The organism is Psychroserpens sp. BH13MA-6 (assembly GCF_052983595.1).
The window spans coordinates 58,218-115,888 of the sequence record NZ_JBRJGE010000005.1 but is presented as its reverse complement, the minus strand read 5'-3'; the positions used below and the strand labels follow the sequence as shown (position 1 = coordinate 115,888).

The window sequence follows — 57,671 nt, the reverse complement described above, 5'->3', positions numbered from 1 at the left end:
GTGACCTCACATGGTTTTGGGTATTTCTTTACGAAATCACTGACAAACATAAACGAGCCGTTCAATATTCCTACAAAGACTGGAATTTCAGATTTCATATCGTCTGCAATCGCTTGTACCATGTTTTCAATGATGGCATCAACTTCTTGTTCTGAAATGAACGGTTTGAAATATAAATCGTGTAGTTTAATCACTTGATTTTGATTTTGAAAAGGCAAAGATAAGGATTTGATTTACGATTGACCATTTTCGCATTGTGATTTTGGATGATTGTTCCATTTTTAGTGTATTTTTGTTCTAAGAAATTGAAATTTGAACCCAAAACGTTTCTAAAAACAGAAACCCATACAATTGAATGAATTATTTCTCTTCTCATTTTAAACTTGGAATTCTTGGTGGCGGTCAGTTAGGTAAAATGATGCTCTACACAACGCGAAAATTTGATATTACAACCCATGTCATGGACGCTAGTGAAGAAGCCCCTAGCAAAATTGCTTGTGACGAATTTACATTGGGCGATTTAATGGATTATGAGGCCGTTTACAACTTTGGCAAGCAAGTGGATTTGCTCACATTTGAAATTGAAAATGTGAATACAGATGCCTTAGAAGCGCTTGAAAAGGAAGGTGTTAAAGTATATCCTTCGTCAAAAACGCTCAGAACCATTCAAAATAAGGCGACCCAAAAACTATTTTATCGAGACCATCAAATACCAACTTCAAACTTTACGCGTTTTGCTTATCTTTCTGAAATACAGGATACGATAGAAAATGGCGGACTTGATTTTCCATTCGTTTGGAAGGCAGCTCAATTTGGCTATGATGGTAACGGTGTTAAAATAGTGAAACAATTATCAGACCTTGATGGCTTGCCTAAAGGCGAATGTATTGCTGAAGATTTAATTCCATTTAAAAATGAATTGGCTGTCATAGTGGCGCGCAACGTAAGTGGTGACATTAAAACCTATCCAGTGGTAGAAATGGAATTTCACCCTGAAGCCAATCAAGTAGAATATGTGATATGTCCGGCTCGTATTCCAGATACCATTGCCGAAAAAGCACAAAAAGTGGCCATTAAAGTGTCAGAAGCCTTTAATCACGTTGGACTTTTAGCGGTGGAAATGTTCCAAACTGAAAATGATGAGATCCTCGTTAATGAAGTAGCGCCTAGACCACATAATTCGGGTCATCAAACTATTGAGGCGAGCTACACGTCACAATTTGAACAACATTTAAGAGCCATTCTCGATCTACCATTAGGAAAAACCGAAAGTACTGTTGGTGGTATTATGGTGAACTTGGTTGGTGCCGAAGGCCATACAGGCAATGTACATTACGAACATATTTCAGAAATAATGGCATTAGAAGGTGTCACACCGCATATCTATGGAAAAAAACAAACAAGACCATTTCGAAAAATGGGTCATGTAACCATCGTAAACGAGGACATTAATGAAGCACGACGTATCGCTGAAAATGTCAAAAAAACAATTAAGGTTATAAGTAAATAGTTATGAATAAAGTCGCAGTAATCATGGGAAGCACAAGCGATCTTCCTGTCATGCAAGATGCTATAGACATCTTAAAAGAATTTAACATTGAGGTAGTTGTTGATATTGTATCAGCCCATCGTACACCTGAAAAACTATTCGACTTTAGTAAGAATGCACGTACTAATGGTATTGACGTGATCATTGCTGGTGCAGGTGGTGCAGCACACTTACCAGGAATGGTAGCCTCACTTTCACCATTACCTGTGATAGGTGTTCCTGTTAAAAGCAGTAATTCAATAGATGGTTGGGATTCAGTGTTATCCATTTTACAAATGCCTGGAGGTGTTCCTGTCGCAACAGTAGCACTAAATGGTGCAAAAAACGCTGGAATTCTTGCCGCTCAAATCATAGGTGTTTCAAATGAAACCGTCTACAACGCCATTGTTGAATACAAAGAAAGTTTGAAAACAAAGGTTATCGCGTCTTCTAAAAACTTGTAACAACATCAAAAAACCCCGCTTTTTACAGCGAGGTTTTAGAGCTATTAATCAATTCTTATTAAATACTTACTTGATATAAGCTTTAATAATAGCGCAAAAGTAATAATTAATTTGACATTTTGCTCTTAACATTACGTTAATGATGCTTAAAATGCATAAAAAATAACATCATTTTAAAAATGAACCCATTAACTTCAAAATTTAACACACCTTTTCATACAGCGCCTTTTTCAGAAATCAAAAATGACGATTTTTTACCCGCTTTTAAGGAAGCCATTGCATTAGCTAAAACAGAAATTGACCATATTGTTTCAAATACTGAAGCACCCACATTTGAAAATACTATTGAGGCCTTAGATTTTTCTGGTGAAGTCTTAGATCGACTCACGAGTCTTTTCTTTAATTTGAATAGCGCAGAAACCAACGATGACATGCAGAAGATAGCACAGGAAGTTTCTCCTTTACTTTCAGAATTCAGTAACGACATCACCTTAAACGAAGGGCTTTTTAAACGTATAAAAGCAGTCTATAACCAAAGGGCTTCGCTAGATTTAACCAAGGAACAACAAACCTTATTAGATAAGAAATACAAAAGTTTCTCCAGAAATGGCGCCAATCTTCCCGAGGATAAAAAAACACGCTTAAGAGCTATCGACAAACAACTGAGTCAGTTGAAACTAAAATTTGGTGAGAATGTTTTGGCAGAGACGAACAAATTTGAAATGCATCTGACGGAAGAACATCAAGTTTCTGGCTTGCCTGATGGTGCCAAGGAAGCAGCACAGCAATTGGCCGAATCAAAAGAAAAAGACGGTTGGATCATCACCCTTGATTACCCGAGTTACATCCCTTTTATGACCTATGCTGATGACAGAACACTTCGAAAAAAATTGGCAATTGCCGCTGGTGCCAAAGCCTTTAAAGGCGATGAACTAGACAATCAAGAGCAAGTCTTAAAAATCGCAAACCTGAGACATGAGCGTGCCAATTTATTGGGCTATGAAACTCATGCGCATTTTGTTTTGGAAGAACGCATGGCAAAAACGCCGAAGAATGTAGAAACTTTTTTAAATGAATTATTAGACAAAGCCAAGCCCGCAGCTCAACGAGAATTTGACGAATTAGCACGATTTGCGAATAGGTTAGATGGGATTGAGACCCTTCAAAAATGGGATAGCGCTTACTATTCAGAAAAATTAAAACAAGAATTGTTTCAATTGGATGATGAACAACTCAAACCTTATTTTAAACTTGAGAATGTCATTGATGGTGCATTTACGATTGCCGAACGTTTATATGATCTAAAATTTGAATCCATAAACTCTATTGATAAGTACCATCCAGATGTTTTAACCTATAAAGTCACCGATACCAAAGGTGATTTGGTTGCTATTTTTTATGCTGATTTCTTTCCAAGAGCTGGAAAACGTAATGGCGCATGGATGACTGTTTATAAGCCACAATTTATTAAAGATCATGTAAATGACAGACCACATATTTCCATCGTTTGTAATTTCACGAAACCAACAAAAAGCAAACCCTCACTACTTACATTTAATGAAGTAACCACTTTGTTTCATGAGTTCGGACATGCCTTACATGGTATGTTAGCAAATACCACTTACCCGAGTCTCTCTGGCACAAGCGTTTTTTGGGACTTTGTTGAATTACCGAGTCAGGTGATGGAAAATTGGTGCTATGAAAAAGAAGCCTTGGAACTTTTTGCGACCCATTATGAAACCGGTGAGGTGATTCCTATGGAATTGATTGAAAAAATAAAAGCTTCAGCTACCTTCCATGAAGGAATGCAAACCCTCAGACAAATCAGTTTTGGTTTGTTAGATATGGCTTGGCACGGACAAGATCCAAAAGAGATTACATCGGTAAAAGCTCATGAATTAAAAGCTTTCGAAAACACCAAATTGTATCCTGATGTAGCCGAAAACTGTATGAGTACGTCATTTTCACATATTTTTCAAGGCGGATACAGTTCTGGTTATTACAGTTACAAATGGGCAGAAGTCTTAGATGCCGATGCCTTTGAATATTTCCTAGAATCTGGTGTCTTTAATAAAGAGGTTGCTAAGAAATTCAAAGACCATATCCTGTCTCAAGGCGGCATTGAAGACCCTATGGTACTTTATAAACGATTTCGAGGGAAAGAACCTCAACCAGACGCCTTATTAAAACGTGCGGGTTTAATCCCAAAATAATTAGAAGCCTTATTCGTTCTTCTTGATATGACATTCCTTAGGATTATCGGACATCTTATTTTCATTGTGTTTATGACTATATTGACGCAGGTAGGTGGGTTCATTTGGTTATTAACAGTTGTGGTTTCTAAACGATTCAGACTAAGAAAGCGTTATCTATTTCCGGCGATGTATTTAATATGTAATCTCATGGTCGTTCCACCAATAGCAAGCTATTTTGGCAGAACAGCCTTACCTGTATTGTCGGATAATTTAAAGCCACGTCAATGGGTTTACCCACTCATGTTTAGAAACTATGTCAGCCCAAAGTTAAAAACCATGCTTGAGGATACAGCCGAAACACTTTCTGAACAACGCATCGCACTTACCTATTTAGATGCCAATTTTCCTTTCTGGAATGGCTTTCCATTACTTCCACATCTCAGTCATAATGATGGAAACAAAATAGATCTGTCGTTTCAGTATAAAACCATAGATGGTCAATCGACAGATAAAAAGCCCACTATTTCAGGTTATGGCAACTATGTCACAGAAGAAGGCTATTGGTCTGAAAGATGTAAAGAACTGGGTTACTGGCAGTATAATTTTTCGAAATATCTGTCATTTGGAACTATCCATAAATTGAATTTTAATGCAGATAAAACAAGAGCAGTGATCCTTCAATTAGTGAATAATTCAGCAACTGAAAAGGTATTTATTGAGCCGTACCTCAAGACTGAACTGGGCTTAACAAACTATTCAAAAATCAAATTTCATGGTTGTCATGCAGTTCGACATGATGATCACATTCACGTTCAAACAAAATAAACTTTCAATAATTATTGAAAGTTTAAAATATTTTATATATTTGTACTATGAATTACGATGAAGCTAAAATAAAGTTTGTAAGTACTTGGGGAAGTTTAGGTTCTCTTTGGGGCATCAATAAAGCGATGGCGCAAATTCAGGCGTTACTTTTTGTCGCCACCAAACCATTGTCCATGGAGGATATTATGGAAGAATTAAAAATTTCACGTGGCAATACCAGCATGAACTTACGTCAACTGATGGATTGGGGCATTGTCACTAAAGAAATTATTCCTGGTGAACGCAAAGAATATTTTACCACTGAAAAAGACGTACAAGAGTTAACTAGAATCATTGCAAAAGAACGTAGTCGTAGAGAAATTCAACCAGTCATTAAAGTCTTGAAGGAAGTGTCGTCTATCAAAAATGATGGCACAGAGCAAACCAAAGAATTAATTAAACAAACCAAAGCGCTTCACGATATCACTCAAACGGCAGATGAAATGATGAATCGATTGGTATCACAAAAACAGAATTGGATCACTAAATCGTTACTGAAATTATTCAGATAATTTTTTTAATACAAACTTTCAATTTTTTCTGAAAGTTTAAAACTTATAAAAATGAACTTAAATATCCTCAGCTACTGCATATACTTACCTATTATTGGCATCATCATGGTAAAAGTAGGATGGATGTTTTATAAGCATGGTGAAATTTACTTAAGGTTTTTATTTAATCATAATAACGCCTTAGTCGCCTCCGTAAACAACCTTCTCCTAATCGGCTATTATCTTTTGAATATAGGTTATGCGGTCATCTCACTTGCCTATTGGCAGTCGATTGATTCAGTACTGGATATGTTCAATACGCTAAGCGAACGTCTTGGAATTATTATCATCGCTATTACGATTTTACATTATAACAACGTACTACTCTGTAATTATCTCATAAAATCAAAAACTATAAAACAATAAATCATGGAACATTCTAAAATCATTATCGGCTATCTCATTTATTTACCTATCGCTATTGCTCTCACAATTTATGTATCTAAAATGCTTTTTAAAAACGGTAAGTTTTTTATGCTAGACATTTTTAAAGGTAAAGAAGATATTGCCTTAGCAACGAACAAACTTTTTGAAATTGGATTTTATCTTATCAACATTGGTTGGGCATTATTGATATTAAAAATCAGCTACTACAGCGCAACGGCTATGAGCAGTCAAGAACTCATTGAGATCTTGAGTAAAAAAATAGGAGGCTTTTCTATTTATTTAGGCATCATGCTGTTTATCAATCTCTTCTTCTTTTTTAGAGGTCGTCGCAAATCTAGAGAGCGCTCAAATACTGTTAAGAAAACACCCATTTATAACGTCCGAAAGGATCACTAAATACATCCTAAAGCATGAAACTATTATATCGTATTAACTTGATAATTTTCGGTTTGACCATAACGGCATACGCGACTATCATTTTTGTCTTCCTTGGCATGTATATGCAAATTCTTTTAGGAATTACACAATTAATAATGGCTGTTATCCTGCTGTTTTTTATGAAGGCATTCACCAAAAAAATTAACAAAATGCTGAGAGTATATTGGATGGCGGTTGTATTGACCATGAGCGTGATATCAATAATGCTAAGTGCATCAATAGTGAAATATGAATTTCTTCAGTTGTTGTTTGCCTTCATCATTCCAATGCTTATTGCGAGTTATTTCCTCAGAATCACTTATTTAATCCAAAAACAATGAAAACAATCACCATAGCAGGCGGCAGCGGCTTTCTAGGCCAAGCACTAAAGCACTATTTTCTTAAAAAACAATACATCGTCTATATCTTAACACGATCTCCAAAACAGCTCAATGATATTTATTGGAATGCCAAAGACCTTGGCCCATGGACCAATACGCTCGAAGAAACGGATGTTCTTATCAACCTTACTGGAAAATCTGTTGACTGTCGCTATACTGAAACTAATAAAAAACTGATTCATGATTCGCGAATTGACCCTACGAACATATTGGGCCTTGCCATAAATTTATGCGATAATCCACCTAGTATTTGGTTCAATGCTTCTACTGCAACCATTTATAAGCATTCTACAGATATCGAAATGACTGAAGAGAATGGCATTATCGGAAATGATTTTTCAATGAATATCGCCAAATCATGGGAAACATCTTTCTTCGGTATTAAGAACCCAAAAACACGAAAAATTGCCTTAAGAACTTCTATTGTTATGGGCAAAAACGGAGGTGCTTTAACAGCTTTAAAACAACTGGTGCGCTTTGGGTTGGGCGGTCGTCAGGCTTCAGGCAAACAAAAAGTTAGTTGGATCCATGAGTTAGATTTTGCTAGAGCCATTGAGTTTTTGATAGTTCATGATGATCTTGAAGGTCCTTTTAATGTCACCGTACCAAAGCCCACAAGTAACTACATCCTTATGAAAAGTATTAGAGCTACCTTGGGCATCCCTTTTGGTATCTCACACCCCAAATGGCTTGTAAAATTGGGTGCACTACTCATTGGGACAGAACCAGAACTCGTACTAAAGAGTAGAAATGTGGTACCAAAACGCTTGTCGGATCATGGATTTGAGTTTCAATATCCCTCACTTAAATCTGCACTCACTGATTTATTGCGATAATACTATTATATTACTTATTTTTGACATAAAATGTCTTAGAAAAAGAAATGCCTAAACATATCATAGATCCTAATCAATGGATTCATCGTTATTCTGATTATCTATTTAATTACACAATCACTCGTGTCAATGATAGAGAAATGGCCAAAGATTTGGTACAAGACACTTTTGTTGCTGGCTTAAAATCGATGAAAAACTTTAAAGGGCAAGCAAGTGAGCGTACATGGCTCGTCGCCATATTGAAGCGAAAAATTATTGATTACTATCGTAAAATTAATTCGAATAAAGGAAAGGCGGAAGTGAGAATGTCCTACACCAACGATGAGAATGAAGGTGACTGGCTCGAAGAACGTGTAGCAGATCCCTTCGACAAAACTGCTGAAGACACTATAGAAAACACAGAGTTAGGATTGGCGATACATGATTGCTTAGGTAAGCTACCTGATAAGCAAGCGAAGGTTTTCAAAATGAAGACCATACTTAATTACGAAACAGAAACCATTTGTAATGAATTGGACATCACTGCGTCTAACCTATGGGTAATTATTCATCGTGCACGCGTCGCTATGGCTGATTGCCTAGAAAAAAATTGGTTCAAAAATTAAAATGAAAAAAAGTTTTTTATTTATTTCGTGTGAAGAAGCACATCATATTTGTGATAAGTCCCAATATGGTGAAGCCACCTTATGGGAAAGATTTAAATTAACCTTACGCCTTTCATGGTGCAAGATTACAAGAGCATATACAAAACGCAACAAGGAGTTAACACACGTGATGCACTCTGGCCATCCTGAATGTCTGAAAGAGCATGAAATTCAAGAACTGCAATCCGAATTCGAAAAACAATTAAAAAACCAGCATTAAAAGCAACCACCATATAGGAATAGCTTCTACCCAAAAAGCCGTGTAATAGGGATTTTGATGTCTTTTGGACCCGATCAAAAACAAGAAGACAATCACGGAAATAATGATATTACTTAGGAGCGTTAATTGGTACAAGTTACTTTTTAAAAATTCCAAATAATTAAAAACAAACAACAATACAATGCCCAAAAGAATGGTTTTGGTCACCCCAATTTGTTGAGGAATGGTTGCTAACTTTATACTGTCGTAAGACAAATCTCTTATCTCAAAAGGCAACATTAAAACCATCACAAAAACAAACCGTTGCAAGGCTGTTAACCAGACATCTTCTGTAAGAGCATGATGGCTATTTATCAATGGCAAAATAACGGTGACGCCTGTCCATACAAAAGCAATGACGTAGATTTTCAAGCCGCTTACACTCCTTAAATTTTTCTTTTCATCCAAAAATAATTTGGGCAACAAAGGCATAGCGTATAAGAACGTCACAACTCCTAAAACACCCACATAAATCAGCGTGTTTATATCTAATCTTGTTGCAAAAAAGCACAAGAGTAAAAATGATAGTAACGAAAAGACTTGTATCACTCTTAACCATCTCGCTAGACTTCGATGGTGGAACTTGGCCAAACCAAAATACTTCACAAAATTATAGCCTGTAATAGAGGAGAAAAATATAAACCATAACATTTCAGCATCAAACGGCAATCCATATTCCAATAGGGTCAACCACGATAACGCAAACACTGAAATCGCCACATGAATACTACTACTCAAGTAAAAGTCGAAAATGGTTTTAAACGCACGCATGAAACAAAAATAGTCAAACTGTTAATAACCATTTCAAATGGTTGAAAAGTTTCATTTACCTTAACATTTTAAGGACAATAATTCATTAATTTTGCTGCATTAAAAAATAACTATCCTATTTAATGAATACTGCAGACTTTTCACTTCGCCATATAGGTCCGAGAGAATCGGATCAAAAAGAAATGTTACACGCAATTGGTGTGGATTCTATGGAACAATTAATTTATGAAACCATTCCCGATGGTATCCGTTTGAAATCCGACCTTAATCTCGATGCTCCCATGAGTGAGCAAGAATATTTGTTGCATATTTACGAGTTATCAAAAAAGAATAAAGTCTTCAAAACATATATTGGTTTAGGGTATCACCCAACCATCATGCCTGCAGTCATCCAAAGAAATATATTGGAAAATCCAGGTTGGTATACGGCCTATACACCTTACCAAGCTGAAATTGCCCAAGGGCGATTAGAAGCACTGCTAAATTTCCAAACAATGATAACGGATCTCACAGGTATGGAACTTGCCAATGCTTCATTGTTAGATGAAAGTACAGCTGCCGCCGAAGCTATGAGCTTGTTATTTTCCGTTAGAGAACGTAGCCAGAAAAAAGAGGGTGTCAATAAGTTTTTTGTTTCTGAAGATATCTTGCCGCAAACATTATCACTTCTTAAAACCAGAGCCAACCCGATTGGTATTGAATTAGTTGTTGGTGCTGAAAGTGACTTTGATTTCTCTGAAGATTTTTATGGTGCTATTCTACAATATCCTGGTAAACACGGTCAAGTAAGCGATATCAAATCCTTTATTGAAAAAGCCAATGCTAAAAATATCAAAGTGGCTGTTGCTGCAGATATCATGAGCCTGATTAAACTGGAAGCTCCAGGTAAATTTGGTGCCGACGTTGTCGTAGGAACAACACAACGATTTGGTATTCCTATGGGTTATGGTGGTCCGCATGCGGCTTATTTTGCTACCAAAGAAGCCTACAAACGTGATATTCCTGGTCGTATTATTGGTGTCACAAAAGATACCAATGGGAACCGAGCCTTACGTATGGCTTTACAAACGCGTGAACAACATATCAAACGAGACAAAGCGACTTCAAATATTTGTACAGCGCAGGTGCTATTAGCAGTAATGGCGGGAATGTATGCGGTTTATCACGGCCCGAAAGGTCTCGATTATATTGCCACTAACATTCACAATAAGGCGGTTACCTTATCAAACACACTTACGGCTTTAGGTTTTGAGCAAACCAACACATCATTTTTCGACACATTGCATATAAAAGCTGATGCCAAGGCTGTAAAAAAAGTTGCTGAAAGTAAAAAAATGAATTTTTACTACCCTAGTGATGAGGATGTTGTAATTTCTATTAACGAACCGACAACTTTAGAGGAACTTAACAAGATTGTTGCGGTTTTCGCTAAGAGTATTCAAAAAGACAGTATTGAAATTGCTGAGATTGTTAATACTAATCAAATTTCAGATAATTACAAGCGTCAGTCGCCATTTTTACAAGAAGCCGTTTTCAATTCGCATCATTCTGAAACAGAACTCATGCGTTACATTAAATTTTTGGAACGCAAGGATTTAGCTTTAAATCATTCCATGATTTCCTTAGGTTCTTGTACGATGAAACTGAATGCTGCAGCTGAGATGCTGCCATTGAGTTGGTTTAAATGGGGAAAAATTCATCCATTTGTACCAGCTGAACAAGCCAAAGGTTACCATACCGTCTTAAAAGCATTAGAAGATCAGCTAACTGAAATTACGGGATTCGCTGGGACGTCGCTTCAACCAAATTCTGGCGCTCAAGGAGAATTTGCCGGATTAATGGTCATTAAAGCGTATCATGAATCACGAGGTGATCACCACAGAAATATTTGCCTCATTCCTTCCTCTGCTCATGGTACCAATCCAGCGAGTGCAGTTATGGCTGGAATGAAAGTCGTTGTTACAAAATCTACGGAAGAAGGAAACATCGATGTGGATGACTTAAGAGAAAAAGCAGAACTTCATAAGGATAATTTAGCAGCGCTTATGGTGACCTATCCATCCACTCATGGTGTTTATGAATCTGGCATTAGAGACATCACCAAGATTATTCATGATAATGGCGGACAAGTATACATGGATGGTGCTAATATGAACGCTCAAGTTGGATTAACCAATCCTGGAAATATTGGTGCAGATGTTTGTCATTTGAATCTCCATAAAACGTTTGCTATCCCTCACGGTGGTGGTGGACCAGGTGTTGGACCAATTTGTGTTGCAAAGCAATTAGTGCCATTTTTACCAGGAAATCCATTGATTAAAACTGGTGGTGACCAAGCCATTACAGCTATTTCAGCAGCACCTTTCGGATCGTCTTTAGCCTGTTTAATTTCTTACGGCTATATCAAAATGTTGGGAGCGCAAGGATTAAAACGCTCTACTGAAATGGCCATTTTAAATGCCAATTACATTAAAAAGAGACTTCAGGGTTCATATGACACTTTGTATTCTGGAGAACGCGGACGCGCAGCTCACGAAATGATAATCGACTGTAGACCATTTAAAGCCAATGGCATTGAAGTTGTAGATATTGCCAAGCGATTAATGGATTATGGATTTCACGCACCTACAGTGTCTTTCCCAGTGAATGGCACCATGATGATAGAACCTACGGAAAGTGAGAGCAAACAAGAAATGGATCGTTTTTGTGATGCCATGATTTCTATCAAACAAGAGATAGATGGATTAACGAAAGAAGATGCCAATAATGTCTTAAAAAATGCGCCACATACCATGGATATGATTACTAGTGATGAATGGTTATTACCTTATTCAAGACAAGAAGCAGCATTTCCATTGGCGTATGTTAGGGATAATAAATTCTGGCCAAGTGTGAGACGTGTAGACGATGCTTATGGCGACAGAAACCTTATCTGTACTTGCGCGCCAATTGAAGCGTATTTGGAAGAAGCCTAATTTAGGTGTTTTGGACATCGTAAATTTACAAAGTGATACACTAAGCATTAAATGAATTGTTAGTATATTGCCATATTGTAGAATTTACAATTAAATGAGATTTCAGGTTTTATGAGCATAAAGATTACAGGTACTGGAAGTTATATTCCAAGTGCGATTGAAAAAAATGAAGATTTCCATCAACATGAATTTTTAAATATTGATGGTAGTAGTATCGAATCACCCAATGAAATTATTGTGGATAAGTTCAAGGCCATTACAGGTATTGTTGAACGACGTTATGCAGACCCACAACTTACCTCTTCGGACTTAGGCTTTTTAGCGGCTCAAAAAGCTATTGAAGATGCCAATATTGACCCAGAAGAGTTAGATTATATCATCTGCGCCCACAATTTTGGTGATGTTAAAGCTAATACCATTCAATCAGACCTATTGCCTTGTCTAGCTTCTAGGGTGAAGCATAGTTTGCGTATTAAGAACCCAAAATGTGTGGCCTATGATATCCTTTTTGGATGTCCAGGTTGGGTAGAAGGAGTGATCCAAGCGAAAGCATTTATTAAGTCGGGTATGGCCAAAAAATGTCTAGTGATTGGAAGTGAAACTTTATCTCGTGTGGTAGACAAGCATGATCGTGACTCTATGATTTATAGTGATGGAGCAGGCGCTACCATAGTTGAGGAAACCGATGAAAAAGGTGGTATTCTTGCGCATGAAACAGCATCATTCACCTATGATGAAGCCTATTATTTATTCTTCGGAAATTCTAACAACCAAGATCTTTGTCGTGATACACGTTATATCAAAATGCACGGTCGTAAAATCTATGAATTTGCTCTAAATAACGTGCCAGATGCCATGAAAACTTGTCTTGACAATAGTGGCGTGGATATTAAGAATGTCAAAAAAATATTGATTCATCAAGCCAATGAAAAGATGGATGAAGCCATCATTAAACGTTTCTTTAGATTATACAAAACTAAAGTTCCTGAAGGTGTCATGCCCATGAGCATTGGAAAATTAGGTAATAGTTCGGTCGCGACGGTACCTACGTTATTTGACCTGATCCGAAATAACAAATTGGATGGGCATACCATTGAAGAAGGCGATGTGATTATTTTTGCTAGTGTTGGTGCAGGTATGCATGTGAATGCGATTGTTTATCAATACTAGACATGTACGAACATACGTATCCTAATAAACGTTTTAAACTCACGCTCGAATTCTTAAAAAAGCATGTTGATACTTCGGAGTCTATCTTGGATTTGGGAGTTGAAAATCCTTTGTCTAAGATTTTATTATCTGAGGGTTATGATGTTCAGAATACTTCGGGAATAGATCTAGATATCGATACTTCAGAGTTAGCGCAGAGTGATGCCACTGTGGTTACTGCCTTCGAAATTTTTGAACATCTACTCTCTCCTTTTACTGTACTAAAAGCGATATCATCAAATAAATTAGTGGCAAGTGTTCCTTTAAAATTATGGTTTGCTTCTGCCTACAGAAGTAAAACAGATATGAGAGATCGGCATTTTCACGAATTCGAAGATTGGCAATTTGATTGGTTATTAGAGAAATCAGGTTGGAAGATTGTCGATCGTCAGAAATGGACCAATCCAACAAAAAAGATTGGATTACGTCCTATATTGAGATGGTTCACTCCTCGTTATTACGTTGTCTACGCTGAGCGAATACAAGCATCAAATTCCTAAATTAGGATCGTAAACGTTACCTTTACAATCAAAAAGATCAACCTTGGATTTCTATATCATCATTCCAGCGCACAATGAAGCAGACTTCATTAGCAACACATTAGAATCCCTGATTCATCAAAGCTTACCAGCTAAACAAATTGTGGTAGTTAATGATCATTCTACAGATACCACTAAGGCTATTGTGTCTACTTTCGCCAAAACACATGCTAACATCTCTATGGTTGATGTGCAGTCGTCAGACAAGCATTTACCAGGTGCCAAAATTATCGATGCCTTTTACAAGGGTTTTGAAACCTTAGATGAGCATTACGATGTGATCTGTAAGTTTGATGCCGATTTGATATTTCCTGAAAATTACTTGGAACAACTGGCAGAACATTTCAACGCCAATCCAAAATTAGGCATGGCAGCTGGTCAATGTTATATTGAAAAAGATAAGGTTTGGGTCTTAGAAAACCTCACGCGTGACGATCACATTAGAGGCGCATTAAAAGCCTACCGCAAACCCTGTTTTTTAGAGATTGGAAAACTTAAAAGATCCATGGGTTGGGACACGATTGACGAACTATTAGCCAACTACTATCATTGGGAAATATTGGTAGATCCTTCGCTACACGTCAAACACTTGAAACCAACTGGTAAAAGTTATAATAAGGCTTCAAAATATTTACAAGGTGAAGCCATGTACAAAATGCGCTATGGTTTGCTTATCACGCTCATTTCAGCCTTAAAACTTTCATATAAAAAGAAAAGTCTCGGATTATTTAAAGATTACATGCTGGGATATTTTAAGGCACAGAATAAAGGGATAGAACCACTCGTCACCAAAGAGCAAGGGCAATTTATACGGCGACTGAGATGGCAAGGAATTTCAAAAAAGTTTAAGTTCTTCAATTAAAACTCCAATCCTTATAAGAATTTGACGCCTCCAATCGTGTCTCTAAACTATCTTCTAACTCAGGAAAAAAATCAATTCCGGTTAGGGCTTCAACCTCATCAACAGACACCACAAATTCGTATAAGGGTTTTGTAGAAGCTTCGTGCGGCATCAGAAATGCGATCATTTTCGTCCCTCCGGAATTGTAATCAATCAGTACTTTATAAAATTGATTCGGAACTGCTACCTGCTCCTCTCCTATGGTCGACATGTCTCCTTTCAATATACCACCAGTCACCACAAAAACACCGTCATACTTCGCAGCCCAGTATCTTACCTTCTGTTCCAGTGTATTCCAAATACCAGAATTAAAATCGTGTTCCTGCGGACTAATATTGCTGGTCAAAAATGTTTCATCATGTGCTTCTCGACTGTAGCGCCTATCTCCTGCAGGACATAAATGACCACGATCATAACCAGACTGCTTGTAGTTTCGCCAATGTGCGGCACCAGTTTTGACAGCCTTATCAATTTCAAAATAAGGTCGCTTGAAATTGGTATTGGACAGATGCCTTTTCTTTAATTCATAAGCTACCCATTCCGCTTGTTCATGTGATTCTGAATAGGATAAAGAATACCCTTCATGATGAATGACTTGACCTGTGGTACTTGTCGGTAAAAAGTAGTCATTGGTATCCTTTTTAGTGGTTTCACCTTGCTCAATTATGGCCGTTTGTTCCTTCTCAATTAAGAAATGCTCATAACCATAAACGCCAACAACAATGATCACAGCGATTAAAGCATACCAATTTCGTTTACTCATTATTTTAATCTATTACGTAATCTAAAGGTTGGCCAGTAGATCCATTTGGAAAACTAATTCCTAAGAGTGCGGACAAGGTTGGTGCGATGTCTGAAATAACCGTTTTCTTTAACGTGTCTCCTTTACGAATACCTTTTCCGTAAAATATTAATGGCACATGTGTATCATAATTTAAGCCACTTCCGTGGGTAGAGCCTGTCCTTCCGTAAGGAATATAGGCAATATCTGAGACCATAATAACATCGCCTGAACGTTTTTGGTTAAAACCGTTCTGTAATAACGATTCTATTCCAGTCGTAAAATTTGTCGTAGACATCGTATGCGCTGAATACACTTTAGAAACGTGATCATAGCCAATGAGTTCTGTCACTAACTGCTCTTGTACTGTAAGTATATCAAGGCCTAAACTGTCTATCAGTTGTCGATTTAAAAACAATTGATCGTTACTGATATTTTCGACTAAGCGTTGGTCGTTATATTTCGTAGTCATAAAATCATTTAACGCTTCTCGAGTTTGTGAAAAATTTAAATAGCCAGCAGGTATTTTAACGCTCTGTAAATACGAGGGTACATCTACAGCACCATGATCTGCTGTTAAGAAAACGGTGTATTCTCCTGCACCTACAGTCGTATCTAAATAATTCAAGAATCTTTCTAAGTCTTTATCCAAACGAATGTAAGTATCTTCAATCTCCTTGGAATTAACACCAAAATTATGACCTACATAATCGGTACTTGAATAACTAACGGTCAACACATCTGTGGTGCCATCTTTACCTAAATCTTCACCAACAATAGCTGCCATCGCAAAATCGGTTGTAAGGCTATTTCCATAGGGTGTCGCTTTTAAAATATCAAATCCGCGATTGTCATCTTTCAAAGTTGCCAAATCGTATGGAAACGTTGCAGTCTCCTTCCCTCGGAAACCGCCTTCGAAACTATTTTCATCTGAACCACTTTCGGTGTAAGTTGCGATGTCATATAAGGTATTCCAAGGTTTCAAATAAGATTCAGCCGTTTCCGACGCATTAAAATCTGTGACCCATTTTGGTAATTTACTCGTATAAAAAGTACTCGTAATCCAAACACCTTCATCTTGACCGTGAAACCAATAGGCTGCGTTTGCAGTATGTCCCGCAGGAAGTATCGCACCTCGATCTTTTAAGGAAATACCTATGGTCTTCCCTTGCATTTGTGTGAATAGTCTATTTTCATCGGCAAAAGTCGTAGTGAGTAGTCGATGAGGTGACATTTGTCCGGCGTTATTCGTCGTACCTACAGATTGCACAGATTCGTCTCCTGCGCAATACACCATTTCCTTCGTAGTTTTATCATACCAGTTGTTTCCAATAATGCCATGGTATTTCGGTGTTGTTCCTGTGTAAACTGAAGCATGACCAGGACCTGTATAAGTGGGTACATAATTAAAGTGATTGTTCTTACAATTAAAGCCATCTTTTATGAGTCGTTTAAAACCTCCCTCTCCAAACTTATGATAAAAACGGGTCAAATAATCGTATCGCATTTGATCTACAACAATGCCAACCACCAGTTTTGGTCGATCATTCATATAGCGATCATTCATCAACTCACTTTGATTGACTGGATGAGACATAACCTCTACAGATGCTTTTTGAGATTGACAGGATGTCATTGAAAATAGGGCGACGCAGCAGATAAAAAAGTGCTTAAACATGAGATTTATATTTTGAATATCAAAAATACAGATTTTAGTTCAGCATCTTTTAAACTTAAGGTTAAATAAGTCTTTGTATTTTTTTACTTTTACCATAACAAATTTGACTATGCAATACCTTCATAATATTGGCGCTTATTTTATAATGATTGCCGAAATGTTCCGCAAACCGACTAAATGGTCAGTTATGCGAACCCTTATCTTAAAAGATATTGACGACTTAATTATAGGGTCTTTAGGTATTGTTGCCTTTATTTCATTTTTTGTTGGAGGTGTGGTTACCATACAGACAGCACTTAATATTAGCAATCCGCTCATTCCTAAATATCTCGTAGGCTTTGCCACTAGGCAATCTGTCATTCTAGAATTTGCTCCTACTTTTATTTCCATTATTATGGCAGGTAAAGTAGGCTCATTTATCACATCAAGTATCGGTACCATGCGTGTTACTGAACAAATTGACGCTTTAGAAGTGATGGGAATCAATAGTCTGAACTACTTAGTTTTTCCAAAATTTATCGCCTTGATGTTATACCCATTTGTCATCTCTATTGCTATGTTTTTAGGAATCCTAGGAGGAATGGCTGCGGCTGTTTATGGTGGCTTTGGTACTTTAGAGGATTTTATCACTGGTGTTCAAGAGGATTTTATTCCCTTTCATATCATCTATGCGTTTATTAAGACCTTTGTGTTCGCTTTTGTATTAGCTACTATCCCTTCATTTTATGGTTATTACATGAAAGGCGGCGCCCTTGAAGTAGGAAAAGCGAGTACGACGTCGTTTGTTTGGACGAGTGTGGTCATCATCCTGTTGAACTATATTTTAACCCAACTGTTATTAAGCTGATGATTGAAGTAAAAGACATCCATAAATCTTTTGGAGATGCTCATATATTGAAAGGCATATCGACCTCCTTTGAAAAAGGTAAGACGAGTTTAGTGATTGGTCAAAGTGGTTCGGGTAAAACCGTATTCCTCAAATGTATGTTGGGTTTATTTTCTCCGGAACAAGGATCTATCGCCTACGATGGCAAAGTGTATGCTGAACTCACTGATGATCAAAAACGGAATCTTAGAGCGGAAATGGGAATGGTATTTCAAGGAAGTGCGCTATTCGATTCTATGACTATTTTGGAGAATGTCATGTTTCCTTTACGCATGTTCACGAAACAGAGTAAAAGTGAAATGGAAGATCGTGCAGATTTTGTCCTAAAAAGGGTGAATCTCGAAGGTGCTCATCACAAAATGCCAAGTGAAGCTTCTGGTGGCATGCAAAAACGAGTAGCTATCGCTAGAGCTATTGTTAATAACCCGAAATACTTATTTTGTGACGAACCCAACTCTGGATTGGATCCAAAAACAGCTATGGTTATCGATAATTTGATTCAGGAAATTACCGATGAGTACAATATCACTACGGTTATCAATTCACATGACATGAACTCCGTTATGGAGATTGGTGAAAAAATAGTGTTCCTAAAGGATGGCCTTAAAGCGTGGGAAGGCTCTAATAAAACTATATTTAAAACCGATAATGAAGCGGTCACCAATTTTGTGTATTCTTCTGAACTCTTTAAAAAGGTGCGTAAGATGTATCTTGATGAAAATGACTAGTCTTAATTAACCACCAAGGTATCCAGTTTTAATTTTTCCTTAAACCAGACTCGTAGTTTCTTCAAATCCTTTTCCTTTTGTTGTGGCGTGGTTAAAGAATCTATCCATTTAAATGAAAAAATAGCTAAAGTATCTAGTTTATCGAAATCGGATGTGATTTGCTTAGCGTAAGACACCGACTTCAGATTCTCATAGTTGATTTTTGCTTCTTTTACTAAATTTTCAAACGGAATCTGATCGCGCTCCAATGGTAGTAATTTAGAAACTCTATTCTCTAAAAATGCTATTTTCTGAGTTTGAGATAGTAAATCAATAGAATCACGAGTTCTTAATTCTTCCATGTACTCCAAATTATTAATCGCTCGATTCTTTACTTGATTCACGTATAGCTTGGCCTTTGTAAGGGCTGAATAATTTTCAAATCGCGATTCAAGCAAACGCTTTGTTTCTTCATTAATTTCATCATTACCGAAAGGAATGATCTCAATAAAGGAATTGCCATCGGGATCATAGTTAATACTGGCATTTTTCTGAATATAACCAGCATTCGGCAACGCTTTTAACTCATTTTCAACATAGGCTTTTGCAGCAATCTCAAAGCGACTTTGCTTTAAAACGTCCACAAAGGTGAATCCTGCAGGAATCATAACGATTACTGCAATCAATGATGCCAGTCTTGCAATTCTTTTACGTTTTTTAGAATTGGCATACTTCAACATCGGGAATCTTAACACCTTCAGTACTAAAAATGTGGCTAAGGCAATGAAAATAGTATTGATGGTAAATAAATACATGGCTTGTCCAAAATACACCCAATTGGCTTTAGCTAAACCATAGCCTGCCGTACAAAGTGGTGGCATTAACGCGGTTGCAATAGCGACTCCAAAAATAACCGACGCAATAGTGCCTCTTTTAGTTCTGGCGATGATCAATGCTAAACCACCAAAAAAGGCAATAAGCACATCACGAATATCGGGTTTAACGCGTCCTAGAAGTTCTGACGTGTCCTCACTTAAAGGAAAAAATCGGAAGAACAAAAATGCGGTTAACAAACTCAAAACAATCATGATTGCTAGATTGATCAAGGATCGTTTTAGTGTATCAATATCATTAATCGCTATGGAAAGTCCCACACCCAAAATTGGTCCCATAAGTGGAGAAATCAACATGGCACCGATTACAACAGCCGTAGAATTAGCGTTCAAACCGATGGATGCCACAAATATAGAACATACTAAAATCCAAGCGGTAGCGCCTTTGAACGGAATGTCATTCTTAATGGCATCCATCGTAGCATCTCGATCGGTATCATCTCTAAAATCTAAGAGCTCAGTTAAAAAACGCTTGATACTGTGCCAAAGGCCTTCTGCATCTTTTCGAACTGCTTCCTTTGATTCTTCTACAGCTTTTTCCTTATTGATTTGAGCTTCCTCTTCGGAAAAATTAAATTTATGTTCGTCACTCATAATTACCCGTAATGTTCCCCAAACTTGTCTTTGACACTTTGCAGGACTTTTTTAATATCTTGTTCTTTAGCTTTTGGAAAGATAAGTAAAACTTCGTCTTTATCAACGATAATGTAGTCTTGCAAACCATCCACCACAACTACTTTATTATTGGATGTACGAATCATATTACCAGAAGCATCTTCAGTTAAAGTTTTTGCATTGACCACGGCATTGCTATTTTGATCCTTGTCTAGTTTGTCATAGAGACTTCCCCAGGTTCCCAAATCATTCCAATCGAAGGTTGCGGGAATCACATAGACGTTTTCAGAATGCTCCATCAGTGCATAATCCACAGAAATGTTCTCAGCCTTTCCATAATGCTCTTTAATAAAAGCGTCTTCAGATGGTGTATTATAGGTGTCATAACCCGATTGAAATAATTGAAACAAGCTTGGTTGATTTCTTTTAAAGGACGCTAAAACACTTTTTACACGCCACATAAAAATTCCTGCGTTCCATAAAAAATTACCTTGAGCAATAAATTCCTTTGCTGTTTCATAATCAGGTTTTTCCCGAAATCGATTAACCTTTCTTATTTGAGTGTCTTTAGTTTTATCAAATTCGATGTAACCATAACCAGTATTTGGAAATGTTGGTTGAATCCCTAAAGTCATTAAAGCATCATTGTTTTCGCAAAAATCAAATGCTTGTTGTACATCCTGAGTAAAGGCTTTTTCATCTTCTATCCAATGATCGCTTGGCGCCACTATCATGACCGCATCTTGATTTTCCTTTTGTATTTTCAATGAAGCATAGAGAATACATGGCGCCGTATTGCGCATATCAGGTTCCAAAACCACTTGTCGTTGGGTCACCTCAGGCAATTGTTCAAAGACGAGATCGTTATAGCGCTCATTCGTCAAAATAAAAATATTCTCTTTTGGAATTAATTGAGCAAGCCTTTTGAAGGTCTTCTGAATCAATGTATCACCGGTTCCGAGCATGTCATGGAATTGCTTGGGAAAATCCTGTGTACTTACAGGCCAAAATCTTGATCCCACACCTCCTGCCATCAATATGGCATAATAATTTTTATTCATAGTCATCAGTTACTAATTCTACCTCAGCGTTGGGATTGAACAGATACAAGCGACCTGTCTTTATCTCAATGCATTCATAGCGTTTTACCCGTTTCTCACCTCTTTTAAACATTCTACCATTGTAGAGTTTGAAAGTGTGCCCTAAAGGCACTTCAAATATATAGGTTTTATCATTGGGTTCATCAAATTGTTTTAACGCGTAGGCTAACTTGGTGTCTGTATCACTGGAGGCTTTTGGATTTTTAAAATGATTTGCCAAAAGTGGCAATAGATCATACGGAAAAATATCAGGGCTTAAAAATGGTAGCATCAAGCGTTGAAAAGTCAATTTCCATTCTTGTCCATGTGGTTTTATGGATCGACCGTAGGATTTATAAGCTTCAAAATGCGCAATTTCATGAACTAAGGTGATCAAAAACCGATAACTATTCAGGTTAGAATTTACCGTTATTTGATGCTTACCACTGGGTAAACGTTTGTAATCGCCATGTCTTGTTTTTCGTTCGTTCTTAACCTTAACTATTAAATTATCGTGATCTAAAAGCTGTAATAATTTTGGAACAGCATGTTCAGGAATGTATTGAATAAGGGCTTCTTCCATCACTATTAGTTCTGAATAATAAGCATTTTAGAATTCCCATCAACACTCAGCATATATAATCCTGCAGCTGTGTTTACTGGGATGGTTAACTTACTTACACCACCAAACTGATTAAATTCTTTAGTTAATACGTTGACAGGTCGGCCTCTTATATCGAATATCTCTATGCGATTCTCTTGGGTGGTTTGTGTGATATACACAACATTATTCGTTACTGGATTTGGATAAATGATCTGCTCTAATTCTGATGCAATAGGTATCACACCATTAAAATAAGGCACTGCAAAATCAAAAGCATCATTGCCTACTTTTTCACCTATCAATCTTCCAGGAATATCATCTGCAGGCGGATGAATACCTCCCCAAATTCTTGATAAACTCGTTTGATCAGAGGCATCTCTATACGTTGCCCATTGTAATTTCACATCAACGGAAGGACCATCCTCAAAAACCAAAAACTCATTTTGTTTGGCAGTAAACTCACCCAAACCTCCAGGAAAAAAAGGACTACCAGTCAAGCGTGTTAATACTTCCGAAGCTGCCCTAGAAAACGTGGAGTGTCCAGAAACATAACCAGCAAATGGAGGCGTTACAAATGTTGGTCGTTGATACGGCCACCAATTTTCAGCAAGAATCCACCCTACGCCAGCCACATCAGTCGATTCATCCTCGATATAATCTGGTCCTTTCCAAGTAAACAATTTAATTTTTCCCACATTGCTATCATCAGGACCACTCAATGGGTCACCAGATAAGACCGTTTCAATAAATCCTTCTACTAACGGGATTCCTCCAATATGGTAATTATCCATCTCCTGATTGGTACTTTGACCCAACAAGGCCATGTTTCTAATCGCTGAAATTGGTCGTACATAATCATACCAACCTTTAACACTCCAAGCAGAAATGGCAGCGTCGTGCATGGCACCTCCTAATATAAAGTAAGCTTTAACGTCCCATTCCAAAGCATCCAAAATAGCGCCTTCACCTTCAAACTTTTTTTCTAAAAGTGGATGGTCGTTTACATAATTTAAGATGGTAAACCAATGGCCTGGAGGTGTTTCAGAGTCTGGACCATCTGCCCAGAATTCTGCAAGTACGCGTGTGTAATCACCTCTTGGCACCATTTGAGACTCATAAGGTTGTCCGGTCACTGGATTTACAGCATGTCCTTGTCCGATATCACCACCTTCAATAAGATGGTAAAAATCAGGATAATTTTCGTAATTAGTTGGGAAGTCCGCAATATCAGTATTTCCTATTGCTCCTGGAGAAATATCCCAAAGCACATTATCGTTAGGATCTAAATGAGAACCCCAAATTGACACCATCGAAAAACCAAGTTTATAAGCATCACCCGAGGTATTACTCGCTGTCAAACTTAAATAAGGCGGATCACCAGGATCATTATAAACTTTGTAAGTATCGCCATTTCTTTGATACGAAATGCTACTTTCTTCAGGCATGGCAAATGAAAACACGTTGCCCCATTCTGGACTTAAAAATTCAATAGTGGTTCCTTCAATAAGATTCCCGCTTTGGTCGATAAATGTATCAAGGCTCAAAGGTTGCCAACGATTTGGATCATTCATTGGTGTCACTGTTGGAACACCTGGTCCTAATGGTGCATTGACAGAAGCATAATAGGCATTTCCGAAAAAGTCGAGTTCTCTAGACCCATCACTATGTCCATAATTTATAATGGTTTGAGCGACATAATTCCCTAGAGAAGCAGCATTTCCAAACTCGTATAAAATAGAGTTAACAGTGGTATCATACCCTAATTGCTCCATAACTAAATCAAACAATGCTTGAGATTCGTCTACATCTGGTGCATTTTGAAATCGGTATGACAACAAGCGGTACATCGCATAACTGATGGCTTTTTCTCGCGATGCCTCGATTGATTCTAGTGGAATAAAATCCGACAAGTCACTTGTAAAATTATGAACCGTATTACCAATCAGATATGGCTGAGCTTCATCATCATAAATGGCCCAAATATCGTACATCATCAAACTGGAATGAAATAAATTTCGAGCATGAACTGTTGGTCTAGCAAAATCATTTCTTATAGCTTCTAGAAGCACTTCGTTCCATAATCTTGCAATAGAAACATCATCAGGGATTTCGGCTGAACTCAATGCTACAGATAGCTGTTGCTCCTGACTAAAACAATTACCATTTTGTTCTCTCACACGTATGGTTCCTGTCTCATTTAATCCCCATTTTACAGTGATGGAGGATGTGTTTTGTCCGTTGATTATTTCACCGCCTTCTACTATCCAATTGGCTGTAGCACCAGCATCAATAGGATAATTATAAGTTTCGATTCTAAAAAACCCAGAACTAGTAGCTCCGGTAATTTGATTAGCTTCCAAATAGGTACACGATCCATCATCAATCGTGGCCTCTGGATTATAGGTACAAGAAAAAGGATCTAAACAGCCATAAATTTTCTGGCTTGGTAGAATATCCATGATCGTTATGCCATTTCCTTCTATGACTTTAACGGTTGAATCGGCATCCAAATCTTGGTAAGTTTCCACCAGTCCTGAAGGCCATTTAATTTCTAGTTCTTGAATTTGTACGTCTTGATCCAATCCAAAATGTACGGGTTGCAGACTCTGTGAAAGAAATCCAACGCCTGTATAATACCTTTTAAATATTCCTGAATTAGTGGTGAGCGTCACCGTACTTCCTATGGCATTTCTGTTAGACACCGTTCCTTCCAACAGCACCTTAAACCAATGCAAGGTATTTGTTTCATCAAAATTTAAGAGTTTGTTTTCATAAAAAATCGAAGGCTGGTCGGCATTGGTTACGTAGATATCCAAATCACCATCATTATCATAATCCCAATCAACGGCTTCCACACTCACGGTTAAGGCGTCAAAACCTATAGTTTCAGAAATATTCTCAAAACCCGTTACTCCTTGAGCCGACAAATTGCGGTAATAGACATTGTTTTCAGTGCTTCGATTTTCAAACTCATAACCATTGACAATAATTAAATCCTCATCACCATCCAAATCGAAATCGGCGAATCGCGTTCCCCAAGCCCAACCACTTTCAGTTAAATTATTGGCAGCCGTAGCATCCACAAAATTATTTGACCCATCATTCTCTAATAGGCGGTTTTCATCAATACCCGTAATAAACATATCGAAATCGCCATCAAGATTAAAATCACTGATAGCAATCCCCATATCATCCATCATGTTATCCAATCCGAATAATGACGCTTGCTCTTGAAAAGAAGCGCCATTTTGATTGACAAATAAACTATTGGGCTCATTGAAATCATTAGACACATACAAATCCATCCAACCATCGTTATTGATATCGAAAGGCACAGCAGTATAACTCGCTAAACCATTAGTGTCTTGCATATTCGTTGGAACGGTCACATTTATGAATGTGCCATTTCCATTATTTCTGTACAAGGAATTGGAATCACATTCGTCCCAATCGCTGACATAAATATCCAGAAAACCATCGTTATCGTAATCAAACCAAGTAGCACCAGTATGTCGACACTCACTGATAGCTTGAAGTCCAGCACCTTCAGTCACTTCTGTAAATATGCCATTTTGATTGATGAACAGTTGTAGTTTTTTGGAATGAGTAAAAAGAATATCTGGGAAACCATCGTTGTTGTAATCACCCCAAGACACACCATGCTTAAAACCTTTGAGTCCAAAAAAGTCTTCTGCCAAACTATCAAAAGGTAATAAATTGGTTAAGCCTACTTCTTGGGTCACATCTGTAAACGTCCCGTTATTGTTGTTTTTGAATAATTTACTCTGAGTCGATTCATCATTCTCTAAATCTTGGGCCAGCGCTACGACAAAAATGTCTAAATCGAGATCATTATCAAAATCAGCAACAGCCACACCATTATTGTTTTGTAATATTTCTAGGCCTGATGCCACCTGCACTTCCTCAAAAATTTGAGCATTAGTTGCTTGTATACTTATTAAAAAGCACCATAGTATGATACTTCTAAAGAGCTGATAAAGTCGTCTCACATTCACTTTGACAATTTTCGATAAAGATAGGAAATCAAGGACAATTTTTCAGATGAAAAAAAAGACTTAAAACATTTAACTATTGTGGCATTTACGAGCTCGATGAAATATTTACTATATTTAAAATCAACAAACTTCATCAATTATGAAAACAACCTACTTCCTACTCTTCATGTTATGCTTTCAATTTTTGGCTGTTGGTCAAGACTGGGATTTTGAAAAACCAAATTACAAAACAATTGAAAAGAACATCGAAGATGAAGCATCCAATCTGTTTTATCCGAATCTCATGAAACGTTTTAAGGCGGCAGATTCTACGATGACTTTGGAAGAAAAAAGACATTTATATTACGGCTATTCTTTTCAAAAAGACTATTCACCGTATTCACATTCTGATTATGAAGATAGCCTCAGAGCAGTATTACAAAAAGATAAATTGGAGTCTGTTGATTTCGAGAACATTCAAAAATTTGGAGACTCCATCCTTAGTGACAATCCATTTAATATTAGAGCGCTGAACTATCAGCTCTACGCTTTAGAAAACACAGGTGACAAAGCACTTTTTAATAAAAAAGTTATCCAACTCAACACGCTATTTGATGCACTTATAAGTTCTGGTAATGGCACAACTAAGGAAGATGCTTTTTACGTTATTGAAACCACTCATGAATACGATTTGATAAGTATTCTCGGACTCACTTTTGGAGGACAACAGAGTCTTATTGAACATTATGACTACCTCACATTGGCAGCGAATGACGCCGAAATTGAAGGTTTGTATTTTGAAATCACACCTTGTTTAAATTCATTGTCACGCATGTTTGAAGATTAAAAGATCCTAACAAACGTTGCTCAGCATTTCAAAATACCATACAAAAAAAGTCTCTAATTGAATTTAGAGACTCTTTTCAGTTTTTCTTTGTTGCTATTAATCTATATAGCCCATTTCTCGCATCCAATCATTATTGAACATTTTCCCAACATAGCGGCTACCATGATCATGGAACAACACCACGACCACATCGTCTTCATTAAAGTGTTCTTTTAACTGTAAAACACCCTTAATCGCTGCTCCTGCACTATTTCCTAAAAACATGCCTTCTTCCTTTGCTAAGAGTTGCGTATACACAGCTGCATCTTTATCAGTGACCTTTGTAAAGCCATCAATTATGGAAAAATCGACATTTTCAGGTAAAATGTCTTCGCCGATGCCTTCTGTAACATAAGGATAAATTTCATTTTGGTCGAAAATTCCTGTTTCGTGATATTTTTTAAAAACACTACCATAGGTGTCGACACCCCAAACCTTCACGTTAGGGTTTTGTTCCTTTAAATACTTCCCAACTCCAGAAATAGTACCACCTGTACCAACACCTACAATAAAATGAGTGATTTTACCATCTGTTTGTTTCCAAATCTCAGGTCCAGTACTCTCATAATGTGCTTTGGCATTGCTCGGATTATCATATTGATTGACATACCAAGAATTTGGTGTCTCCTCGCCCAACCTCTTCGACACAGAATAGTAACTTCTTGGGTCTGTAGGCTCTACGTCTGTAGGACAAACAACTACCTCGGCACCAACAGCTTTTAGAATATCCATTTTTTCTTTGGATTGCTTGTCACTCATTACGAATATACATTTATAGCCTTTAACGATGGCAGCCAACGCTAAGCCCATACCTGTATTTCCGGAAGTGCCTTCAATAATGGTTCCTCCTGGCTTTAGGCGACCGTCCGCTTCAGCATCTTCAATCATCTTAAGTGCCATGCGGTCCTTAACGGAATTTCCGGGATTAAAAGTTTCGTATTTAGATAAGACCAGACACGGTAACTCTGAGGTTAACTTATTTAGTTTTACTAAAGGCGTATTTCCTATTGTGTCTAATATGTTTTCTGCGTATTCCATAGTCGTGTCGCTATTGCGTATATCGTTTTAAACGTATGATCAAAATTCTGTGCAAAAATAGGTAAATCTAAACGTTAAGCATAAAATTTACTTAGATTTTGCGTTAAGGATGGCAATGGCATCCTCTGACCAACGGGAAGAGATATAATGGACAGCCTGACCCTTTAGAGCATGCTTGCCTAAAGGGTAACGCCCAAATAGTAAAGGTCACTGCTATTCAAATCTGATGGCCTTTACTGGTGATATTTTTGTGATGATTATGGAAGGTATCAATAGCATTAAAAAGCAAGCGATAAAAGTCCCGATGTTAAGTAAGATGACATAATCTAATCCAATATGTACCGGTATGATAGAGACGTAATATTGTTCTGGATCTGGAAATTTGAGAATACTAAACTGCTGTTGCGCAACTAACAAGGTCAAGCCAATAATATTTCCCCATAAAAGTCCCAGACCTATAAGATAGGCGGCATTATACAGAAATATTTTTCTTACACTCCAATTACTACTTCCCAGGGCTTTTAAAATCCCTATCATTTGGGCACGTTCCAGAATAAGCACTAATAAGGCTGTTATCATATTAATTCCTGCTACGATGATCATGATGGCGATAATGCCATACGTATTATTGTCAAAAATCTTAATCCATTCAAAGGTTGTAGCAAATTTATCTTCGATGTTTTGTGTGTCTAAAAAAGACGGTGTCTGAGCTCTAATCTCATCTTCCTTTTGCTCAAGCTGCGTATAATCATCAAGATAAATTTCAAAATTCCCAATATCTGTAGCTTCCCATTTGTTCATGCGTTGCACATGACTCAAATCGCCAATCATAAAGGTTTTATCGATATCATTAAATCCAGAATTAAAGATTCCGACCACTTTGAAGGTCCTTTGAAACGGAATGTCTTCAATACGTTCTTTCCCGAAAACAGTTTGAAAGCGGTCACCCACTTTAAAATTTAGGCGATTGGCGAGATAGCTGGATATCAATACCTCATTACTTAATTGACCTTCATAACTGGGTACAGTTCCGGACACCAAAAAATCTTTAACATAGGTCCAATCATAGTCTTTTCCTACCCCTTTTAGAACAATGCCTTCAAAATCAGTTTCAGTTCTAATGACCCCAAATTTTGTAGCAACTCCTTGAATGTGCTTAATACCAGTAACCGTTTTGAATTCTGGATAAAATGGTTGATCGATAGAAATAGGCGTGATAGATTCATTGGAAGCGTTGCTGTCGTAATTGGTAATAGTAATATGACCATTAAAAGCCACGACCTTTTCTCGCACTTTTTTCTGAAGTCCGAGACCAGTGGCAATGGCAATTAGCATCACAATCATACCAATAGTAATAGCTGCAATACCAATTTTTATAATTGGTGCTGAAACACTACTTTTATACGATTTACTGCCAATAATACGTTTGGCTATAAAAAACTCGTAATTCAAAATATAAATATGCGTTTATTGATGTTCAAAAATAGGGTTTTCCCAATAATTATAGTCTTAGTTTTAGTTTTGATTTCTTGTGCTCACAAAACAAAGGACGCTTCCGCACTCAATGAGCATCAATCAGAACAAACCCTAGACGAAGTTAACAGCAGTTCTAACACTACTATTGTAGTTGCTGCCAACAGAACCGATGCCTATATTCCAAAATTAAAAAACAAACGTGTTGGTGTTGTTGCGAATCAAACGAGTGTTATTTTTAAATCGAATCAAAAAGACTATGTCCACCTTGTAGATTCGCTTTTACATCGTGACGTTGACATTAAAAAGGTGTATGCGCCTGAGCATGGGTTTAGAGGAACAGCTGATGCTGGTGAAATTATAAAAGATGGTATTGACCTAAAAACCAATTTACCCATTATATCCCTTTACGGAGACCATAAAAAACCATCTTTAGAACAACTGTCTGGTTTGGATATCATGATATTTGACATACAAGATGTTGGCGCTCGCTTTTATACATATATTTCAACGCTTCACTATGTTATGGAAGCTTGTGCAGAAGCGAATCTCCCTTTACTCATTTTGGACAGACCAAATCCAAATGGTCATTATGTTGACGGTCCAATTTTAGAGCTTAAATACCAGAGTTTTGTTGGGATGCACCCAATTCCTGTAGTCCATGGCATGACGATAGGAGAATATGCAAAAATGATCAATGGAGAAGGCTGGCTAAACAACAAAGTGCAATGTGACTTAGAGGTTATAACTATGAACCACTATGCCCATAATAAATCTTATAGTTTACCCATTAAACCATCACCTAACCTACCGAACGACCAAGCCATAAACCTTTACCCAAGCTTATGCTTTTTTGAAGGCACTAATGTGAATGCAGGACGTGGAACATCCAAGCAATTTCAAATTTATGGAAGTCCCTATTTGGATAAAACTGTCTATGATTTCAAATACATACCTACGGCAAATGAAGGTTCAAAATATCCTAAAAATCAAGGAATGCTGTGTTATGGTGAAGATTTGAGCGAGCAGGATACAATGACGCAAATAAACTTAAGTTTTTTGATACGTGCTTATCAAAATACGATTGACAAAGATAAGTTCTTCAATTCCTTTTTTGTAAAACTAGCTGGAACTGAATCCTTGAAGGAACAGATTGTAACTGGCATGTCTGAAGCGGAAATAAAAAAATCTTGGCAATCAGATATAGAACAATTCAAAAAGACAAGAGAACGCTATTTGATCTACGAATAAAAATTTTAGCACATGTCCGTTAGTGGTTATTTTTAGTCACTAACAGGTTGTCGTCCATGGCTAAAAGCTGTTCGTCATTACCAATTATTTTTATGACGAAAACAATGCGCATACCTGATTGTTTCACTACAAATACATGTTTACCATTGCTTAGATTTGTAAGCGGAATAGCCGTTGTTTTCTTATGAATCGCCAGATCAATTTCACGTTTATAATCCATACTTACAGAATACACCCGTTGTATGTTCATATCACTTTTAAGGAGTAAGGTGTCTCTTGAAGCATTGAGTTTATGCTCTAAACTCTGAGCTCTTACATTGACATTTTTCTCGAGTTTCGCAAATTGATTTTGAGACTGAACTTTATGATTTAGGGAAGTTCCTAAACAAAAAATGAGCATTACAAATAGTGATCGCATATGTAAACGTTGGTTAACGTCAACAAATCTGAATTAATAGCTTATTGTAATCCCCGAACTTTAAAACTACATGGTTTTAAGAGTTGTAAAGCAAAAAAATCCATGAACGGTAAATAAAACCGAAGTATGACCAATTTATCGTTTTATCTTCATTTGTACCCAGTAATTATTGAGACTAAAGATGTGCAAACGGAAAGTCCTATTTCATACAGTATATTTAAGCGTTACGCCATGCAAATCACCCAACAAGCGTTGTCTTGTACGGTCAGATGATGCCATTAAAAAAACTTTTAGGAATCCAATATTAGTCAGTTGTATGAACTGTTGTTGGTTTTCTGTACTTATGAAATGGCTGTTTCAGAAGCACACCAATCTTGCCATTAGCCTCTTCATCTGGAAATGTATCAACACCATAAATTATGTTTTCGCGATCAAGTTCCATATACGTTCCAAAGATGCGATCCCATATTGAAAAGATATTTCCGTAGTTAGAATCCGTGTAAGGTAGCACATAATGATGATGAACTTTATGCATGTCTGGCGATACCAAAACATAGCTTAAAGCCTTATCCCATTTTTTCGGCATTTTGATATTGGCATGCGTAAATTGGGTAGCAATTAAAGATAAAGATTGATACAACATCACAATAGCAATAGGCGTTCCTATAATAAAAACACCTGCTAATGTAAAGGCAAATCTAATAATACTTTCTAGAGGGTGATGCCTATTAGCGGTTGTGGTATCCACATTGTGATCGGTGTGATGTACCAAATGTACCATCCAAAGCGGTTTGACTTTATGCTCAACAAAATGCGCAAGATAAGCACCAATAAAATCGAGCAACAAAACACCTAATAACACATATGCCCATAAGGGTAAATTAGGAATCCAATTAATAATACCAAATTGATGTTGAGACACCCAATCTGCCGTTCCTACGAGAAGGAATGCTAGACCAAAATTAACAACAATCGTCGTTAATGTAAAAAACAAATTTGGCAAGGCATGTTTCCATTTTTTATACTTAAAATTGAATAATGGCAACGTACCTTCAAGCAACCAGAACAAAGTGATTCCTCCAACCAATATTAAACTTCGATGCAAGGATGGTATTGTTTCAAAATATGTTATTATCGTTTCCACAACCTGTGATTTTAAATATTAAAGATACTAAAAATGAATGATTGAATTGCTTTATGTGAATAAGGCCTCCGTCTTCTATTTGTAAATCGTGAGAATAGCATTGGACTTCTCGAATTCGGCAACAGACACCTTGTCACGATACGCACTCGCGCTTTCTTCATCCTTTAGTAATCTATGTGCCGTGATGTATAGAAAAGCCACCATGGTCTCATTTCGCTTATCAATGGTTGCAGGATCTAATCGTTTTAATTTCCTAAGTACTTTTCTAGGGTTATTTAAAATTAATAATTGTTGAAGCTCAAGCAACTCAATTTTCTGTTGCAACATAGCTTTCTGCCCTGAATTCTCATTTTGTAATAACATGGTGGCTTCATCCAAATAGAGCTTGGCCAATCGAATCATCTCTGCTCTTGCTTTCTCATTAATGTAAATCGCCATATCCGTATATTTAGATGCCAAATAGTACGTACTGGTAAAGTTTTTGTTCGAGCTATAACTGATTAATTCTCCTTTCAAATATGAGGTATCCAGATGATAAACCCTTATCAGTTCGGTGAGGTTAATCACCTCATCATAAATTAAATTGGTGTTTAAGATATTACCGTTCACATCCATTATTTTGATCGAATCATCATTAAACTTATCAAGATACGCCTGACTTTTACCTTGCTTTATATCATCATACAAATCCTTATACATGGACTCACTCACAAGCACTGGCACAAAATGATCCCAGATTAATGGATTGAGATAAGTCGCCTTGAAAAGATCATCTTCAACAACACTGAGACCATTAGCATCATCTATAATGACTGGGTATGGTGCATATGCCGTGTCTTCCCACATCATAAAAATCATTTTATTCTGAACTAACGCCAGGCGTTTGGCGACTTCAAGTGACGTAAGCCAATCTTGCGACAGACTTACTTGAGATGCACCAATTACAAAAGTCAATATCAAGAATATGTGTTTCATAATTTCTTCAGTTTACTTATTTATTCGTCGCTTCATCTCCTCTACAATGTTAAATGCAGCAGGACAAATAGCCACATTCTTCATGGTTAAATGCGCTATTTGATGAAATTTCTTCCTATCTGTATGTGGAAACTCTCTGCAAGCTTTCGGTCTTACATCATAAATTGAACAGTAGTTATCATGACCCAAAAATGTACAAGGAACCGACTGTAAAACGTAATCATTGTCTTCATCCAATCTTAAATAAGTATCGATAAATTGCTGTTGTTTCATTTTGAAAAACTTAGCAATGCGATCGATATCCTTGGGTGTAAATAAGGGTCCTGTTGTTTTACAACAATTGGCACATTCCAAACAATCTGTACGCTGAAATTCTGAATCATGAAGTTCCTGCATAATATAATCCAATTGTTTGGGCGGTTTCTTTTTAAGCTTCGCAAAGAAAGTTTTATTTTCCTTATGCTTATCTTTGGCGAGTTCCGGAAGATGATCGATAACGTCTTGCATATAACAAAAATACTATTTTATGAAAGATCTTTTTGGAAAAGCTTTACAGGATTATTTCAACAATAATTATACCGAAGACCTTATAACATCTACCAATATTTCTGGAGAGGACGACTTACCGCTTCCTTATTTATTTAGGTCATACTCTGAAATGCCAAAACTAGAGCAAAAAGCACTTCAATTGGCAAAAGGTGAGGTACTCGACGTCGGCTGTGGATCAGGAAGCCACAGTTTATACCTTCAAGAGAAAGGTCTATCTGTGAAGGCTATTGATATTTCTGAAGGTGCTGTTCGTGTTGCTAAATCTAGAGGCGTGTTGCGAGTTGAACAGCAAAACATGCTAGAGGAAACGGATACGTTTGACACCATACTCTTACTGATGAACGGAACGGGAATCTTTCAAGAGCTTTCTGAAGTCTCTAAATATTTAATACATCTCAAATCACTTTTAAAACCTAAGGGACAAATATTAATGGATTCTTCTGATATACAGTATATGTACGAAGATGATGATGGCGGACTTTGGATAGACACGAATGCCAATTATTACGGCGAACTCGATTACTATCTGAGCTATAAAGGCGAAGATGAAGTGCCAATGAAATGGCTCTATCTGGATTTTGAAAGACTCCAACAAGCCTGTGAATCGGTTGGGTTACAATGTGAAAAAATGATGGATGGCGACCACTTTGATTATTTATCTAAAATCACCCTCTCAAAAAATTAGTTCATTATTGTTCCAATCCACCAACAAAGGTTTTTTCAACTTTGATCTGCGGGATCTTTTTTATATCGACCGTCATAATATCCTCATCAATAACAATGAAATCAGCAAACTTTCCTGGTTCTATGCTTCCTTTTTCATCCTCTTCAAAATTACTATAAGCAGCCCATATAGTCATTCCCTTCAAGGTTTCTTCTCGTGTTAAACCATTCTCCTTTTGAAAACCGTTTTCCGGATAATTTTCAAGATCCTGTCTTGCCACCGCAGCATAAAAGGTTAAAAACGGACTGACCTGTTCAACTGGAAAATCGGTGCCTAATGCAACCTTTCCGTAGGCATTCAGTAATTGTTTAAACGCATAAGCGCCTTTAATACGCTCTTTACCCAAACGTTCCTGTGCCCAATACATATCACTCGTCGCGTGCGTCGGTTGAATAGAAGGTAAAATATCATGGAATAACTCAAAATCTTCAGGTGACACCACTTGGGCATGTTCAATTCGCCAGCGTCTATCTGGTTGATCTTTTAGTAATTTGGTATAAGTCTGTAAGACCGAATGATTCGCAGAATCACCAATAGCATGGGTATTCATTTGAAATTCCGAATTCCCTATTCGTTCTGCTGATTTTTTTATGTGACTCAAGGACATGACTGGAAGACCATGAGCACTGTGCATATCCGTATATGGTTCTCGCAAGAGTGCGCCTCTTGACCCTAATGCACCATCGGCATAAAATTTGAAGGATCGCACATTCAATCGGTCGGTCTTGGTAATGCCCTTGTTTAAAAAATGGTCTAAATTGGTTGCTGTTCCAGGAACCATCATATACAGTCTAATTTTTAAATCTCCCGTCTGTTGTAAACTATCGATAAGATGAATAGTATCAATCCAAGGTGACGTAAAAATATCCGGACCTGCATCTGAAATGGTCGTTAAGCCATTTTCAAAACAAATACGCTGTGCGGTTAAGAGGGCCTCTATAAGTTGGTCCTTTTCAAAATCTGGCCAATGGTCCATCACCAATTGTTCCGCATTGTCTAATAATACGCCTGTTAGTTTCCCGTTTTTGACCTCAACTTCACCGCCTTCTATAGCACTATCAACTGTGACATTCCCTAGGTCTAATGCTGCTTGATTACAAAAAGAAGCATGACCATCAATTCGCGTTAATGCCACAGGTGTATCAGGAAATAATTTATCTAAAATGGTTTTATCAGGCATGTTTTTATCTTCCCAATCATTTTGGTCCCAACCTCTTCCTTTTATGAAAGGCATCTGATGCTTTTGCTGAAAATCCAACACCCGTTTTATCATGTCTTCAAAACTTGTAACACCTACTAAATCGACTTGTTTTTGAAGCTGTCCTAAGGTTAAGAAATGCGCATGTGCATCTATTAAACCGGGTAAAACGGTCTTACCTTTAGCATCTAGTGTGTCTGTGGTACTGTATTTTGAATGGATCTCTTTTGAAGAGCCAATAGCCAAAAATTTACCATCCTTAATCGCAAAGGCTTCAGCTTTGCTAAAATCAGGGTCTACTGTATAGATATTGGCATTATAGACAATCGTATCTACGGAGACTTTCTCTTCGGAACAAGATAATACCAAGGAAATTAGAAAGAGTAAACTAAGTTTTTTCATGATAGCAATTTAAAGCCTAAAAATACAAAAAGCATTCAATCTGATTTCAGGGACTGAATGCTTTCATCACATTAAAATGTATGTTCTTTAGAAGCGGTCAATCAAAAGTCAAATTGATAGGTCGCACCTGCGAGAAACTGAATGCCTTGAACTGGATAATTCAACCAGCGCTGGTAATCTTGATTCGCAATATTATTGGCCTTCGCAAAGGCAGATAATTGATCTGAAATTCTATAACCCACATGTGCGTTCAAATCAAAATAACTGTCTAAGGTCACCGTTGTTGGGATCGGCAATACCAGCACGCCTTCTTCTGTGATAAGATCTTTACGTTCTCCTAAGAAAAACAAATTCGCACCAGCAAACCAATTCTTGTCGATTTGATAGTCTAAGAAAGCGGAAGCCTTAATATCTGGAAGGTTCCAAGGTTCAGCTTCAAGATCGGTATCATATGCGAAATATTCTGCTTTAAGACCGAGTTTAAAATTCCTATTAATATCGACATTTAATGCGCCTGCCACAGAAAAGGTGGTCACATCGTCATAAACAACACCAAAAGAATTGCCATATTGATAATTCGTTTCAGGAGTTCCCATGATACTATTCGCCTTAAACAATGCTCTACCATTATCGGCTTGATAATGACCACTAATATCGTAGCTCATACTATTAGACAATTTACCTTTAAGTCCGACAGACGCATTATACGCTTGATCGGTTGGTCCTATAAAGAGTGTTGGAGACACAAAAGGATTCTCTTGCGCGAAATCATAATAGGAGTTTTGAATCAAGCCACCTTCAATACCACCATAAGCTATCAATATCTCATCCACTAAACGGTAACTAGCGGTAATTTTTGGATAGATAAAAAACTTACTATCGCTAGCCTCATTATCATTAAAGTAAACGATATTCAATCCTAAATTAACAGTTAGATCGTCTTGTTTCATTTGATAACTTGGTGCGATTCCGAAGTAGACATTACTATAATTTAATTCCTGCTCTGCCGCATAAAACCGATCAAAGGAGCCACCTAAATAATCGATCGTCACTTCTGTGTTAATAGCAGCATCAGTCACAGGAATATCGAACTCAGACTTTAAAATAAATCGGTTTTCTCCTGAATCCTGATCATCTCCAAATCGTCTGTACAACACACTTCCTTTATTTATTATGGCATCTTCGAAATTGATTTGTCCGCCTATATTAGCCATATAAAATGAATGGTCCACATCAAATGGATCGATACTCTGATCTGGAACACCATACCAATTGAAGGTCTGAAGTTCAAAACCACCATCTACTTTCCAAGAGTAATCTCGTAGTTTTTGACTGTAATAAGCATTAAGTCCCGTTTCTGAAAAGTTATTATCAAAATTGACACCGTCAATATCGCCTTGCGAAGAATGATGACTGAAGTAACCACCTACGCGCTCAGAGCGACTTAATTCATGATTGAGATAAACTTCACCAAGAATCGTGGTATAAGTTCCCACACCAAGTGAAGCGTAATTGTCGTATAACTTGACTGGCTTTTCTTTATCCACTGTTGCCGCTTTTCCTTTAGCAGGTGTGAAGGTTGAGGCCACTGGAATGGAAAAAATATTATACTTAATCTCTTTCTTTTGAGCGGATGTGGAGTCATTCATATTTGGCGTCTCCTTAATTTTAAACGCATCAGAAATCGTTGGTGTATATGGTTTGACAACGTTTACGGTACCTGCGTCAATCGTGTCGTTTTCACGATCCTGTGCAAAGGCTAAAATTCCGTGGAAACAGAAGAGTGTTAAGACGATATATTTGAATTTGTTTTGCATGTTTATAATTTTAAGTTTTCAAAATTCTTTGGCTGCGTTCAGACATAAGAATTTGCAGGAATACATTTATTTTTAATTAGGTGGAAAAGCAATGATTGGATCAAATTCAGTACCTAAATTACAACCTTCAAAATTTGGTGCTTCATCAATCCATGTATACACACAAAATGATCCAGATTTTCGATAGGTTTCTTCGTTTTCTATAACTAGCTTATATCTATACGTTCCATTGGGAATCCCGCTAGCACCATTATCTTCATCTTGTGGATAACCAGGAAAAAAATCCGTTCCATTCACGTAATTTGTAGATTGAAAAATCTGTTCATTGTCAGCATCGTAAATCGTAACTGAATGATTGGGATACAATTCAATATTTCGTATCGAAAATAGATCATTAATACCGTCGCCATTTTGTGTTACAATCGTATATACTTCAATTTCTCCAGCAGTTTGATCTAAATTATCGATATTTGGTCCAAATACGGGCTCTGTTGAGCAACACCCTTCATAGATATTCTGTGGTAGATCTTCTTCCCTATTATTGTCATCGTTTCCACAAGAAACTATCATGAACCATAATCCTATGGCTATTAAAAATTTTATTTGTTTAAACATCACTATTCTTTTTTTTGATGACTTAAATATGTGGCGAGCAACTTTGAACAAGTCTTAGTTCTTATCAGATTGAATAGACGAATTGGTCTTAGCTTCTTCTGCCTTAATTCTATTGAGTTCCGTTGTTGCTTCTGCAACGACATCGTCAAATTCAGAAAAGTTACTGATAACACTTTCTAAAATATACGTAGCCTGAAACGCATCTCCTAAAGCATCGTAATTTTTTGCCATGACCACTAATCCTTTTGCGCTATAGTATTTATAACTGCTGTAATCCCTCGCTAATTTTTGAACCGTTGTATTGGACGATTCGAATTGACCTTCCTCATGTTTGAAATAAGCATTATAAAACAAGGCTTCAGCAGCAAGTGCTCCCGTGGCAATTTTTTCGACCTGTGCATAAGCCGATTTCGCCTTAGGCATGTCACCAGTTTTAATTGCAGAACGCGCGATAATAATTTGTGCATCACTCTTGATTTTATTATCTATTTTTGAATTCTGAAGTGCCTTTTCAGCATAATTTACAGCTTCAGCATAATTTTCTTTTTGATAGTAAGCCTGCATCAAATTGGATTGTGCATAAGTGATATTCTGCGGATAATCAGCTTCGTTCTCCAATCGTTTCAACAATGGAATAGCCTTGTCCCAATTAGAATTATTAAGATAAATTTCTGATAATTTTACAACAGCTTGTTCTGTAAATTCTCCTTTTTGTTTGGAGACTACATACTCATAATGTGGCCTTGCATTTTCTGGCAACTGTTTTTTTGAATAGAGCTCTGCCAAATAAAAATGAGACTTTAACGCATGAATCCCATTTGGAAACTCATTGATGTATTTATTGAATTGACGAATCGCATTATCCGTATTATTTTCTAAATACTGCTTTTCCGCGGCCAAATAAGCTGTATTATCCAACTCTGCATCGGTCACATCAACATAATCCAATGTTTTTACCCATGCGGCATATTCATCAACTCGGCCTAAATCAATATATATGAGGCGTGCTGTTGATACTGCTTGATTTGCTTCATCTGTTGCCGGAAAATCACGAGCGACTTTTTTAAATTTACTCAAGGCAAGTTCATTATCATTATCGTTATAATACGCCAAACCTTGACGCAACAAAGCTTTCGGAATAAACACACTATTAGGGTATTCTGAATTCAAAGTATTATACAAGTTCATGGCCTTCTGTATGTCATTAGCTTTAACATAGGAGTTAGCAAGTTCATACATCGCATCATCCCGTAAAGACGATCTCGGAAATCCAGAAATAAAGGATTCTAGACCTTGGATCTTTTGTGATCCTTGACCGATATAACCATAACTCATCGTTTTTTGAAAAAAAGCATAATCACTTTCAATCTCATTGAGCGCAATGGCTTTATCATATGCCGCAATAGCTTGCGTATAATTACTGGTGACAAAATGACCATCACCCAGTCTCAAATAGGCATCATTCAATCGTAATTTATCGTCTTTATGATCGTCTATAAAAGCTTGAAAATTGGATGTCGCTTGACCATAATCCTTCAATTTGAAGTAGGTATACGCGATGTTATAATCAATATTGTCAATTTCATCCAATTGTCTAGCTTCATCAGACTGCTTAAATTGCTTAAACCCAATCAAAGCATCATTATAATTGTTGAGATGGTAATCACTTTCTGCCTTCCAAAACGTCGCACGCGCTGTAAAAAGCGGTACTTTCGCTTCATCTATAGAGGCATCAAATAGTGTGCTTGCTTCGTTGTAGTTTCCTTCATTGTACAACTCAATACCTCTAAAGAAAGCTACTTTTTGATAGGCCACCCGATTTTCAAAACTCTTTTTATTGTCTAACAGCTTTATCGCTTCCTTGTAATTTTTTGAGGTGATATAAGAATCAATGAGTAAGGTTTCAATTTCGTCTTTATAACTCGTATCCGGATATTTTTCTAAGTAACTGGTTAAAACTTGTGGAACCGACTGATAAGGATTTCCAATATCGTAGCTAATTTTTGCATAATTTAACCATGCATCTTCCTGGATTTTTAAATCGTAATCCATTTGAGACGCATTTCTGAAGGCATTCAAGGCTTCTGTTTTTTTATCTAGATTGATGTAACTTTCACCCAAATGATAGTAGGCATTCTGTGCCACTGCATTATCACCACCGATGATTCTATTAAATTCAGAAATCGCACTATCATAATCACTTTGCTTATAGTAGGCGTAGCCTAACTGGTAATAATCGACATTGTTCCATTTTCCTCGCTTTCCTTTATAGGCTTTTAAATAAGGGATGGCTTCTGCATATTGCTCGAGATTAAAATAACTTTCTCCTATGATTTTTGACAGTTCCGATTTTTCTTGCGGACTACTTTGATCTACCTGCTCCTTTGCCAATTTGATAGCCTCTTCAAATTTCCCTAATTTAAAATTGAGGTCAGCTTGGTAATAAGACAACTTTTCTTTGTATTTCTCTTGGTCACTTACTTGATCAAAATAGGTATTTGCTTTATCATAATCATCACCTTCATATGCCATAAATCCTATGTAATACTTAGCCTGAGAACCGTATTCTTTTGAGGTCACCACCCGATTCAGATACTTATTGGCTCCTGTTTCATCTCCTGTTGAATACAAGGTGTAACCATAATTAAAATTGAATTTATCACGCTCTGATCGTCCAATGCTATTTTCATCAACTTGATCATACCATTTTCTAGCATACGCATATTTGCCATTCACGAAATAATAATCAGCCACATCTAAAAAGGCCGTATTTCGCTTGGTACTAGTAGGATAGTCTTCTACAAATTCTTGGATCAAATCGTCTGCATTTTGCTGATTCAACCTGACCGCACAATTCGCAATATAGTAAGCGCAATCTGATTCTAAAGTTTCATTCGGTGCGTCATCCTTTAGTGTTTCAAACAAGGATTGAGCTGCTTGATATTGTTTATTATTATAAAGCGTCAGGGCTTTTTGATAAGCCACCAAATCATTGGTATAAGCTGCAGATTGCTGTGCATGACTATTGGAAGCAAACCATAGGAAGCACAGCAAAAAACGTATATTTCTGAAAGTCATTAAATTCATTTTTAATTGATGTCAAAGATAATTTATCTCCCTTCTATAACGCAAGAATCGTGCTATAATTATACACCACTTATTAAAAGCTCATCATTTCAAGGGTTAAGAGAATCACCTACCAGTGAACAAGCGTAAATCAGTTAATTTTTCAGAATTTAAATTGGTCAGTATTGGTAGTTGGTGGTTTTTATAATACATTTACATCGCTTATTAATACCACTTACAAATGAATTCTGAAACTGTTTTACAACTCAAAAATGCCTCTATTTATCAAGGAGATAGTATGGTGCTATCTGATGTGAATTTTGAAATGAAGAAAGGTGATTTTGTCTATCTGATAGGGAAAACCGGGAGTGGTAAAAGTAGTTTTATGAAAACACTATATGGTGATCTTCAACTTACGGAAGGCGAAGGTCATATTGTGGATTACGATTTACGTACATTGAAGGAAAAAGATATTCCTTTTTTAAGACGGAAACTCGGTATTGTGTTTCAAGACTTTAAGTTACTTCCTGATAGAACCATCAATGGAAATCTAGAATTTGTATTGAAAGCTACTGGCTGGAAAGAGAAAGATAAAATCAAGGAACGTATAGAAACGGTTTTGGATAAAGTGGCGATGAAAACCAAAGGGTTTAAATTTCCACATGAATTGTCTGGTGGTGAACAACAAAGAATCGCCATTGCTAGAGCGCTACTTAATGATCCTGAACTGATTTTAGCCGATGAGCCCACTGGTAATTTGGACCCACAAACAAGTATAGAGGTAATGGAAGTTTTAAGAGATATCAACAAAAACGGAAACACCATTTTAATGGCAACTCATGACTATGCCTTGCTTTTGAAATACCCAAGTAAAACATTGAAATGCGATGAAAACAAGGTATTTGAAGTTGTTCAACGTAAGTCTTAAAACCGTTTTCTAGACCTGAAGTAAGCAAACCCATCTAGTATTGGTAAACTTTTGATGGTATCCTTTATGGACGTCGATTTATTGAATGGTGACAGTACCAATAAAAACACCAGTACCAAAACAGCGACATAGTTATTCACATCCATAACCAACGCCAATCCAGCATGCATAGCTATAATGGCTAAGCCCCAGATTTTATACAAATTTGGTTTAAAAAATAGCGCTATTGAAAACAACTCAAGATATATAACGACGATATATAAGATCCAACCAATGATGTAATGTTCCATCAGCCATTCTCCCAAAAATGTCATGGGTTTTAATTCAAATTGGGCAATCAAAATATTTCGAAAAGATAAAGGAGAGAATAGGCTTACTTGCTCTGTAAAGTATTCAATAATTCCCCAAAATAATTTCCAAAATCCAGTTAAACTATAGGCAACCAACAAAAAGAATTTAGCACTCAAATACATTAAAATCGTCTTTTCCTTAAAATGTTTACGCCCTTCATTTGGTATCAACGCAAAGCAAAACAATGGAATGAGCAAAAAATGTAAGCCATGATTAATCTTACCAAAAGAACTTATTAAAGCGGCAAAGAGAAAATAATTCAAGAAAACATAGATCCTCATAAACTGCGTGTTCTTAATTGTAACAACGAGTACACTGAGAATTAAACTTATTTGAAGCATATAGGAAACAGCCAATAAATGTGCTTGCTCAAGAAAGAATACTGGCCATAACGGCTCTACAAGATTGGAGCTAGCTAAGGCATTAATATTAAACAAATGAATAAATATAGGCATCAATAAAATGGGATAGAAAAAAGACATGATTGTCTTAATACCATCGTATAACACACCTTTGTGTTTTTCAAATACGGACGTTTTACCAATAACGAATCGCCAAAATATATGATCTTTCAATAATTCATTCAAAATAATAATCGCCGTTTTTAAAGAGTAATATTTTTTTAGTGACTTGACTCGATTTGTAATCTTCTAGACTCAAATCTGCTGAAAGCTCATAAAGTTCAAAATCAGAATTTTCCGGAAGCACATGGAATAATTGGTGATCTTTAAAATCAGTTTTTGATGTTACAGTTTTAAAAAAATCCTGAACTATTAAATTAAGATCTACAGCATTAACATGATGATAGTCCCACAAGTTCCTAACATCTTGAGCCTCTTGAAATGTAGAATCACCTACACGTGTCACCATAATATAAGCTTGACTCATGGTATTAGGTGTCTTAGAATAAAGCGACCATCTAAAAAAAGGAAAATATTCCTTGTGAGACGAAGTAAATCTACCGATAAACGCAATACCTAGATAAACGATGGTCCAAAAAACAATAAAGTTTTTGTAAAATTTCATGAGGTGAATAATCAGTCATGTAAATATAACCAATCACTTGGAAACTCCTACTAAAATCGGAACCAACTAAAAAAGCGTTTCAACAAATTACGTTGCTTCTGAGAAGGTATTTCCTTAGGCGCTTCATCATCAAATTCAACAACAAAGACACCAAAATTAGACAAGGTCTTTTTTGCTTTCGGACTGAATTTCGGTTGGGCATAGGCAGTCAAAGCCATTGGGATTGCTACTTTGTAATTGGCTGGAAGCTTTCCTGAAACCAAAATGTCTCTCGGATTTTCAACGTCGTAAATCTTAAATGCGTGTCCGGGTTTTAAATGGGTTCCTGAAAAATCTACACTGACCATATCACCTTCCTTATCGAATATGGCCACATTGAATTTATTAGGATGATCACGATAGGGATGCAATGCCAATACCGGATTAAGATCAAACGATGTTATTGGTGACGACGTGCTATTTTGATCAATATTAAAAGTCGATGTCCAAGATTCAAATTCATGATCTTTATCACCTATAATGCGATAAGGTGGTCGCGGGTAGTTCACAAAATAATGGTTGTGGTTGAAATTCCAATCTTCAGCATACTCTAAAGTCTGAAGTCCAAAATGCACATAACCTGTGAATACCGTGTTATTCGAAAAGGTCAATGATTTCGCATGTAAAATCCGTAGTGTATTCGATCGACCCAAAATGATATTATCACTAACCGTCACATTCTCAATAGGCGCATTCTTATTAAAACCTAAGGTTAAAGAAGGGGCTTCTCTCGCCAATTCTTTGGTTGTAAAATTGGCATTATGATACATAACATTATTCAGAATCTTAATATCTCTGGCAATATTTATACCGTTCCTATCTGCCGTACCAACAATGATATTATCCCGATGAAATCCAGACGACAACCCATTATTAAACAAGATATTATCTTGAATAGTTATATGCTTTACAAATTCAAAAGTCGCTCTTTTACCAGCAGACCACACTTCAATACCTTTGTAATAATTACCAAAAATAATATTGTTCTTAATCAGCTTTGTAAGGTCTGTTTTATTCTGTACATAAATACCTTCTCCCAAACCTTTTCCATTTTTACCGAGATACCCATTATTAAAAATGATGCAGTTTTCGATAATGGATCCGCCTGCATCCTTCCATGAGCCAAAACCTAAACCTGGTATGTCATGAATTTTTAAATTGAGGAACCTACTGTGCTCTCCATTGAGGTGTTGGACACCTGTACATGCTTTGAATTTGCTGTCTTTTTCATTTCTCGAATAAGATCCCAAAAACGTAATTTCAAAATTTTTAAAAATAACTTGTTTACTTCTCACATCCAGTACCACATTCCGTTGAGAGTCCACATTACCATTCAGCGTGACTTTATCATTTTTAAAAGCAGATACCGTAATAAATTCATTGGCTCTTGTGCTTTGTAATGTTGATAGATAACGACCGTTATAAACGCCTTCATGCAACCAAATAGTATCACCAGAATTGACAACATCTGTGTTTTGAGTCAAGGCCGTTTGCAAATCCCACGGACGATCTAAAGAACCATCACCAGAGGCGCTTCCTGGCGTTGATGGGTCTGTCTTAGGGAAGACATGAAAAACCTCTTGGGCAGGCAGTTGACAACCCCAAAGAATTACAATGACATATAGGAATACTTGTCTCATAGGTACTTGAATTCAATTACTGTACCAAAATAGGCATCTAAATTGAAAAAGAAGCGTTTTGCTCTGATATAAAAAGTGTATTTTTGAATCCTAAGATGTAAGGCATGCTATCGGTACTTATACCCGTTTATAACTATGATATTCGTTTGCTGGTGACTACCATTCACGAGCAATTAACTGATTCTCATATGTCTTTTGAGATATGCTGCATAGACGATAATTCTGATAAAAATATTAGCTCCTTAAATTCTGAAATATCACAACTCAAATTCACCCATTATTATATATCTGAAGTTAATAATGGACGAGTAGCCACACGAAAATCATTGGCAAGCAAAGCACAATACGACTGGATTTTGTTTTTAGATGCTGACGTCCTTCCGAAGTCTGATTCCTTTATCAAAAATTACATCACCTATCTAAAATCTGACTATGACGCTGTTTACGGAGGGTTTGCCTATCAGTCTGAACCTCCAAAAGCCAATCAAATGCTACGATGGTCTTATGGCAAATCTAAAGAGCAAGTACCTGCTAAAAACAGGAACAAAACACCTTATAAGGTCGTTATTTCAGCCAATTACCTCATTAAAAAAAGCGTATTTAATATCATTACATCCCAAGTTTCCAAAAGGAGTTATGGCTACGATAATTATTTTGGAGCAGCTCTTAAAACCAACAATTATGCGGTCCACCATATTGATAATGAAGTCTATCATTTTGGTCTGGAATCCAGTAAAGATTACCTCTACAAAGTGAGACAGTCTATAGAAACGTTGCTACACATTCAATCCGACACCAGTTTAAAAGCCAATGACAATAGCTTATTAAAGCTATTCAAGCTGATAAAAACATGCCGAATCAACTACTTATTATCAGTCATGTATCCTAGATTGAAAGCGCCAATAACCAAAAATTTGTTAGGGAAACACCCAAGCATTATGCTACTTCAATGCTATAAATTAAGTTACATTTGTTATAAAGATCTCAACCCATGAAGCCTTTCTTTTCAGTTGTCATTTCGGTTTATAACAAAGAAAAATTCATTGTTCAGACTCTGGAATCTGTATTAGCGCAAACATTCACTGATTTTGAGATTATCATGGTGAATGACGGTTCAACAGATAACAGTTTGAAACTGATACAGAATTTTCAGGATGCGAGACTTACAATCATTGACCAACAGAATAGTGGTGCCTCGGTAGCCAGAAACAATGGTATGGCCGCCGCAAAAGGTGTATTCATTGCCCTGTTGGACGGTGATGATATTTGGGATCCAGATTTTCTGAAATACATCCACGAAGCAACCGTAGTACATCCTGACAAATGTGTGTTTACAACGGCATTGGCACATTTGTATGACGGAAAGATCATTCCTGTATCTTATAGTTTTAAAAGTGATGCAGACACGTTGGTGTTAGACTATTTTAAGTCCAGTCAGCAACACACCGTTCTTTCCGGTTCCACAGCGGTATTCAAAAAGGAAATTCTCCAAACCACTGGTGTATTCGACCCTCAAATAGCATCCGGTCAGGATACTGATTTTTGGATCCGAATAGGCTTGCACTATCCCATTGTTTTCATCAATAAAATATTGGTGTTTTATGTATATAATCGCGAGAGTCTATCCAATACCACAACAAATCTCAGTCTTAAACCAAAATTTGACAAGTATTACGAACAAGAAAACACCAATAAATACCTCAAATTATTTCTTGATCGCAACCGATTTTCTTTAGCGATTTTAAGCAAATTAAATGATGATACGGCGTCTTATAACTTTTATAGAAATGCGCTATCGAAAAAAAACTTATCCCTAAAACATCAGATCTTAATCGATGCCCCAAAATGGCTCTTAAAAATACTGTTGAAGATAAAGTCTGCTAGTGGTAAAAAAGCATATCATGTGGCTTCGTAATCCAAAAACTCCTGATAGTCTCTGATGTAATCGTTTTCATCAAATTCGTCAGAAGCCAATACCAAACAAACAGATCCTGCCGAAAAATTTTCTAATTCTCTCCAAATACCTGTGGGAATTAGCAAACCTTTATCGGGTTTGTTAAGCATGACTTTTTGTTTGCTATGACCATCGTCTAAAAGCACTTCAAAACTGCCGCTTACTGCAATGAGAAGTTCCGATTGCAATTTATGTGCGTGACCACCTCTGTAAGCATCACTCGGTACATCAAACAAGTAATACACGCGTTTAATCGTATAGGGAATACAATCTTTTTCAATGACTGCTAAATGACCTCTTGGGTCTTTAATTTTTGGAATATCAATCCATGATATGTGCTCTAACTTATTCATTCTTCAATAATTTTTCCCATTTCTCGGAAATTTCCTGTTTTGAAAATTGTGCCACCGATTGGACTGCACGTAATTTAAACCCTTCATATAAGGCTGCTTCTTGAAACATTCGTTTCATGGCATCAGCGAAAATGGCTGGTTTTCTTTCAGTAACCAATAAACCATTGACTTTATTGTCTATGATTTCATTTGGACCTGAAATGATATCCAAAGATACCACAGGTACTCCTAACGACAATGCTTCTAACAAAACCATTGGAAAACCTTCGTAATTACTTGTTAAAGTGACAAACTTACTATTGTAAACATAGGCAAAGGGGTTAGGTGTTAACGGATGAAACAGGATAAACTCACTAGCGGCTTTTGAAGCTGCGTATGTTGCCAACATGTTTTGATCTTTACCATCTCCTAATATGACCAGATAAACGGCATTATGCCATAACTCGGACTTGTCAAATGCATCCATCAAAAATTTAAAATCTTTAATGCTGTCATCAATTCTACCATAAGATAAAATGTAGGTTTTATCACCCAAACTCTCAGGCTTTGACAAATCATAATTTTTCCATTGAGGATCATAAGCATTGTAAATTGTCGTTGCATTATCAATGCCATTCGCCTTTAAAATATCCGTTTCTATATATCTTGAAACCGCTACATTACAATAATTACTACCAAAAATGTTTTTGAATTTATGAGGTGCCTTTTTGACTATCAAATCTTGTTTTGAGCTATGCAACACATAGATTGTTTTCATACCACGATAGATATAATTTCTGTAAAAAACTTCTCTAAGGTAGTCGTTTTTAGGTCGGTGATCAATGATATAATCGAACTGATGAGACTTCAAATATTTTCGAAGCTTCTTAAACCTCGACACTCTGAAAGGTAAGGCGTTACCTGAGGTATTTTTAATCTGTCCCAAATTAAACAAAGTACCAGAAAACGGATAATTTATGATATCCGACAACAGGACAAGATGCACATCAAACCCTTTTTCTGTAAGCATATCGGTAAGCATAGCCATAGAGCGCTCAGCACCACCCTTAGCCAAGGAAATTCCAACAATACATATTTTCATTGTGGCATCTGTCAATTTATCATATTTTTGATAAGAACAATTTTATGGTTGTAAATATATAGTATTTGTGAGGATTTTATTAATTGGTGAGTTTAGTAGATTACATAATTCTTTAAAGGAAGGTCTCGAGCAATTAGGACACGAAGTCGTTATCATTGGTGATGGTGATGGGTTCAAAGACTATCCTGTAGATATCAAACTCAAGCATCAATTTGTAAAAGGGCCTTTAAACATCCTCAGAAAAATGTTGCATCGTTTCTTCGGAATTGATCTCAAGTCCTTATCGATACAACGTCAGTTTAATGCCCAAAAGCCGAACTTAAAAGGCTATGATATCGTTCAGTTAATCAATGAAAAGGCGTTCAATACCATTCCTAAAATTGAAGAGCAACTCCTCAAATTTATTTTCGAAAATAACGACAAGGTCTTTCTACTATCGTGTGGCTGTGATTTTCCAAGCGTCGATTTCGCCATGAAAAAAAAGTTCAAATATTCCATTTTGACTCCTTATTTCAATGGAAAAATTTCAAAAAAAGACTTTTATCCAGTACTCATGTATTTACAGGAGGCGCAAAAATCACTGCACCAATTTATCTACAGTCGCATCAATGGTGTGATTGCATCAGACATGGATTATCATTTGCCTTTGGAAGGTCATTCGAAGTATCTCGGACTTATTCCAAACCCGGTTAATACAGACATCATACACTATATTACTCCAGTCAAGACAGACAAAATAATTATTTTTCATGGTATCAATAGTGCCCATTATTTTAAAAAAGGAAATGATTTATTTGAAAAAGCCTTACTAAAAATTGAAGAGGAGTTTAAGCATCAGGTAGAAATTATCACCACCACAGATATTCCTTACGATGCATACATCGAATTATACAATCGCGCCCACATTGTGATGGATCAAGTATATGCTTATGATCAAGGTTACAACGCTTTAGAAGCTATGGCTAAAGGAAAAGTTGTATTTACAGGTGCGGAACAAGAATGGTTAGATTTTTATGACTTGGAACCCAATAGTGTCGCCATTAATGCAGAACCCGATGTATCAAAAATCGTGGAACAGTTGGCATGGCTCATTACCAATCCCGATGCTATCGACACCATCTCAAAGCAGGCACGTGCCTTTATTGAAAAAGAGCATGATTATATTAAAATTGCCAAGACCTATGTGGCTAAATGGACGGAGAATTAATCTAACTTCTTTAGAATTACTGCTGGATTTCCTCCTATTATTACATTCGCTGGAAAGGATTTTGTCACCATCGCACCAGAAGCAACTACCGAATTTTCACCAATAACAACTCCTTTAAGAATGGTGACGTTATTTCCAATAAACACATTGTTTTCAATAATAACAACTTCGGGATTGGGATCTGTCTGCTGTCTGTTATCAGGATGCAAGTCATGGAAGTTACTATCAATAATCTGACAATTATAACCAATAAGCACATGGTCTTTGATCTGAATAGACTTCTCCGCGGTTATAGACAACATGTTATTAAAACTGACGTGATTTCCAATCAGTATCTCAGAGTGTTCATGTCGTGCTTCTATGTAAGCATAAGACGAATGAAAATGCGGTGCATTGATCACGCCAATTTGAACGTCTTGACCAAATTGAATGCTCCCTTTTCCTCTTAAAACAACAGGCTGTATGGCTTTATAAGATCCGTTAGTTCTGGAATTATTGGAATACAAACTAAAAACAAGCTTTTTAGTTCCCATAAACAACCTACCTATTACACGTTTCATCATTGTCATTAAATGCTATTTGTTAGTTTACCAAAGAGAGGTTTCCTGAAAACAATCAACAAGATAGTAAAATGAATGAGATATGATACAAAATGTGCTTTAACAACACCAACCAATCCATAAGTATCAATAAAGAAAATACTCGTTAAGAATAAGGTCACAATGGCCAATAATTCCACAGCAATATAGTGTTTCACCATTTTTTTTGCCAAGAATTGGTAAGATAAAACGAGTGACAATACTTTAATAAAATCTCCTAAAAGCTGCCATAAAAACAAATCCGACATTGGTAGAAATCCCTCATCAAATATGATAGTTACAATCCACTTCCTCAACACATATATAAGAACCAATCCACAAAAAAACAATGGCACAATGGTTTTGTAGAATCCAATAACTTCTTTTCTAAATCCGCCATCTGTATGTATTCCTGAAAACTTGGGCAGTATATAAAGGGTTATCAACGAGGTAGCAAACATGAGGTAATAACTTGAAATACGTTGCATCGCTACCCAAAATCCGGCCATATCATCACCATAGCCGTCAATTAAATAATTCCGAATATACAAAGTCACTATTGGCAACACGGTTGCTGAAAATAGTGCCATTATGGTAAAGGCACCTAAGTTCTTCACATGCTTAAAACTGATATGGTGAAAGGAAATTAATTTAAAATAACGCCAAACATCAGATAGACTCAACATGGTAATGATGAACAGCACTATTTCAATGACCAGAATAGCGATTAATGCGCCCTTCAATTCCATTTTCCAAATTAAAATAGCACTTAAAATCACACCAATGATTTGCGAGATGATAGTGATGCGAAGAATCCGCTTAAACTTAGACAAACCATTCATCACGGAAAACACAAACGTTTTTAGCGCAAATAATGGAAGGATTAAAGCCAGAAGTTTGATGATATACACATAATTATTAGTTCGTGTAAAAACGGCATCATTAATGGCTTGTGCGTTAAAAAAAACATAGAAGGCCATCAACAATGCGGCACCCGAAATAAAATAAAATACGGTTGATAAAGACTTGCTTAATTCTATGGTATTGTCTTTTAATTCGGCGACATATTTCACAATACCATTACCAAGACCAAGCGTAGAAAAGGCCTTACCAGAATTAATAATATCATGGAGATTCCCAATGTAAGCCATACCGGATGGCCCTACAAAAATCGCTAAAAGCTTTGAGGTGATTAATCCTGATAAAATTCTTAATACAACAGAAACAGAATTGAGACTCGCCACCTTGAGAAGTGGATTGTTTACAAAAAAGTGTGTGAGTCGCTGTTTCATTATAGCATCCGTATGAATAAACTACATTTTGAGTTACTATTCTTTATACTCTTCCGGAATAATTCCGAAGAGCGATGTTCCAAAAATAAGCAACACAATACCAAAATGCATTAAATAGCTTACAAAATGACCAATTACCGCGCCTTCAACACCAAATACATCAATGAGATACACACTTGAAATATAAAGCATGATCACGAGAAATACCTCTATGATAATAAAGTGCGTGAACATTTTTTTAGCAAGAAATTGGTAGGCAATGACTAATGACAAGACCTTGACAAAATCTCCTAAAAGTTGCCATAAGAATAAGTTTTCAACGGGTTGAAATTCTTCAGAAAAAATTAAAGGTACGATATAAGGTTTCAGCAGGTATATGATCAAAAGTCCTAGACCAAAAATAGGCATCACCGATTTATAAAATCCTAACACTTCTTTTCTAAATTCTCTTTTACTTTTAATTTCCGCAAACCTAGGCACAACGTACAATGTGATAATAGATGTAATAAACATCAAGTAATAGTCAGAAATTCGATTCATGGCTTCCCAATAACCGGCTTCCTTGAGCCCTATTTCTGAGATGATATAATTACGGATACAAATAGAAATTAATGGAACAGCAATTGCCGTAACCAAAGCCATAGCAGCATACGGTCCAAAAACCTTTAATATTTTAAAGCGTATATGATCAACTTTGATATACGTCATTAAATTACGTCTGTTGATAATACCAACCAAGGTGATTAAAAATATAAGAGATGGTGCAATGACTGCAGCGACAAGGGCTCCATCGATATTATCTTCATAGATTAAAAGTAAGGTCACCAATAGCCCTAAGATTTGCCCTATGATGTTAATGATGAGGAGCATTTTATAATTAGAAAAGCCATTCATGATGGAAAAACTCATCATATTCAACGCATAAAATGGCAGTGCGAGCGCTAAAACCTGAATGACATACGCATAATTGTAGTTGGCTGAAAATAATAGGTCGTTAATAAACTGGGCATTGTAATAACACAGAAACGCCATAATCACTGTCGAGAAAAAGCAGACGTAATAAGCGGTAGACAAGGTCTCACTCAACTTTTTACTATCATCCTTGACCTTAGCAATGGTTTTAACAACACCATTGTAAAAACCGAGGATAGAAATTGATTGAACCGCACTCAAAAAGTTCCTGAGATTTCCGATAAGTGCCATACCCTCAACACCAATAAAAATAGCAATCGCCTTGGAAGTTAATATCCCAGCTATGATTTTGGTAACAATAGTTGCTGAATTGAGATGCGCAACTTTAAACAATACATTAGTATTAATGTATTTAATTAAGTTCTTCAATTAATAATTATTTAGGGCATTAATAATTGTTTCTATGTCACTATCCGTCATTACAGGACTAAGAGGGATACTTATAACCGTCCTGTGAATGGATTCCGTTATGGGCAAATATAGAGATTTAAATGGCAATAGTGCTTTTTGATGATGTGGTGGCTTGGGATAATGAATCAAATAGCCGATGTTGTTTTGCTCTAAATGACTCATAAAATGAGACCTATCCTCTACCCGAATCACAAAAACATGGAAGACATGATCGTCTGTGTTTGAATAGTAGGGCAACTTAATTTTAGGATTATTGATGCCTTGGATATATCGACGTGCAATCTCTCGTCGTCTATCATTATCTGCATCTAACTTCGGGAGTTTTATATTGAGAAAGCCAGCTTGTAATTCATCTAATCGGCTATTGATACCCAATTTTTCATTGATATACTTTTTTGAACTGCCGTAATTGTGCAGCAGCTTGATGCAATCAGCCAGTTCAGCATCATTCGTGGTTACAGCTCCTGCATCGCCTAAGGCTCCTAAATTTTTAGTAGGGTAAAAACTAAATCCAGCAGCATGAGACAGATTTCCTGCTTTCTTACCTTCGGAAGTAGCTAATGCACCATGAGCCTGAGCAGCATCTTCAATCACCAATAAACCATGTGATTTTGCAATGGCATTAATCGCTTTCATGTCGGCTAATTGTCCATAAAGATGAACGGCCATCACTGCTTTTACATTAGGCGTTATGTGTTTTTCAATCTCTGAAATTGAGATGTTAAACGTGGCTTCATCTGGCTCTACAAACACAGGTTTTAAACCGGCATTGATAACCGACAATATACTTGCGATATAGGTATTTGCTGGCACTAAGACCTCATCACCGATCTCTAGTTTACCTAATTCAATATAAGCTTTGAAAATGAGGGTTAGCGCGTCTAATCCGTTTGCAACTCCCACACAATAGTTCGTTCCACAATAGTCTGCGAAATTCTTTTCAAAGGAACGTACCTCATCGCCTTTGATATAGTATCCTGATTTTAGAAAGGATTTGAATTGAGCGGCAAATGCGTCTTCAAATCGCTGGTTGATTTTGTTTAAATCTAAGAACTTAATCATCAATTTGTATTTTCAAGATATCTTGGGAATAGGTTTTGCATCCTAATTCTTGCTTTTGTTTCAACATGCCTTCATTGATTCCCAATTCTGAATTATCATCAACTGTTCCCATGGAAAAATATTGCATGCCATCGGCCTCATATTTTCGAATTAAATATACAAAAAGCATATCCAAAGCATATTCCTTTTCTCCTTTGGCTGTGGCTATCCCATATTGGGATTTGACAACAGTGCCTTTGTTGAATATGGTTATTCCAGCTAAAATATCATCGCCATGATACATATTATACTGAAGAATGCGATCCTTGAAGCAGCCATGCAAATAAACCATTTCTTGCAAGGTATGAACCGGTTTAGACTGATGCTTTTCCGCAAGTCTAGGAATAAGCACCTGATTCCAAAACCTTTCAAACTCAGAAAAACCCGTACGAATCTCAAATCCCTTCGACTCTAATTTTCGAAAGCGTTTCAATTTCGTCTTATGAATGGTATAATCGGAATGATAAGGTAGTGCTAAAACGGTCGACTTTTGGAGTATTTCAATGTTGTAATGTTTTAAAAGCTCAGTATCGGTAAAATCAAATTCGTTACCATAAAAATCTGGCAGTTTCTTGATTTCAAGAGACAGCACCTCATTTATTTTGAGACATGCCATAAGCACTTTTAAAGATCTGATCTTTACATCACGTGTTGTCTGTTGCGAAAACACCAATCCGCCATAACTCAGTCCTCGATGGGAGTAAACAAACGGACCATCTTTATGAGCTGGCAGCACAGCTATTAATTCATTGGAATGAAAGAACATTAATGAGAAATCATCAAAACGTTCTTGATGATACTCCATAAAATCACGGTGAAATAAAAATGTAGCGCACTTGGATCGGTCTATAAAATCGTTCCAATCTGTTTTGTAACTCGAATCATACTTAAAAATCGTATAATCTGCGGTCTTATATAAAGGTCTGTTTGTCAACAATAGTGCTTTTATGCAATGATAAAACTAAAATTATTATTTAATTTTACCTAAAGTTACTGTGATTATGAACAAAACCCTAGTAAAAGCACTTTATAAATGGTCGTCGCTTTTTATATATATTGCTGTTGCTATTTGTTGTATTTCACGTTCAGCTATGTACCTTCCAGACTCTGAGGGATACTTGAGTATGTCTATCATAAGATCAGCTGCTTATCCTCTTTTTTTAAATACGGTAAAGTTGGTCTTTGGATCTTGGTTCGAAACGGCTATTGTGATATTACAGACCTTACTAGGCCTTTTAGCTGTAGATTATTTTATTAAAAAATTAAAAGCAGTCATTCATCTTCATAACCTATGGTACTTGCTTCTAACAATCCTATTGTTAACACCCTACGTTTACAATCATCTCGTTGCTAATTATATTTTGTCTGAAGCCTTAGCCTATCCGTTATATCTGGTCATTGTTGCACAACTCATGTGTATTACACTCACTAAAAATCCTAAAGATTTCAAATTCGCATTACCACTAATTTTTATCCTAATGCTCACACGAAGTCAATTCTTTTTTTTAGTACCTGTGGCCATGTTAGTTTGGTTTTACATTTCATATAGACCAAAGTCGTACAAACAAAACGCTTGGTTTCTTATCGCACTCATATGCCTTCCTTTTCTGACTTCACTAGCCGATAAATGTTATCATAGTCTCAAGCATGATTATTTTGTAAGCACACCATGGACAGGTATTGTGGTAATTTCAGCTCCTTTATACGTAGCCGACAAAGAAGACGCGACTGTTTTTACTTCAGAAAACGAACAAGAGTACTTCAATAAAGTTTACGAAGCGCTAGAACGTCAACATTTGAACATCTATCACTTAGATCCAGCATACCAATCTGAAACGAGTTTACCCTATATTAACTCCTATACATCCATTGCCAATGAAACTGTTTTGCCAGTAGCACAAAGTCATGTCGGAAATCAACTTTCCTACAATGAAACACTTATAGAAGTGGACCAATTGACCAAGCAAATGGCTATGCCGTTGTTATTAGATAACTTCAAACCCTGGTTGCAACTATACCTCAAAAATGTAATTCATGCCTTTGGAAATGCGCGCTATTTTTTACTGATGATCATGCTATTGTTAGCAGCGATGATTTCAGTATACAGAACAACATCTCATGCAAGTCTGGCGATGACTTTGGGATTGCTTTTACTTTTTACCAATATAGCTGTGGTGGCCATTGGTATACATACCGTCAAGCGCTATACGTTCTACAACGATTGGGTGATTTTTTTCGTACTATTCTTATTGATACATGCGTTCATGAATCCTAAAAATACCATCGAAAAACTTCAATAAAGACATAAAAAAAAGAACCTAATTCCTTAGGTTCTTTTAATTTTTAATTGTCATTTGTTAGACAATTTTATTTCGTTTACGATCCACTTCTTTTAAATAGATTTTTCGCAGTCGTAAATGATTTGGTGTTACTTCCACGTATTCATCTTTTTGGATATACTCCAAGGCTTCTTCTAAAGAAAATTTAATAGCTGGAACAATCTTCGCTTTATCATCAGCACCAGCACTTCGTACGTTACTCAACTTTTTAGTTTTGGTCACATTAACGGTCATATCATCACCTCGAGAATTTTCGCCAATAACCTGACCTTCATAAATATCTTCTCCTGGATCGATAAAGAATTTCCCACGATCTTGTAATTTATCAATGGAGTAAGGGATGGCCTGACCATTTTCCATAGACACCAAACTTCCGTTTTGACGTTCAGGAATACCACCTTTTAGTGGTTGGTATTCTTTAAACCTGTGTGCCATGATGGCTTCTCCTGCAGTTGCTGTTAAAAGCTGATTACGCAAACCAATGATACCTCTTGAAGGCACGATAAATTCACACACCATACGTTCGCCTTTGGCTTCCATACTTAGCATTTCACCTTTACGCATGGTCACCATTTCAATAGCTTTACCAGATACTTCTTCTGGTAAGTCTATGGTCATTTCTTCAACAGGTTCACATTTCACACCATCAATTTCTTTGATGATC

General features: G+C 36.7%; 53 protein-coding genes (2 of these 53 cut by a window edge). 24 read left to right on the top strand and 29 right to left on the bottom strand.

Going from position 1 to position 57,671, the window contains the following annotated elements; all coding sequences use genetic code 11:
• Nucleotides 1-194: the 5' portion of an adenylate kinase gene (locus ACU8DI_RS11790; protein WP_447112986.1), read on the bottom strand. 916 nt of this gene lie to the left of the window's left edge; only the first 194 of its 1,110 coding nucleotides appear in the window; the start codon lies at nucleotides 192-194; its stop codon lies off the left edge, out of view.
• A 161-nt stretch (nucleotides 195-355) separates the two neighbouring features.
• On the opposite strand from ACU8DI_RS11790, the gene ACU8DI_RS11785 reads away from it, so the two are divergent.
• The 10 genes from ACU8DI_RS11785 to ACU8DI_RS11740 all read left to right on the top strand — a co-directional run bounded on the left by ACU8DI_RS11785 (nucleotide 356) and on the right by ACU8DI_RS11740 (nucleotide 8,507).
• Nucleotides 356-1,510, top strand: coding sequence for a 5-(carboxyamino)imidazole ribonucleotide synthase (locus ACU8DI_RS11785; protein WP_447112985.1), 1,155 nt, complete (start codon nucleotides 356-358; stop codon nucleotides 1,508-1,510).
• A gap of 2 nt (nucleotides 1,511-1,512) precedes the next feature.
• Nucleotides 1,513-1,992 carry a 5-(carboxyamino)imidazole ribonucleotide mutase gene (gene purE / locus ACU8DI_RS11780; protein ID WP_447112984.1) on the top strand — a complete coding sequence of 160 codons (480 nt, stop codon included), beginning with the start codon at nucleotides 1,513-1,515 and terminating at the stop codon, nucleotides 1,990-1,992.
• Between the two features lie 179 nt (nucleotides 1,993-2,171).
• Nucleotides 2,172-4,205: a M3 family metallopeptidase gene (locus ACU8DI_RS11775; protein WP_447112983.1), complete on the top strand. Its 2,034-nt coding sequence runs from the start codon at nucleotides 2,172-2,174 to the stop codon at nucleotides 4,203-4,205.
• Nucleotides 4,206-4,277: 72 nt separating this feature from the next.
• Complete coding sequence (locus tag ACU8DI_RS11770) at nucleotides 4,278-5,012, top strand: hypothetical protein (RefSeq protein WP_447112982.1); 735 nt, start codon at nucleotides 4,278-4,280, stop codon at nucleotides 5,010-5,012.
• A gap of 47 nt (nucleotides 5,013-5,059) precedes the next feature.
• Nucleotides 5,060-5,563: a GbsR/MarR family transcriptional regulator gene (locus ACU8DI_RS11765; protein WP_447112981.1), complete on the top strand. Its 504-nt coding sequence runs from the start codon at nucleotides 5,060-5,062 to the stop codon at nucleotides 5,561-5,563.
• Between the two features lie 51 nt (nucleotides 5,564-5,614).
• Complete coding sequence (locus ACU8DI_RS11760) at nucleotides 5,615-5,968, top strand: hypothetical protein (protein ID WP_447112980.1); 354 nt, start codon at nucleotides 5,615-5,617, stop codon at nucleotides 5,966-5,968.
• A 3-nt stretch (nucleotides 5,969-5,971) separates the two neighbouring features.
• Nucleotides 5,972-6,385 carry a hypothetical protein gene (locus tag ACU8DI_RS11755; protein ID WP_447112979.1) on the top strand — a complete coding sequence of 138 codons (414 nt, stop codon included), beginning with the start codon at nucleotides 5,972-5,974 and terminating at the stop codon, nucleotides 6,383-6,385.
• Nucleotides 6,386-6,743: 358 nt separating this feature from the next.
• Nucleotides 6,744-7,643, top strand: a complete 900-nt coding sequence (locus ACU8DI_RS11750; RefSeq protein WP_447112978.1) for a TIGR01777 family oxidoreductase — start codon at nucleotides 6,744-6,746, stop codon at nucleotides 7,641-7,643.
• Nucleotides 7,644-7,690: 47 nt separating this feature from the next.
• The gene (locus ACU8DI_RS11745; protein WP_447112977.1) at nucleotides 7,691-8,248 is read left to right on the top strand and encodes a sigma-70 family RNA polymerase sigma factor; all 558 of its coding nucleotides are present in this window, start codon (nucleotides 7,691-7,693) and stop codon (nucleotides 8,246-8,248) included.
• Nucleotide 8,249: 1 nt separating this feature from the next.
• Nucleotides 8,250-8,507, top strand: a complete 258-nt coding sequence (locus tag ACU8DI_RS11740) for a hypothetical protein (protein WP_447112976.1) — start codon at nucleotides 8,250-8,252, stop codon at nucleotides 8,505-8,507.
• Here the strand turns inward: ACU8DI_RS11740 and ACU8DI_RS11735 are convergent.
• Complete coding sequence (locus ACU8DI_RS11735; RefSeq protein WP_447112975.1) at nucleotides 8,490-9,317, bottom strand: hypothetical protein; 828 nt, start codon at nucleotides 9,315-9,317, stop codon at nucleotides 8,490-8,492. The genes ACU8DI_RS11740 and ACU8DI_RS11735 overlap by 18 nt on opposite strands.
• Before the next feature lie 122 nt (nucleotides 9,318-9,439).
• Here ACU8DI_RS11735 and gcvP point away from each other — a divergent pair, with 122 nt between their 5' ends.
• From gcvP to ACU8DI_RS11715, 4 genes are all read left to right on the top strand, one after another.
• Nucleotides 9,440-12,292: an aminomethyl-transferring glycine dehydrogenase gene (gene gcvP, locus ACU8DI_RS11730; RefSeq protein ID WP_447112974.1), complete on the top strand. Its 2,853-nt coding sequence runs from the start codon at nucleotides 9,440-9,442 to the stop codon at nucleotides 12,290-12,292.
• Nucleotides 12,293-12,403: 111 nt separating this feature from the next.
• Nucleotides 12,404-13,462 carry a 3-oxoacyl-ACP synthase III family protein gene (locus ACU8DI_RS11725; RefSeq protein WP_447112973.1) on the top strand — a complete coding sequence of 353 codons (1,059 nt, stop codon included), beginning with the start codon at nucleotides 12,404-12,406 and terminating at the stop codon, nucleotides 13,460-13,462.
• Between the two features lie 2 nt (nucleotides 13,463-13,464).
• The gene (locus ACU8DI_RS11720) at nucleotides 13,465-14,001 is read left to right on the top strand and encodes a methyltransferase (protein WP_447112972.1); all 537 of its coding nucleotides are present in this window, start codon (nucleotides 13,465-13,467) and stop codon (nucleotides 13,999-14,001) included.
• Nucleotides 14,002-14,044: 43 nt separating this feature from the next.
• Entirely contained in the window at nucleotides 14,045-14,902 is an 858-nt protein-coding gene (locus ACU8DI_RS11715) for a glycosyltransferase family 2 protein (protein WP_447112971.1), read from the top strand.
• Here the strand turns inward: ACU8DI_RS11715 and ACU8DI_RS11710 are convergent.
• Nucleotides 14,895-15,704, bottom strand: coding sequence for a DNA/RNA non-specific endonuclease (locus ACU8DI_RS11710; RefSeq protein ID WP_447112970.1), 810 nt, complete (start codon nucleotides 15,702-15,704; stop codon nucleotides 14,895-14,897). The two genes, ACU8DI_RS11715 and ACU8DI_RS11710, sit on opposite strands and share 8 nt — an antisense overlap.
• Before the next feature lie 4 nt (nucleotides 15,705-15,708).
• Entirely contained in the window at nucleotides 15,709-17,400 is a 1,692-nt protein-coding gene (pafA, locus tag ACU8DI_RS11705; RefSeq protein ID WP_447112969.1) for an alkaline phosphatase PafA, read from the bottom strand.
• Between the two features lie 109 nt (nucleotides 17,401-17,509).
• Between pafA and ACU8DI_RS11700 the strand changes: the two genes are divergently transcribed.
• Both ACU8DI_RS11700 and ACU8DI_RS11695 read left to right on the top strand, forming a co-directional pair.
• Complete coding sequence (locus tag ACU8DI_RS11700; protein ID WP_447112968.1) at nucleotides 17,510-18,247, top strand: MlaE family ABC transporter permease; 738 nt, start codon at nucleotides 17,510-17,512, stop codon at nucleotides 18,245-18,247.
• Entirely contained in the window at nucleotides 18,247-19,014 is a 768-nt protein-coding gene (locus tag ACU8DI_RS11695; protein WP_447112967.1) for an ABC transporter ATP-binding protein, read from the top strand. Before ACU8DI_RS11700 ends, ACU8DI_RS11695 begins: the two co-directional genes overlap by 1 nt.
• A gap of 2 nt (nucleotides 19,015-19,016) precedes the next feature.
• On the opposite strand, the gene ACU8DI_RS11690 is transcribed toward ACU8DI_RS11695, so the two are convergent.
• Genes ACU8DI_RS11690 through ACU8DI_RS11675 form a run of 4 tightly spaced genes read right to left on the bottom strand, consistent with a single transcriptional unit; the run spans nucleotide 19,017 to nucleotide 26,194 of the window.
• Nucleotides 19,017-20,480: a DUF389 domain-containing protein gene (locus tag ACU8DI_RS11690; protein WP_447112966.1), complete on the bottom strand. Its 1,464-nt coding sequence runs from the start codon at nucleotides 20,478-20,480 to the stop codon at nucleotides 19,017-19,019.
• A 2-nt stretch (nucleotides 20,481-20,482) separates the two neighbouring features.
• The gene (locus ACU8DI_RS11685; RefSeq protein WP_447112965.1) at nucleotides 20,483-21,562 is read right to left on the bottom strand and encodes a mannose-1-phosphate guanylyltransferase; all 1,080 of its coding nucleotides are present in this window, start codon (nucleotides 21,560-21,562) and stop codon (nucleotides 20,483-20,485) included.
• Nucleotides 21,555-22,163 (bottom strand): SprT-like domain-containing protein, encoded by a 609-nt coding sequence (locus ACU8DI_RS11680; protein ID WP_447112964.1) that lies wholly within the window; start codon nucleotides 22,161-22,163, stop codon nucleotides 21,555-21,557. Before ACU8DI_RS11680 ends, ACU8DI_RS11685 begins: the two co-directional genes overlap by 8 nt.
• Before the next feature lie 5 nt (nucleotides 22,164-22,168).
• A complete protein-coding gene (locus ACU8DI_RS11675; RefSeq protein ID WP_447112963.1) occupies nucleotides 22,169-26,194 on the bottom strand; it encodes an FG-GAP-like repeat-containing protein in 4,026 nt (1,341 codons plus the stop codon).
• Nucleotides 26,195-26,339: 145 nt separating this feature from the next.
• Between ACU8DI_RS11675 and ACU8DI_RS11670 the strand changes: the two genes are divergently transcribed.
• A complete protein-coding gene (locus ACU8DI_RS11670; protein ID WP_447112962.1) occupies nucleotides 26,340-27,026 on the top strand; it encodes a DUF4919 domain-containing protein in 687 nt (228 codons plus the stop codon).
• A 96-nt stretch (nucleotides 27,027-27,122) separates the two neighbouring features.
• On the opposite strand, the gene ACU8DI_RS11665 is transcribed toward ACU8DI_RS11670, so the two are convergent.
• Together ACU8DI_RS11665 and ACU8DI_RS11660 are read right to left on the bottom strand one after the other, a co-directional pair.
• The gene (locus tag ACU8DI_RS11665) at nucleotides 27,123-28,103 is read right to left on the bottom strand and encodes a PLP-dependent cysteine synthase family protein (protein ID WP_447112961.1); all 981 of its coding nucleotides are present in this window, start codon (nucleotides 28,101-28,103) and stop codon (nucleotides 27,123-27,125) included.
• A 213-nt stretch (nucleotides 28,104-28,316) separates the two neighbouring features.
• Nucleotides 28,317-29,555 (bottom strand): ABC transporter permease, encoded by a 1,239-nt coding sequence (locus tag ACU8DI_RS11660; RefSeq protein ID WP_447112960.1) that lies wholly within the window; start codon nucleotides 29,553-29,555, stop codon nucleotides 28,317-28,319.
• A 9-nt stretch (nucleotides 29,556-29,564) separates the two neighbouring features.
• Here ACU8DI_RS11660 and ACU8DI_RS11655 point away from each other — a divergent pair, with 9 nt between their 5' ends.
• Nucleotides 29,565-30,827 (top strand): exo-beta-N-acetylmuramidase NamZ family protein, encoded by a 1,263-nt coding sequence (locus tag ACU8DI_RS11655; protein WP_447112959.1) that lies wholly within the window; start codon nucleotides 29,565-29,567, stop codon nucleotides 30,825-30,827.
• A gap of 19 nt (nucleotides 30,828-30,846) precedes the next feature.
• Here the strand turns inward: ACU8DI_RS11655 and ACU8DI_RS11650 are convergent, their stop codons facing one another.
• The 4 genes from ACU8DI_RS11650 to ACU8DI_RS11635 all read right to left on the bottom strand — a co-directional run bounded on the left by ACU8DI_RS11650 (nucleotide 30,847) and on the right by ACU8DI_RS11635 (nucleotide 33,871).
• Nucleotides 30,847-31,245, bottom strand: coding sequence for a hypothetical protein (locus ACU8DI_RS11650; protein ID WP_447112958.1), 399 nt, complete (start codon nucleotides 31,243-31,245; stop codon nucleotides 30,847-30,849).
• Nucleotides 31,246-31,549: 304 nt separating this feature from the next.
• Nucleotides 31,550-32,389 carry a sterol desaturase family protein gene (locus tag ACU8DI_RS11645; RefSeq protein WP_447112957.1) on the bottom strand — a complete coding sequence of 280 codons (840 nt, stop codon included), beginning with the start codon at nucleotides 32,387-32,389 and terminating at the stop codon, nucleotides 31,550-31,552.
• A 75-nt stretch (nucleotides 32,390-32,464) separates the two neighbouring features.
• Nucleotides 32,465-33,364: a hypothetical protein gene (locus ACU8DI_RS11640; protein WP_447112956.1), complete on the bottom strand. Its 900-nt coding sequence runs from the start codon at nucleotides 33,362-33,364 to the stop codon at nucleotides 32,465-32,467.
• Between the two features lie 12 nt (nucleotides 33,365-33,376).
• The gene (locus tag ACU8DI_RS11635) at nucleotides 33,377-33,871 is read right to left on the bottom strand and encodes a YkgJ family cysteine cluster protein (protein ID WP_447112955.1); all 495 of its coding nucleotides are present in this window, start codon (nucleotides 33,869-33,871) and stop codon (nucleotides 33,377-33,379) included.
• 19 nt (nucleotides 33,872-33,890) lie between these two features.
• Here ACU8DI_RS11635 and ACU8DI_RS11630 point away from each other — a divergent pair, with 19 nt between their 5' ends.
• A complete protein-coding gene (locus ACU8DI_RS11630; protein ID WP_447112954.1) occupies nucleotides 33,891-34,598 on the top strand; it encodes a class I SAM-dependent methyltransferase in 708 nt (235 codons plus the stop codon).
• 4 nt (nucleotides 34,599-34,602) lie between these two features.
• Here the strand turns inward: ACU8DI_RS11630 and ACU8DI_RS11625 are convergent, their stop codons facing one another.
• The 4 genes from ACU8DI_RS11625 to ACU8DI_RS11610 form a co-directional block, all read right to left on the bottom strand.
• Nucleotides 34,603-36,237: an amidohydrolase gene (locus ACU8DI_RS11625; RefSeq protein WP_447112953.1), complete on the bottom strand. Its 1,635-nt coding sequence runs from the start codon at nucleotides 36,235-36,237 to the stop codon at nucleotides 34,603-34,605.
• Between the two features lie 101 nt (nucleotides 36,238-36,338).
• Entirely contained in the window at nucleotides 36,339-38,054 is a 1,716-nt protein-coding gene (locus ACU8DI_RS11620; RefSeq protein ID WP_447112952.1) for a TonB-dependent receptor, read from the bottom strand.
• A 72-nt stretch (nucleotides 38,055-38,126) separates the two neighbouring features.
• On the bottom strand, nucleotides 38,127-38,669 hold the full coding sequence (locus ACU8DI_RS11615; protein WP_447112951.1) for a T9SS type B sorting domain-containing protein: 543 nt from the start codon (nucleotides 38,667-38,669) through the stop codon (nucleotides 38,127-38,129).
• Between the two features lie 54 nt (nucleotides 38,670-38,723).
• The gene (locus tag ACU8DI_RS11610) at nucleotides 38,724-41,747 is read right to left on the bottom strand and encodes a tetratricopeptide repeat protein (RefSeq protein ID WP_447112950.1); all 3,024 of its coding nucleotides are present in this window, start codon (nucleotides 41,745-41,747) and stop codon (nucleotides 38,724-38,726) included.
• Between the two features lie 229 nt (nucleotides 41,748-41,976).
• Between ACU8DI_RS11610 and ACU8DI_RS11605 the strand changes: the two genes are divergently transcribed.
• Nucleotides 41,977-42,663: a cell division ATP-binding protein FtsE gene (locus ACU8DI_RS11605; RefSeq protein ID WP_447112949.1), complete on the top strand. Its 687-nt coding sequence runs from the start codon at nucleotides 41,977-41,979 to the stop codon at nucleotides 42,661-42,663.
• Here the strand turns inward: ACU8DI_RS11605 and ACU8DI_RS11600 are convergent.
• From ACU8DI_RS11600 to ACU8DI_RS11590, 3 genes are read right to left on the bottom strand one after another with little or no spacing between them, the layout of a single operon-like run.
• The gene (locus tag ACU8DI_RS11600) at nucleotides 42,660-43,601 is read right to left on the bottom strand and encodes a hypothetical protein (RefSeq protein WP_447112948.1); all 942 of its coding nucleotides are present in this window, start codon (nucleotides 43,599-43,601) and stop codon (nucleotides 42,660-42,662) included. The genes ACU8DI_RS11605 and ACU8DI_RS11600 overlap by 4 nt on opposite strands.
• Nucleotides 43,594-44,040, bottom strand: coding sequence for a hypothetical protein (locus ACU8DI_RS11595; protein ID WP_447112947.1), 447 nt, complete (start codon nucleotides 44,038-44,040; stop codon nucleotides 43,594-43,596). The genes ACU8DI_RS11600 and ACU8DI_RS11595 overlap by 8 nt, the downstream gene beginning before the upstream one ends.
• 50 nt (nucleotides 44,041-44,090) lie before the next feature.
• The gene (locus ACU8DI_RS11590) at nucleotides 44,091-45,719 is read right to left on the bottom strand and encodes a right-handed parallel beta-helix repeat-containing protein (protein ID WP_447112946.1); all 1,629 of its coding nucleotides are present in this window, start codon (nucleotides 45,717-45,719) and stop codon (nucleotides 44,091-44,093) included.
• 104 nt (nucleotides 45,720-45,823) lie between these two features.
• Between ACU8DI_RS11590 and ACU8DI_RS11585 the strand changes: the two genes are divergently transcribed.
• Both ACU8DI_RS11585 and ACU8DI_RS11580 read left to right on the top strand, forming a co-directional pair.
• The gene (locus tag ACU8DI_RS11585; protein WP_447112945.1) at nucleotides 45,824-46,714 is read left to right on the top strand and encodes a glycosyltransferase family 2 protein; all 891 of its coding nucleotides are present in this window, start codon (nucleotides 45,824-45,826) and stop codon (nucleotides 46,712-46,714) included.
• Nucleotides 46,711-47,634 carry a glycosyltransferase family 2 protein gene (locus ACU8DI_RS11580; protein WP_447112944.1) on the top strand — a complete coding sequence of 308 codons (924 nt, stop codon included), beginning with the start codon at nucleotides 46,711-46,713 and terminating at the stop codon, nucleotides 47,632-47,634. Before ACU8DI_RS11585 ends, ACU8DI_RS11580 begins: the two co-directional genes overlap by 4 nt.
• Here ACU8DI_RS11580 and ACU8DI_RS11575 read toward each other — a convergent pair.
• Together ACU8DI_RS11575 and ACU8DI_RS11570 are read right to left on the bottom strand one after the other, a co-directional pair.
• Complete coding sequence (locus tag ACU8DI_RS11575) at nucleotides 47,619-48,026, bottom strand: sugar 3,4-ketoisomerase (RefSeq protein WP_447112943.1); 408 nt, start codon at nucleotides 48,024-48,026, stop codon at nucleotides 47,619-47,621. The two genes, ACU8DI_RS11580 and ACU8DI_RS11575, sit on opposite strands and share 16 nt — an antisense overlap.
• A complete protein-coding gene (locus ACU8DI_RS11570) occupies nucleotides 48,019-49,122 on the bottom strand; it encodes a glycosyltransferase (protein WP_447112942.1) in 1,104 nt (367 codons plus the stop codon). The genes ACU8DI_RS11575 and ACU8DI_RS11570 overlap by 8 nt, the downstream gene beginning before the upstream one ends.
• 52 nt (nucleotides 49,123-49,174) lie before the next feature.
• On the opposite strand from ACU8DI_RS11570, the gene ACU8DI_RS11565 reads away from it, so the two are divergent.
• Nucleotides 49,175-50,314, top strand: coding sequence for a glycosyltransferase (locus ACU8DI_RS11565; protein ID WP_447112941.1), 1,140 nt, complete (start codon nucleotides 49,175-49,177; stop codon nucleotides 50,312-50,314).
• Here the strand turns inward: ACU8DI_RS11565 and ACU8DI_RS11560 are convergent.
• Genes ACU8DI_RS11560 through ACU8DI_RS11540 form a run of 5 tightly spaced genes read right to left on the bottom strand, consistent with a single transcriptional unit; the run spans nucleotide 50,311 to nucleotide 55,602 of the window.
• A complete protein-coding gene (locus tag ACU8DI_RS11560; RefSeq protein ID WP_447112940.1) occupies nucleotides 50,311-50,877 on the bottom strand; it encodes an acyltransferase in 567 nt (188 codons plus the stop codon). The two genes, ACU8DI_RS11565 and ACU8DI_RS11560, sit on opposite strands and share 4 nt — an antisense overlap.
• 5 nt (nucleotides 50,878-50,882) lie before the next feature.
• Nucleotides 50,883-52,184 carry an O-antigen translocase gene (locus ACU8DI_RS11555; RefSeq protein WP_447112939.1) on the bottom strand — a complete coding sequence of 434 codons (1,302 nt, stop codon included), beginning with the start codon at nucleotides 52,182-52,184 and terminating at the stop codon, nucleotides 50,883-50,885.
• Between the two features lie 36 nt (nucleotides 52,185-52,220).
• Entirely contained in the window at nucleotides 52,221-53,525 is a 1,305-nt protein-coding gene (locus ACU8DI_RS11550) for an O-antigen translocase (RefSeq protein ID WP_447112938.1), read from the bottom strand.
• Nucleotides 53,526-54,629: a DegT/DnrJ/EryC1/StrS family aminotransferase gene (locus ACU8DI_RS11545; RefSeq protein ID WP_447112937.1), complete on the bottom strand. Its 1,104-nt coding sequence runs from the start codon at nucleotides 54,627-54,629 to the stop codon at nucleotides 53,526-53,528.
• Nucleotides 54,622-55,602, bottom strand: coding sequence for a GNAT family N-acetyltransferase (locus ACU8DI_RS11540; protein ID WP_447112936.1), 981 nt, complete (start codon nucleotides 55,600-55,602; stop codon nucleotides 54,622-54,624). Before ACU8DI_RS11540 ends, ACU8DI_RS11545 begins: the two co-directional genes overlap by 8 nt.
• A gap of 67 nt (nucleotides 55,603-55,669) precedes the next feature.
• Here ACU8DI_RS11540 and ACU8DI_RS11535 point away from each other — a divergent pair, with 67 nt between their 5' ends.
• Entirely contained in the window at nucleotides 55,670-56,968 is a 1,299-nt protein-coding gene (locus ACU8DI_RS11535) for a hypothetical protein (RefSeq protein ID WP_447112935.1), read from the top strand.
• Nucleotides 56,969-57,025: 57 nt separating this feature from the next.
• Here the strand turns inward: ACU8DI_RS11535 and typA are convergent, their stop codons facing one another.
• Nucleotides 57,026-57,671, bottom strand: the final stretch of a protein-coding gene (gene typA / locus ACU8DI_RS11530) for a translational GTPase TypA (protein WP_447112934.1). Its footprint extends 1,154 nt past the window's final position; 646 of the gene's 1,800 nt are visible here — the last part of the coding sequence; the start codon falls outside the window, past its right edge; it ends in the stop codon at nucleotides 57,026-57,028.

Coding starts and splice junctions, on each gene's coding strand:
- ACU8DI_RS11680 (WP_447112964.1), bottom strand. CDS start 22,163: ATGGAAGAAGCCCTTATTCAATACATTCCTGAACATGCTGTTCCAAAA.
- purE (WP_447112984.1), top strand. CDS start 1,513: ATGAATAAAGTCGCAGTAATCATGGGAAGCACAAGCGATCTTCCTGTC.
- ACU8DI_RS11640 (WP_447112956.1), bottom strand. CDS start 33,364: ATGAAACACATATTCTTGATATTGACTTTTGTAATTGGTGCATCTCAA.
- ACU8DI_RS11760 (WP_447112980.1), top strand. CDS start 5,615: ATGAACTTAAATATCCTCAGCTACTGCATATACTTACCTATTATTGGC.
- ACU8DI_RS11575 (WP_447112943.1), bottom strand. CDS start 48,026: ATGAATAAGTTAGAGCACATATCATGGATTGATATTCCAAAAATTAAA.
- ACU8DI_RS11590 (WP_447112946.1), bottom strand. CDS start 45,719: ATGAGACAAGTATTCCTATATGTCATTGTAATTCTTTGGGGTTGTCAA.
- ACU8DI_RS11770 (WP_447112982.1), top strand. CDS start 4,278: ATGACTATATTGACGCAGGTAGGTGGGTTCATTTGGTTATTAACAGTT.
- ACU8DI_RS11775 (WP_447112983.1), top strand. CDS start 2,172: ATGAACCCATTAACTTCAAAATTTAACACACCTTTTCATACAGCGCCT.
- ACU8DI_RS11620 (WP_447112952.1), bottom strand. CDS start 38,054: ATGCAAAACAAATTCAAATATATCGTCTTAACACTCTTCTGTTTCCAC.
- ACU8DI_RS11615 (WP_447112951.1), bottom strand. CDS start 38,669: ATGTTTAAACAAATAAAATTTTTAATAGCCATAGGATTATGGTTCATG.
- ACU8DI_RS11650 (WP_447112958.1), bottom strand. CDS start 31,245: ATGCGATCACTATTTGTAATGCTCATTTTTTGTTTAGGAACTTCCCTA.
- ACU8DI_RS11635 (WP_447112955.1), bottom strand. CDS start 33,871: ATGCAAGACGTTATCGATCATCTTCCGGAACTCGCCAAAGATAAGCAT.
- ACU8DI_RS11630 (WP_447112954.1), top strand. CDS start 33,891: ATGAAAGATCTTTTTGGAAAAGCTTTACAGGATTATTTCAACAATAAT.
- ACU8DI_RS11605 (WP_447112949.1), top strand. CDS start 41,977: ATGAATTCTGAAACTGTTTTACAACTCAAAAATGCCTCTATTTATCAA.
- ACU8DI_RS11655 (WP_447112959.1), top strand. CDS start 29,565: ATGCGTTTATTGATGTTCAAAAATAGGGTTTTCCCAATAATTATAGTC.
- ACU8DI_RS11670 (WP_447112962.1), top strand. CDS start 26,340: ATGAAAACAACCTACTTCCTACTCTTCATGTTATGCTTTCAATTTTTG.
- ACU8DI_RS11785 (WP_447112985.1), top strand. CDS start 356: ATGAATTATTTCTCTTCTCATTTTAAACTTGGAATTCTTGGTGGCGGT.
- ACU8DI_RS11560 (WP_447112940.1), bottom strand. CDS start 50,877: ATGATGAAACGTGTAATAGGTAGGTTGTTTATGGGAACTAAAAAGCTT.
- ACU8DI_RS11665 (WP_447112961.1), bottom strand. CDS start 28,103: ATGGAATACGCAGAAAACATATTAGACACAATAGGAAATACGCCTTTA.
- ACU8DI_RS11625 (WP_447112953.1), bottom strand. CDS start 36,237: ATGAAAAAACTTAGTTTACTCTTTCTAATTTCCTTGGTATTATCTTGT.
- ACU8DI_RS11735 (WP_447112975.1), bottom strand. CDS start 9,317: ATGCGTGCGTTTAAAACCATTTTCGACTTTTACTTGAGTAGTAGTATT.
- ACU8DI_RS11695 (WP_447112967.1), top strand. CDS start 18,247: ATGATTGAAGTAAAAGACATCCATAAATCTTTTGGAGATGCTCATATA.
- ACU8DI_RS11580 (WP_447112944.1), top strand. CDS start 46,711: ATGAAGCCTTTCTTTTCAGTTGTCATTTCGGTTTATAACAAAGAAAAA.
- pafA (WP_447112969.1), bottom strand. CDS start 17,400: ATGTTTAAGCACTTTTTTATCTGCTGCGTCGCCCTATTTTCAATGACA.
- ACU8DI_RS11555 (WP_447112939.1), bottom strand. CDS start 52,184: ATGAAACAGCGACTCACACACTTTTTTGTAAACAATCCACTTCTCAAG.
- ACU8DI_RS11750 (WP_447112978.1), top strand. CDS start 6,744: ATGAAAACAATCACCATAGCAGGCGGCAGCGGCTTTCTAGGCCAAGCA.
- ACU8DI_RS11765 (WP_447112981.1), top strand. CDS start 5,060: ATGAATTACGATGAAGCTAAAATAAAGTTTGTAAGTACTTGGGGAAGT.
- ACU8DI_RS11710 (WP_447112970.1), bottom strand. CDS start 15,704: ATGAGTAAACGAAATTGGTATGCTTTAATCGCTGTGATCATTGTTGTT.
- ACU8DI_RS11535 (WP_447112935.1), top strand. CDS start 55,670: ATGAACAAAACCCTAGTAAAAGCACTTTATAAATGGTCGTCGCTTTTT.
- ACU8DI_RS11595 (WP_447112947.1), bottom strand. CDS start 44,040: ATGAAATTTTACAAAAACTTTATTGTTTTTTGGACCATCGTTTATCTA.
- ACU8DI_RS11610 (WP_447112950.1), bottom strand. CDS start 41,747: ATGACTTTCAGAAATATACGTTTTTTGCTGTGCTTCCTATGGTTTGCT.
- ACU8DI_RS11685 (WP_447112965.1), bottom strand. CDS start 21,562: ATGAATAAAAATTATTATGCCATATTGATGGCAGGAGGTGTGGGATCA.
- ACU8DI_RS11690 (WP_447112966.1), bottom strand. CDS start 20,480: ATGAGTGACGAACATAAATTTAATTTTTCCGAAGAGGAAGCTCAAATC.
- ACU8DI_RS11740 (WP_447112976.1), top strand. CDS start 8,250: ATGAAAAAAAGTTTTTTATTTATTTCGTGTGAAGAAGCACATCATATT.
- ACU8DI_RS11755 (WP_447112979.1), top strand. CDS start 5,972: ATGGAACATTCTAAAATCATTATCGGCTATCTCATTTATTTACCTATC.
- ACU8DI_RS11725 (WP_447112973.1), top strand. CDS start 12,404: ATGAGCATAAAGATTACAGGTACTGGAAGTTATATTCCAAGTGCGATT.
- ACU8DI_RS11585 (WP_447112945.1), top strand. CDS start 45,824: ATGCTATCGGTACTTATACCCGTTTATAACTATGATATTCGTTTGCTG.
- ACU8DI_RS11720 (WP_447112972.1), top strand. CDS start 13,465: ATGTACGAACATACGTATCCTAATAAACGTTTTAAACTCACGCTCGAA.
- gcvP (WP_447112974.1), top strand. CDS start 9,440: ATGAATACTGCAGACTTTTCACTTCGCCATATAGGTCCGAGAGAATCG.
- ACU8DI_RS11545 (WP_447112937.1), bottom strand. CDS start 54,629: ATGATTAAGTTCTTAGATTTAAACAAAATCAACCAGCGATTTGAAGAC.
- ACU8DI_RS11745 (WP_447112977.1), top strand. CDS start 7,691: ATGCCTAAACATATCATAGATCCTAATCAATGGATTCATCGTTATTCT.
- ACU8DI_RS11700 (WP_447112968.1), top strand. CDS start 17,510: ATGCAATACCTTCATAATATTGGCGCTTATTTTATAATGATTGCCGAA.